Source organism: Lactobacillus ultunensis DSM 16047, assembly GCF_001436305.1.
In the GTDB taxonomy this organism is placed as follows: Bacteria; Bacillota; Bacilli; order Lactobacillales; family Lactobacillaceae; genus Lactobacillus; species Lactobacillus ultunensis.
In genome coordinates this window covers 57,672-115,342 of the sequence record NZ_AZFO01000001.1, presented here as the reverse complement: position 1 = coordinate 115,342, position 57,671 = coordinate 57,672, and the positions used below count along the sequence as shown (strand labels likewise).

General features: G+C 36.1%; 46 protein-coding genes and 4 pseudogenes (2 of these 50 cut by a window edge). 11 read left to right on the top strand and 39 right to left on the bottom strand.

From position 1 onward, the window contains the following. From FC57_RS00545 to FC57_RS00490, 12 genes and pseudogenes are all read right to left on the bottom strand, one after another. Positions 1–533 carry the 5' portion of a 3-oxoacyl-ACP reductase family protein gene (locus tag FC57_RS00545; RefSeq protein ID WP_007126468.1) on the bottom strand. The gene continues 199 nt to the left of window position 1, outside the view, so only the first 533 of its 732 coding nucleotides appear in the window; it begins with the start codon at positions 531–533; its stop codon lies off the left edge, out of view. Beyond that, a complete protein-coding gene (locus tag FC57_RS00540; protein ID WP_007126469.1) occupies positions 517–1,461 on the bottom strand; it encodes an ACP S-malonyltransferase in 945 nt (314 codons plus the stop codon). The genes FC57_RS00545 and FC57_RS00540 overlap by 17 nt, the downstream gene beginning before the upstream one ends. Further along, positions 1,461–1,706 carry an acyl carrier protein gene (locus tag FC57_RS00535; RefSeq protein WP_040529767.1) on the bottom strand — a complete coding sequence of 82 codons (246 nt, stop codon included), beginning with the start codon at positions 1,704–1,706 and terminating at the stop codon, positions 1,461–1,463. Before FC57_RS00535 ends, FC57_RS00540 begins: the two co-directional genes overlap by 1 nt. A 10-nt stretch (positions 1,707–1,716) precedes the next feature. Next, on the bottom strand, positions 1,717–2,685 hold the full coding sequence (locus tag FC57_RS00530; RefSeq protein ID WP_007126471.1) for a beta-ketoacyl-ACP synthase III: 969 nt from the start codon (positions 2,683–2,685) through the stop codon (positions 1,717–1,719). Between the two features lie 16 nt (positions 2,686–2,701). Then, positions 2,702–3,139 carry a MarR family winged helix-turn-helix transcriptional regulator gene (locus tag FC57_RS00525; RefSeq protein ID WP_007126472.1) on the bottom strand — a complete coding sequence of 146 codons (438 nt, stop codon included), beginning with the start codon at positions 3,137–3,139 and terminating at the stop codon, positions 2,702–2,704. A gap of 72 nt (positions 3,140–3,211) precedes the next feature. Then, positions 3,212–3,604, bottom strand: coding sequence for an ApeI family dehydratase (locus tag FC57_RS00520; RefSeq protein WP_052536209.1), 393 nt, complete (start codon positions 3,602–3,604; stop codon positions 3,212–3,214). Positions 3,605–3,865: 261 nt separating this feature from the next. Beyond that, complete coding sequence (gtfA, locus tag FC57_RS00515; protein ID WP_007126474.1) at positions 3,866–5,308, bottom strand: sucrose phosphorylase; 1,443 nt, start codon at positions 5,306–5,308, stop codon at positions 3,866–3,868. A 10-nt stretch (positions 5,309–5,318) separates the two neighbouring features. Continuing rightward, positions 5,319–7,520: an alpha-galactosidase gene (locus tag FC57_RS00510; protein ID WP_007126475.1), complete on the bottom strand. Its 2,202-nt coding sequence runs from the start codon at positions 7,518–7,520 to the stop codon at positions 5,319–5,321. A gap of 12 nt (positions 7,521–7,532) precedes the next feature. Further along, positions 7,533–8,645, bottom strand: a pseudogene (locus tag FC57_RS00505) (ABC transporter ATP-binding protein). Positions 8,646–8,671: 26 nt separating this feature from the next. Beyond that, the gene (locus FC57_RS00500) at positions 8,672–9,505 is read right to left on the bottom strand and encodes a carbohydrate ABC transporter permease (protein WP_007126477.1); all 834 of its coding nucleotides are present in this window, start codon (positions 9,503–9,505) and stop codon (positions 8,672–8,674) included. A 14-nt stretch (positions 9,506–9,519) separates the two neighbouring features. Further along, positions 9,520–10,395 carry a carbohydrate ABC transporter permease gene (locus FC57_RS00495; protein ID WP_007126478.1) on the bottom strand — a complete coding sequence of 292 codons (876 nt, stop codon included), beginning with the start codon at positions 10,393–10,395 and terminating at the stop codon, positions 9,520–9,522. A gap of 12 nt (positions 10,396–10,407) precedes the next feature. Next, the gene (locus tag FC57_RS00490) at positions 10,408–11,661 is read right to left on the bottom strand and encodes an extracellular solute-binding protein (protein WP_007126479.1); all 1,254 of its coding nucleotides are present in this window, start codon (positions 11,659–11,661) and stop codon (positions 10,408–10,410) included. A gap of 259 nt (positions 11,662–11,920) precedes the next feature. Between FC57_RS00490 and FC57_RS00485 the strand changes: the two genes are divergently transcribed. Beyond that, positions 11,921–12,754, top strand: coding sequence for an AraC family transcriptional regulator (locus FC57_RS00485; protein WP_007126480.1), 834 nt, complete (start codon positions 11,921–11,923; stop codon positions 12,752–12,754). Positions 12,755–12,795: 41 nt separating this feature from the next. On the opposite strand, the gene FC57_RS00480 is transcribed toward FC57_RS00485, so the two are convergent. The 6 genes from FC57_RS00480 to FC57_RS00455 form a co-directional block, all read right to left on the bottom strand. Then, complete coding sequence (locus FC57_RS00480) at positions 12,796–13,782, bottom strand: aldose epimerase family protein (protein WP_007126481.1); 987 nt, start codon at positions 13,780–13,782, stop codon at positions 12,796–12,798. Between the two features lie 2 nt (positions 13,783–13,784). Continuing rightward, positions 13,785–15,248, bottom strand: a complete 1,464-nt coding sequence (locus FC57_RS00475; RefSeq protein WP_007126482.1) for a UDP-glucose--hexose-1-phosphate uridylyltransferase — start codon at positions 15,246–15,248, stop codon at positions 13,785–13,787. 20 nt (positions 15,249–15,268) lie between these two features. Continuing rightward, positions 15,269–16,432, bottom strand: a complete 1,164-nt coding sequence (locus FC57_RS00470) for a galactokinase (RefSeq protein ID WP_007126483.1) — start codon at positions 16,430–16,432, stop codon at positions 15,269–15,271. 162 nt (positions 16,433–16,594) lie between these two features. Further along, complete coding sequence (locus tag FC57_RS00465; protein WP_007126484.1) at positions 16,595–18,604, bottom strand: beta-galactosidase; 2,010 nt, start codon at positions 18,602–18,604, stop codon at positions 16,595–16,597. 9 nt (positions 18,605–18,613) lie between these two features. Next, positions 18,614–20,533: a sugar MFS transporter gene (locus tag FC57_RS00460; protein ID WP_040529770.1), complete on the bottom strand. Its 1,920-nt coding sequence runs from the start codon at positions 20,531–20,533 to the stop codon at positions 18,614–18,616. Positions 20,534–20,722: 189 nt separating this feature from the next. Beyond that, positions 20,723–21,730 (bottom strand): LacI family DNA-binding transcriptional regulator, encoded by a 1,008-nt coding sequence (locus FC57_RS00455; protein ID WP_007126486.1) that lies wholly within the window; start codon positions 21,728–21,730, stop codon positions 20,723–20,725. Positions 21,731–21,953: 223 nt separating this feature from the next. On the opposite strand from FC57_RS00455, the gene FC57_RS00450 reads away from it, so the two are divergent. The 4 genes from FC57_RS00450 (at position 21,954) to FC57_RS00435 (ending at position 27,041) form a co-directional block, all read left to right on the top strand. Beyond that, positions 21,954–23,837 carry a glycoside hydrolase family 2 TIM barrel-domain containing protein gene (locus FC57_RS00450; RefSeq protein ID WP_007126487.1) on the top strand — a complete coding sequence of 628 codons (1,884 nt, stop codon included), beginning with the start codon at positions 21,954–21,956 and terminating at the stop codon, positions 23,835–23,837. Beyond that, positions 23,821–24,774 carry a beta-galactosidase small subunit gene (locus tag FC57_RS00445; protein ID WP_007126488.1) on the top strand — a complete coding sequence of 318 codons (954 nt, stop codon included), beginning with the start codon at positions 23,821–23,823 and terminating at the stop codon, positions 24,772–24,774. Before FC57_RS00450 ends, FC57_RS00445 begins: the two co-directional genes overlap by 17 nt. A 99-nt stretch (positions 24,775–24,873) precedes the next feature. Next, the gene (galE, locus tag FC57_RS00440; RefSeq protein ID WP_007126489.1) at positions 24,874–25,866 is read left to right on the top strand and encodes a UDP-glucose 4-epimerase GalE; all 993 of its coding nucleotides are present in this window, start codon (positions 24,874–24,876) and stop codon (positions 25,864–25,866) included. 146 nt (positions 25,867–26,012) lie between these two features. Further along, on the top strand, positions 26,013–27,041 hold the full coding sequence (locus FC57_RS00435; RefSeq protein WP_007126490.1) for a LacI family DNA-binding transcriptional regulator: 1,029 nt from the start codon (positions 26,013–26,015) through the stop codon (positions 27,039–27,041). 83 nt (positions 27,042–27,124) lie between these two features. On the opposite strand, the gene FC57_RS00430 is transcribed toward FC57_RS00435, so the two are convergent. The 5 genes from FC57_RS00430 to FC57_RS00410 all read right to left on the bottom strand — a co-directional run bounded on the left by FC57_RS00430 (position 27,125) and on the right by FC57_RS00410 (position 32,334). Continuing rightward, complete coding sequence (locus tag FC57_RS00430) at positions 27,125–28,513, bottom strand: glycoside hydrolase family 1 protein (RefSeq protein ID WP_007126491.1); 1,389 nt, start codon at positions 28,511–28,513, stop codon at positions 27,125–27,127. A gap of 32 nt (positions 28,514–28,545) precedes the next feature. Then, positions 28,546–29,019, bottom strand: coding sequence for a hypothetical protein (locus tag FC57_RS00425; RefSeq protein ID WP_148449500.1), 474 nt, complete (start codon positions 29,017–29,019; stop codon positions 28,546–28,548). 151 nt (positions 29,020–29,170) lie between these two features. Then, a complete protein-coding gene (locus tag FC57_RS00420) occupies positions 29,171–30,076 on the bottom strand; it encodes a carbohydrate ABC transporter permease (RefSeq protein WP_007126493.1) in 906 nt (301 codons plus the stop codon). 3 nt (positions 30,077–30,079) lie between these two features. Next, positions 30,080–30,970 carry a carbohydrate ABC transporter permease gene (locus FC57_RS00415; protein ID WP_007126494.1) on the bottom strand — a complete coding sequence of 297 codons (891 nt, stop codon included), beginning with the start codon at positions 30,968–30,970 and terminating at the stop codon, positions 30,080–30,082. Between the two features lie 62 nt (positions 30,971–31,032). Then, positions 31,033–32,334 carry an ABC transporter substrate-binding protein gene (locus tag FC57_RS00410; RefSeq protein ID WP_007126495.1) on the bottom strand — a complete coding sequence of 434 codons (1,302 nt, stop codon included), beginning with the start codon at positions 32,332–32,334 and terminating at the stop codon, positions 31,033–31,035. 243 nt (positions 32,335–32,577) lie between these two features. On the opposite strand from FC57_RS00410, the gene FC57_RS00405 reads away from it, so the two are divergent. The 4 genes and pseudogenes from FC57_RS00405 (at position 32,578) to FC57_RS00390 (ending at position 36,873) form a co-directional block, all read left to right on the top strand. Next, positions 32,578–33,522 (top strand): acetylxylan esterase, encoded by a 945-nt coding sequence (locus FC57_RS00405; RefSeq protein ID WP_007126496.1) that lies wholly within the window; start codon positions 32,578–32,580, stop codon positions 33,520–33,522. Then, a pseudogene (locus FC57_RS11185) lies at positions 33,449–35,410 on the top strand (alpha-galactosidase); the annotation flags it as partial. The gene FC57_RS00405 and the pseudogene FC57_RS11185, both read left to right, overlap by 74 nt. Continuing rightward, the gene (locus FC57_RS11180; RefSeq protein ID WP_262361608.1) at positions 35,411–35,740 is read left to right on the top strand and encodes a GH36 C-terminal domain-containing protein; all 330 of its coding nucleotides are present in this window, start codon (positions 35,411–35,413) and stop codon (positions 35,738–35,740) included. Positions 35,741–35,760: 20 nt separating this feature from the next. Next, positions 35,761–36,873, top strand: a complete 1,113-nt coding sequence (locus FC57_RS00390) for an ABC transporter ATP-binding protein (protein WP_007126499.1) — start codon at positions 35,761–35,763, stop codon at positions 36,871–36,873. A gap of 103 nt (positions 36,874–36,976) precedes the next feature. On the opposite strand, the gene FC57_RS00385 is transcribed toward FC57_RS00390, so the two are convergent. The 15 genes and pseudogenes from FC57_RS00385 to FC57_RS00315 form a co-directional block, all read right to left on the bottom strand. Next, positions 36,977–38,572 (bottom strand): SLAP domain-containing protein, encoded by a 1,596-nt coding sequence (locus FC57_RS00385; protein ID WP_007126500.1) that lies wholly within the window; start codon positions 38,570–38,572, stop codon positions 36,977–36,979. 227 nt (positions 38,573–38,799) lie between these two features. After that, positions 38,800–40,128, bottom strand: coding sequence for an RNA-guided endonuclease InsQ/TnpB family protein (locus FC57_RS00380; protein ID WP_007126501.1), 1,329 nt, complete (start codon positions 40,126–40,128; stop codon positions 38,800–38,802). Then, on the bottom strand, positions 40,115–40,735 hold the full coding sequence (locus tag FC57_RS00375) for an IS607 family transposase (RefSeq protein WP_007126502.1): 621 nt from the start codon (positions 40,733–40,735) through the stop codon (positions 40,115–40,117). Before FC57_RS00375 ends, FC57_RS00380 begins: the two co-directional genes overlap by 14 nt. A gap of 283 nt (positions 40,736–41,018) precedes the next feature. Beyond that, positions 41,019–42,435, bottom strand: a pseudogene (locus FC57_RS00370) (DHA2 family efflux MFS transporter permease subunit). A 164-nt stretch (positions 42,436–42,599) separates the two neighbouring features. Continuing rightward, on the bottom strand, positions 42,600–43,604 hold the full coding sequence (locus FC57_RS00365) for a hypothetical protein (protein WP_007126505.1): 1,005 nt from the start codon (positions 43,602–43,604) through the stop codon (positions 42,600–42,602). A gap of 103 nt (positions 43,605–43,707) precedes the next feature. Next, positions 43,708–44,604, bottom strand: a pseudogene (locus tag FC57_RS11450) (ABC transporter). A 208-nt stretch (positions 44,605–44,812) separates the two neighbouring features. Beyond that, the gene (gene glnA, locus FC57_RS00355) at positions 44,813–46,150 is read right to left on the bottom strand and encodes a type I glutamate--ammonia ligase (protein ID WP_007126508.1); all 1,338 of its coding nucleotides are present in this window, start codon (positions 46,148–46,150) and stop codon (positions 44,813–44,815) included. 136 nt (positions 46,151–46,286) lie between these two features. Then, on the bottom strand, positions 46,287–47,537 hold the full coding sequence (locus FC57_RS00350; RefSeq protein ID WP_007126509.1) for a methionine gamma-lyase family protein: 1,251 nt from the start codon (positions 47,535–47,537) through the stop codon (positions 46,287–46,289). Continuing rightward, the gene (gene miaA, locus FC57_RS00345; protein ID WP_040529788.1) at positions 47,530–48,450 is read right to left on the bottom strand and encodes a tRNA (adenosine(37)-N6)-dimethylallyltransferase MiaA; all 921 of its coding nucleotides are present in this window, start codon (positions 48,448–48,450) and stop codon (positions 47,530–47,532) included. Before miaA ends, FC57_RS00350 begins: the two co-directional genes overlap by 8 nt. Before the next feature lie 77 nt (positions 48,451–48,527). Continuing rightward, positions 48,528–48,929, bottom strand: a complete 402-nt coding sequence (locus tag FC57_RS00340) for a rhodanese-like domain-containing protein (protein WP_007126511.1) — start codon at positions 48,927–48,929, stop codon at positions 48,528–48,530. 58 nt (positions 48,930–48,987) lie between these two features. Next, entirely contained in the window at positions 48,988–49,218 is a 231-nt protein-coding gene (locus FC57_RS00335) for a YqgQ family protein (protein WP_007126512.1), read from the bottom strand. Continuing rightward, positions 49,218–49,898: a rhomboid family intramembrane serine protease gene (locus FC57_RS00330; RefSeq protein WP_007126513.1), complete on the bottom strand. Its 681-nt coding sequence runs from the start codon at positions 49,896–49,898 to the stop codon at positions 49,218–49,220. The genes FC57_RS00335 and FC57_RS00330 overlap by 1 nt, the downstream gene beginning before the upstream one ends. Positions 49,899–49,934: 36 nt before the next feature. Further along, positions 49,935–50,498, bottom strand: coding sequence for a 5-formyltetrahydrofolate cyclo-ligase (locus FC57_RS00325; RefSeq protein WP_040529791.1), 564 nt, complete (start codon positions 50,496–50,498; stop codon positions 49,935–49,937). A 53-nt stretch (positions 50,499–50,551) separates the two neighbouring features. After that, positions 50,552–50,701, bottom strand: a complete 150-nt coding sequence (gene rpmG / locus FC57_RS00320) for a 50S ribosomal protein L33 (protein ID WP_006351577.1) — start codon at positions 50,699–50,701, stop codon at positions 50,552–50,554. 75 nt (positions 50,702–50,776) lie between these two features. Continuing rightward, on the bottom strand, positions 50,777–52,885 hold the full coding sequence (locus tag FC57_RS00315; protein ID WP_007126515.1) for a peptidoglycan D,D-transpeptidase FtsI family protein: 2,109 nt from the start codon (positions 52,883–52,885) through the stop codon (positions 50,777–50,779). 91 nt (positions 52,886–52,976) lie between these two features. Between FC57_RS00315 and FC57_RS00310 the strand changes: the two genes are divergently transcribed. Together FC57_RS00310 and FC57_RS00305 are read left to right on the top strand one after the other, a co-directional pair. Then, positions 52,977–55,565: a YfhO family protein gene (locus FC57_RS00310; RefSeq protein ID WP_007126516.1), complete on the top strand. Its 2,589-nt coding sequence runs from the start codon at positions 52,977–52,979 to the stop codon at positions 55,563–55,565. A 108-nt stretch (positions 55,566–55,673) separates the two neighbouring features. After that, positions 55,674–56,597, top strand: a complete 924-nt coding sequence (locus FC57_RS00305) for an N-acetylglucosamine kinase (RefSeq protein ID WP_007126517.1) — start codon at positions 55,674–55,676, stop codon at positions 56,595–56,597. Positions 56,598–56,655: 58 nt separating this feature from the next. On the opposite strand, the gene FC57_RS00300 is transcribed toward FC57_RS00305, so the two are convergent. Beyond that, a protein-coding gene (locus tag FC57_RS00300; RefSeq protein WP_007126518.1) for a low temperature requirement protein A crosses the window boundary here: on the bottom strand, positions 56,656–57,671 show its 3' portion. It continues 73 nt past the right edge of the window; 1,016 of the gene's 1,089 nt are visible here — the last part of the coding sequence; its start codon lies off the right edge, out of view; it ends in the stop codon at positions 56,656–56,658.

Genomic DNA, 57,671 nt, shown 5'->3' with positions numbered 1-57,671 from the left:
ACCCGAATGGACCTCATTGCACCTTCTCTAGCTAGAGTTTTGGTTAAACCAATCAATCCAGCTTTAGCAGCCGCGTAATTAGCTTGACCACTATTGCCATGCATCCCCACAATACTAGACATATTGATAATCACGCCACTGCGTTGTTTATTCATCTTCTTGATAATCCATTTGCTCAAGAAAAATGGCACTTTCAAATCAAGATTGATTACACTATCAAAATCGGCCTCTTTCATACCGATAAAGAGTTTGTCTCGATTGATTCCAGCGTTGTTAACTAGTACATCAATCTGACCATAACTATCCCATGCATCCTCGGCAAATTTTTTCAAATCCGTCTTCATTAAATCTGCTTTTAAATAGTGATAGTCAGCCTTCTCTTGGTTCAACTGCTCAACTAATTCATCTGACAATGATTCACTTCTTCCATTTAACAGAAGCTTAGCACCTGCCTGGGCAAAAGCTACTGCCATTGCAGCGCCAATTCCATGGGTTGATCCAGTAACTAAAACTACCTTATTTTTTAAATCCATTTTCCGCCTCAATAAATTGTTGGTACTTAGCTAAATCATCAATCTGATAACGGGTTAGCTTACGGTCTACTTGTTTAGCAAAACTAGAAAGAGTATGACCTGGACCAATTTCTAAAGTCGTATCAACTTGTTCATGATCCAGCAAATATTGCAGACATTCTCCAAAATGAGTTGGTACTGCCAATTGTTTTTCCATAATACTTGCCCAATCATTAGTAAAAGGTTGAGCAGTCGTATTAGAAATTACTGGTACTTTGTTCTGCTTGAAAACAACCTTCTGCAAGCGATCATGCATTTTAGCCCGGGCACCATTAAATAGTGGTGTGTGAAAAGCGCCATTTACTTTCAAACTGATGGCCTTCAGACAAGCCTTGTCTTCCCTTAATTGCTGAGCAGCTTGATCCACATCCTGCTTAACTCCTGCAATCACCAATTGTTTAGGTGAATTATAGTTAGCAATATAGACGCGTTTACCTTGTTCTTGCAGATGATCAATTGTTGCCTCGACCTTAGTCAAATCAGGACGCATCAATGCTGCCATGCCATTTTCAACCTTATCAGCATCAGCTTGCATGTAGCGGGCACGATCGCTAACCAATTTAATAGTACTTTCTAGATCAAGTGCGCCACTAGCAAACATGGCACCATATTCGCCTAAGGACAGACCAACCATCTCAGCTACTGGTAAATTGGGCAAATCCCGCATCAACATGCGGTAAATACCTGCTTCATAAGCAACTAAAGCTGGTTGAACGTTCACCGTCTTATTTAATTCACCGTTTTCATTTTTGAAAATAGCAATTAAATCTTTGCCACTAGCTTGACTAGCTGTTTCAATAGTTTCTTTAAACAAGGGATCTGCTAAAAAATCCAAACCCATTCCAGACTTTTGAGCACCTTGGCCACTAAAAAGAAGTGCAAATTTCATTATTTTTGTGCATCCATTTGCTTTTTAACAAAATCAACTAATTGACCAACGGTTTGAATACTGTCATCAGTATCTAATTCGATGTCGTACTTGTCTTCTAATTCGTTCATAATTTCAAATAAATCTAAGCTATCAGCATCTAAATCTTCCTTGATGTTGGTATCCATGGTAATCTTGTCTGGTTCAACATCTAATTCATCTTGTGCAATATCTTGAACGTCCTTTAAAATTTCTTCTTTAGTCATTTTCATACTCCTAATATTTAAAAATAATCGTGGCAGTAGTTAAGCCACCACCAAAACCACTTAAGGCAATAATGTTGCCTTTTTTAATAACTTTATTTTGTAAACATTCAGCAAGCAAAATTGCTTCGCTAGCTGCAGCGGTGTTTCCATATTTAGCAATATTTAATGGGAATTTTTCTAATGGCTGTTTTAATTTACGAGCTACTTGAGCAATAATTCGTTCATTAGCCTGATGAAGTAAAAAATAGTCGATATCATCAAGATCGAGTTGAGCCATCTCTAGAGCGGAAAGAATTGATTTCGGTACTTGATGCGTAGCAAAACGATAGACCTCACGGCCATCCATTTTAAAGGCAGTCATCCGACGTTGATTATTTAAGAAGTCAACTCTAGGTTTGGTTTCTCCAGCAGTCAATTTATTCCCTAAATCGCCAAAGGTATCTAATGCAATACCTAAAAAATGTTTTTGATCAGTTAGACTAAGCAATACTCCACCAGCACCATCGCCAAATAAAACTGCGGTTGAACGATCATGCCAATCAAGTAATTTAGAAAGGACTTCTGCACCAATAACAATCGCATGCTGATAATGATTAACCAACATCAAAGATCGAGCAATCGATAATGCATAAGAAAAGCCGGAACAAGCTGCTGAGATATCAAAAGCAACTGCATTCTTAGCAGCAATCTTGCCTTGAACAATGGCTGCCGTACTTGGCGTCATACTGTCTGGTGACATTGTTGCAACAATGATTAAATCAATTTTTTCAGCTGATAAATTAGTCTTAGTCAACAATAGCTGAGCTACTCGACTAGCTAAAGCAGAAGTATTCTCCTCACTGCTAACGTAGCGCTGCTTGATACCTGTTCTTTTACTAATCCATTCATCACTGGTATCCATAAATTGACTTATTTGATCATTGCTGATCACTCTATCTGGTACAGCAAAACTCGCACCGACAATCTCAACATCTTTCACAGTTTTTCAATCCAATCTAATGTGAATTTACAAATTTCTCTAAATTCGTAAAAGCTTGATAGATCGTCTTTAATTCATCTTCGTCAAGATTTTGAAGGAAACTTTTAACCATCATATTGTGATAAGCATGGTAGGCACGACATAGCAAGCGTCCCTTATGTGTTAATTCTAAACGAACTACTCGACGATCTTTCTGATCACGAATTCGTAATGCATAACCTTTTTTTACTAATCGATCAACAGTTGAGGTAATTGTAGCCCGAGTTAAATGAAGTTTAGTTGCAACTTGAGAAGCAGTTGGACTCTTATGCATACCAATTGCATCAATTGCATGTAACTCTTTAGGAGTCAAATCTTTGAAACGACTCTTTTTAAGCTCTTCTTCTTCAATTCGGTTGATTCCATAGTAAGTGTTGTATAATGCATCATTTATTTCTTGATATAAGTCTTTCATTGCCTTTTTCCTTTTAGTTTGATATTCGAATATTTTTCCAAACTAAATTATAGGCTAAATGTAATTTTTAAACTAAGAAAAAAGCAACTCCACACTGCAAGCTACATCGTCATTTAACATAGCTTTTGCTTCATAAATTTCACTATCTTTTTTACTAATTTTGATCTCCAATTGATCACCAGGCTTAACCATTTTACGAAAGCGTGCCTTCTTAATTTCACTAAGCTTTCCATGCCACTTAGCTCCATTAAGAACCTGAACTGCTTCAATACCAGTTTGAATAATCAAGACACCTGGCATTACTGGGTTTCCTGGAAAATGTCCAGCAAAGTAACTTTCATTGGCACTGACATTTTTCAAACCAACTAATGATTTACCTGGATCAATCTCTAAAACTTGATCAAGTAAGCTTAGTGGAGATTGATTACCCGTTAACTGCTTAATTTCAGCAGCATTTATTGTCACCTGATCCACCGCCTTATTTTGATTTACAAATAATTTGATATTCAAACTATTTGTATTTCTAATTGTATTATCTTAATTTTAATTGTCAACAAATTTATAGTTTGTATAGAATTGCTAAAAGCGTTAAACCTATCTTAAAATCAAACTTTTTCAAAAAAATAAATTTCTTGAACATAAAACAAAAAGACAATGCACAACGCATTGTCTTTCAATAAGGTTATAGATTATGATCTTTTGAGGAAATAATATTGAGGAATAGTTTTAAAAGTTAATTTGCTTACCGTTAACCAAAACTCGGTAAGTTAAATCTTTTAAGTTAGCAGTTAATTCTGCTTTATGATTTTGTTCTTTATTGATTCGAACAATATGGATTTCATTTTCATTGGGGGTAGAGATATCAATAGAACCATTTAAGTCAAATGCAGGTTCATTGTTTCTGAAAGTAAAGAGTTTTAACAAAGAAGCGACAACAGGTCGTTGAATTTCTTGTTCAACTTCTGCTTTGCTGTAATAATGACGGTTAATATTTCTCCCCTCTTTAGTTTTTTCAAGGAGCTTAATATCATTCTTGCCAGCTAACATTCCAACATAGTAGACCTGCGGAATCCCAGGAGCAAAGACCTGCAATAATCTTGCCATGAAGTATCTTTTATCGTCATCACCCAAAGCTGAATAAAAAGTAGTATTAATTTGATAAATATCCAAATTATGATATTCAGCACTTGAATACTTCTTCTTAACATTAGCACCAACTTTGTAAAGTTCTTGGCTGGTGTAATCGATCTCTTCTGGAGAAAGAATATCACGCGCATCAACTACGCCAATACCATCATGAGTATCCAAGGTAGTGAATTGCTTCATTGGACATTTCTTTAGCCAAGCTGCCAAACGATTGGATTTACCTGAATAAAGCGAATACAGAGTAACCATTGGTAGAGCAAAGTCGTAGATAAAGTAGCCATGTTTTGAAATCTTGAATGGCATAGAGTAATGCTCATGGATTTCTGGCAAAATCGTTGCTCCTTCATCAGCAATATCATCTTGTACCTGCTTAAGCAAATCCCAGATTTCTGGTTCTACAAAGAAGTCATTAGTATCTAGTTTTTTCACAGCATAAGCAAAAGCATCCAAACGAATGATATCTGCTCCGTGCTTAATTAGGCTAACCAACGTGTCCTTAATAAACTTTTGCGTAACCTTTTTGCGCACATCTAAATCGATTTGCTCAGGACCAAAAGTATTCCAAAGTTTCTCCTTGGTACCATCTGCAAAAGTAATTTCTTGATATGGAGCACGATCCTTACGCTTATAGATTAGGTCCACATCTTCTTTAGTTGGACGACCTTTTGGCCAAAACTTATCCCAACTTAAGAACATATCTGCATATGGACTTTTGTCTTTATTCTTTTGAAAATCTTCGTAATACTTAGAATGTCTCGAAATATGATTGATCATGAAATCAAACATCAGGTAATATTTCTCACCCAATTTTTCGACATCTGACCAATTACCAAATTTAGGATCGACTGTCGTGTAATCGGTTGGCGCAAAGCCACGGTCACCTGTTGAAGGAAAGAATGGCAACAGATGAATGCCACCAACCGCACCTTTTAAATCGTTTTCTAATACTTCGCTTAATTCTTGCATGTTTTTACCTAAACTATCAGGATAGGTAATCAACATTACTTTATTTTTAATTGGCATCAAAACACCTCTAGTTTATTGCTTTAAAGTGGTACATATAGGCTTTAAAGTCACCATGTTCAGCGGGATCATATAAGCCCATATTCATCAGTTCATCGCCACCATAAACTTCGTGAGTAGCTTGATCCTCGTATTGTTTATTTGGATCAAGACCAACTAATTTCGTCTTAGTTAAATATGGTTGAGCTGAAGCCATTACTTTAACTGTGCTTAATACGACTTCATTTTGATCGGCTGAAACGGTTTCCCACGCACACTGATTGCTAGTTTGAGACGACTTCAAACGATAGAACTTGCCAAACTGGGTCACTTTTCTAATCTTTTTGTATTCAGCAACCTGCTTAGCCACCGCTTCACGGTCTTCCTGGCTTAACTTAGTTAAGTCAAGTTCATAACCAAGATCGCCCCACATTGCTACTATGCCACGAGTATTGAATGGAGTAATTCGACCGTTTTGTTCATTAGGACTAACTGATACGTGTGAAGTCATCATTGATTGCGGATAAACCAAACTCGTACCATATTGAATGGTTAAACGATCAATGGCGTCACTATCATCACTAGCCCAAATTTGTGGATCATAGTAAGCCATACCGGCATCAAAACGACCACCGCCACCAGAACAGCCTTCAATTAAGAGGTCTGGATGAGCATCAACAATTCTTTCCAGTAAGTCATAAAGACCTAGAACATAACGATGGTAAACTTCTCCTTGTCGATTTGCTGGTAAATCTGCTTCATAGATATCAGACAAGTGACGATTCATATCCCATTTGATGTAATCAATCTTGCCCGATCCTAAAATTTTTTCCATCTGATTAAAAATATTATCACGTACTTCTTTACGACCTAAATCAAGTAAATACTGATTTCTTGATGGACTAGGATTTCTACCAGGAACATGCATCAAATAATCAGGATGATTCTTGTAAAGATCAGAATCATATGAAATCATTTCAGGTTCAAACCACAAACCAAATTTCAAGCCTTGCTCATGAACATAATCAACAAAATGATCTAATCCTCTAGGGAACTTTTTTGCAAATACTTTCCAGTCACCTAATGAAGAATTGTCATCATCACGGTGACCGAACCAACCATCATCAAGAACGAACATCTCAATGCCTAATTTCTTGGCATCATCAACAATGGTCTTTAATTTATCTTCATTGAAATCAAAGTAAGTTGCTTCCCAGTTGTTCACTACAATTGGACGAATTTCATTCTTATACTTGCTACGAATAATTCGATCATGAATCAAGCTATGAAAGGCTTGACTCATTTTATTTAAACCTTGATCTGAGTAAACCATTAAGACTTCAGGAGTTTGAAATGCATCCCCTGCATTCAACTGCCAATTAAAGTTAAAGTCATTAATTCCAACGTTTACATGAGTTTGCGCAAATTGATCTTTTTCGACTTCAAACTTATGGTTACCAGAATATACAAAGGCAAAACCATATGCGTCCCCTTGGAATTCATCCGTATCAGGATCAACTAGAGCCAAGAATGGATTCATTTGATGACTTGAAGTACCACGATGACTTGAAAAGACATGGATACCTTGATGAATCTTACTACGATCCACTCTTCGTTCATGCGCATGTGCACCAGGCAAAGTAATTGATTCAAAATTACGATCTACAAAGTCGATTTGCATAGAAGCAACTTTTTCAAGATTAACCGTTTCCTTACCTGCATTCTTCACTTTTACTGAGCGAACAATAACTGGACGATCACGATAAATAGTGTAGAGCAAATCAAAGTTCAACTCAGTTTTCTTATCTTCAAGAGTAACAATTAGAGTCTGAGCTTCACTTTTATCTTTTACCCACGAATGAGGCAATCCCTTTAAATCTGGCTTACCATCTTCAATCCGGTAATTCTTGTAAGTTAAAAACAAAGCATTAGAGCCATCAGCTTGCCGTACTACAGCAGCTGGAGTGTGATAATCCATTTCACCAGCCGTACTATATTCTTTAGGCAAAGAATCTCTTGAAAATGTTCTATCAAGTGATCCTGGCAAATTACCAGAGAAGCCGCGATCAAGACGTGGATAGCGTAATTGATTATGGTAATTATTCACTTTTTTGCCAAAATACAAATGGCAAAGCGTACCACCATCTTCTACTGAAAGAAGGTATGAAATTTGATCATTGTGTAGATGAAAAACTTTGTTTTTTTCATCAAAAGTGATTAATTCTTGTTTCATTTAACAAATTCCTTAATTTTCAACTGCCTTTTGTGTTTCAGGATCAAAGAAGTGAGATTTATTCATTTCAAAGCCCATTCTTACTTTGGCACCAGGCTTAGTAAAGTCACGAGCGTCTACCTTTGAAACTAATTCAGTATTGCCAACCTTGCAATAAAGTTGTGTCTCAGCACCTAAAAGTTCAGAAACAATAACTTTAGCTTCAACAACTTACTCTGGGAAGCTTTCCAAGAATACTTCCTCTGTGTGAACGTCTTCTGGACGAATACCAAAAATTAATTCTTTACCATCGTATCCTTTATCTTTCAAAACTTTTAATTTACCTTCTGGAACTGGAATTTCAAAGTCATGATTTTCCTTGTCGATAATCTTTCCATCCTTCAAGATAACATGGAAGAAGTTCATCGCAGGTGATCCAATAAAGCCAGCTACAAAGACATTTGCAGGCTTGTTATAAACTTCCATTGGCGTACCAACTTGTTGTTGAATACCATCTTTAATAATGACAATTCTATCGGCCAAAGTCATAGCTTCAGTTTGATCGTGAGTAACATAAATAGTAGTTGTCTTTAATTGTTGATGTAATTTAGCAATTTCCGCACGCATTGTAACACGTAATTTAGCGTCCAAGTTTGATAAAGGCTCATCCATTAGGAAGATAGGAGCGTCACGGACAATTGCACGTCCTAAGGCAACACGCTGACGTTGACCACCTGATAAAGCTGCAGGTTTACGTTTCAAATACTGAGAAAGGCCTAAAATTTTAGCAGCTTTTTGTACCTTTTTATCAATTTCTTCTTTAGGAACCTTTCTCAACTTTAACCCGAAGGCCATGTTGTCATAAACAGTCATGTGAGGATATAAAGCATAGTTTTGGAAGACCATCGCAATATCACGATTTTTAGGTGCAACGTCATTCATGACTTTTCCACCAATCTTCAATGTACCTTTGGAAATATCTTCCAAACCAGCGATCATTCTTAAAGTAGTTGACTTACCACAACCAGATGGACCAACAAAGACGATAAATTCTTCATCTTTGATATGCAAATTAAAGTCAGTTACCGAATAATTATCGTTACCTTCATATTTCTTATAAACGTGATCTAAATCTACTTTAACCATTTTCTTCTCTACCTCATTTTTCTCAATTACTTAACAGCACCGTTACTCATACCGGCAATAATATTCTTTTGGAAGATCAAGTACACAATTGTAATTGTGATAATTCCAACTACGTATGATGCGAAACTTGGACCATAGTCATTGAAGTATTGACCAGTGTAGTTGTATTGGAACAATGGCAAAGTCCACATCTTTGAATCTCTGTTTAAAATCAACAATGGAAGCATAAAGTCGTTCCAGAACCACATAGCATTAATAATTAATGTAGTTGCGTGCATTGGTTTTAACAATGGGAAGATGATTTTAAAGTAAGCAGTAATCTTGTTAGCACCATCAATTTCGGCAGCTTCATCCAAACTTTCAGGAACACTTTGTTTAATATAGCTGACATAAAGGAATAATGTTTGAGGTACAGCGTAAGTTAAATACAAGATGATTAGTCCCCACATGTTAGCCAAACCAAGTTTACTCATCATTACTGTGATTGGAATCATAATTACTTGGAAAGGAACAAAGATACCGATGATTAATAAGATGTACATCCAGTTATATGCTGTCTTTTTGGACATATTTCTTGCAATGGAATATGCGGCCATTGGTACAAAAATCATTACCAAAACAATAGATAAAACTGTAATGATAATTGAATTACCGAAATAACTCATTACTCCATCGGCAAACAATCTTTGGAAGTTTGCAGTGGTCCAAGGATTAGGCCATGCAAAGAAATGTTCCATGATTTGTTTAGTTGTCTTAAATGAACTTAAAAATGTGTAAAGTAATGGGATTAAAATTAAGATTCCACCGACAATCAGTAAAGCATAATCCCAAAATTTCTTTGATTTGTTTTCTTTTTCCATTTTGTATACTCCTCTTATTCAACGGCATACTTATTAGAAATTTTGATTTGGATAAATGAAACAATTGCAATCAAAAGGAATAATACAATCGCAATCGCGTTAGCATAACCAAATGAGTTATTGTTAAAGGCATAGTTGTAAACCAATAAACCTAATGAAGTAGTTGAGTTGTTTGGTCCACCAGCCGTCATTGCAAAGATTTGGTCGAAAGCAGTTAAACCTGATTTAAGAGCTAAGATAAAGACCATTGAAATACTTGGCAACATATAAGGAAGTTCAATTTTCCAAAAGATTTGACGACTATTAGCACCATCAACTTCTGCAGCTTCTTTAATTTCATCTGGAATACTTTGTAAACCAGCTAAGAAAATAATGATTGGCATAGCTACGCCTTGCCAGAGGAGGACGAAAATTGTAGCAATTATTGCTCCAGTATCAGTACCTAACAAACTTGTTTGCAACCATGAAATATGAAGTGCATTACCAATTGCTGGCAAACCATAGTTGAAAACTTGTTTAAAAATCAAAGCAACTGTCAAACCTGACAAAACTGCTGGGAAGAAGAACCATGCTCTAAAAAAGGTTTGGCCTTTAATTTTAGAATTTAAAGCACGAGCTACCAGAATACCAATAACAATTTCACCAACAATTAAGCAGATCGTTAATATTAAAGTAAAACCAATTGACTTGGCAAAATTCTGATCCATGAATAACAATTTGTAGTTATTCAAGCCAACAAATTTGTAATTGTAAGTTAAACCAGTCCAATTAGTAAAGCTGTAGAACGCACCTTGAACTAATGGAAAGTAGAAGAAGATGAGTTGCAGAATAATCGGGACGATTAAAAATAGCCAACCCCAATATTTTTCAATAAAATTTTTCGATTTCATTTTTGCATCCCCCTAATTAGAAGCCTTCATTGGGTTAAAGAACGTATTCATATCATTAACCATTTGTTGCTTATTACCTGTCATTAAGTAACTTGCAGTCAAATTAAAGAAATCATTTTCACTAGTCCAGTCTTGAGCAAGCCAGACCATGTCGTGTTTCGTAAATGCTAAACTTGATAAGCCGCCTAATTGAGAATCAAGTCCCTTTTGTTTAACCCCTTTAACCGCAACAGGACTTCCATCAACGTCATAATATTTCTGCATAGCAGCAGGTGTTGTCATATAAGCAACAAATTTTTCAGCGGCTTTCTTATGCTTACTCTTTGAAGAAATTGATAAAGCTAAGTCACCTGAACCAACTGTCATTTCATGACCTGCTTTAGCAGCTGGAAAAGCAAAAGTTCTAACTTCAAATTTAGGTTTTTGTTGATTAATCATTGGTAAAGCCCAAGAACCATTTGGCATAATTAGACTTTGACCATTTGCAAATGAAACAACTGCGTCATTGTAACTAGCACCACGCCAATTGTTTTGAGCATTTTCACGCAATAAATTCAAACGCGTAAAATCTTTTTGAATATACGGATTATTAACCTTAATTCCATTTGGAGCTGAGAATCTGAGCAACTTGTTAGCTTGTTTTGCACCGCCAGTAACAGTTGCAAGAGATAATTGATGATAACCATTCAAAGTCCATGGTTCAGTTCCTGCTACTGCGAACGGTGCCTTACCACTTGCCTTAATCTTCTTAACTGCTTGCTTAAATTGATCCCAAGTTTTTGGTGGCTTAATACCTAACTTCTTAAATTCAGTAGCGTTATAGAAGAAGCCATAGACATTTGCACTAAGTGGTGCATTATAGATTTTGCCGTTAACTTTGAATGAATCCGCATAATTATTCTTAATGTTTTTAATATATGGTGCATGAGTCATATCTTCAAAATAACCAGCTTTAGCCCACTCTTGGAAATCAATATTTTGTGGGTAAATATTAATAACATCAGGAACATCACCAGATAAAATTCTAGTTTTTAGTACCGTACCAGCATTTGGTACATCTACTTCTTTTACATGAATGTCGGGATTCTTTTTCTCAAAATCTTTAATAATTGATTTCAAAGTACTCGACATTTCTTTCTTTTGGTTGAAATACTCAATAGTAACTTTTTTACCAGAATTACTATCTTGCTTTCCACAAGCTGAAAGACTTACAGCTGCTACAATAGCAGCTCCGATAAGAGCGGCCTTTTTCAGCCAACCTTTCATATAAATCACTCCTCAATAACCAATAATTGTTAAATTTTTCTCCTAAGCCCTCTTTAAGCGCTTTCATTGTTTACATTAATTATTATTGACTATTTAAGAACAGCAAACCATAGTATTTTTATTAACATTCTTATCATTTTGCTTAATATTCATTTTGACATGTAGGATAATAAAAGTGCCTTATTGTCGCTAATCCTTAAGAGTGATAAAATACATGGTGACATGTAAAACATGATATTTTTTTCACGGGAGAACAAGAATGAATGGTGAATATAAAACTCTAAATGATATTAGCTTAGAAAGTAATGTGCTCTTTTTTGGTAAAGAAAGTTGTTTACCAAATTACTACTTCACAGGAAATAATGTTAGAAAAAATTATGTTATTCACTATATTCTCAAAGGTAAAGGCGTTTTTTCTTCCGCAAATCATGAAGCTGTTCAGTTAAAAGCAGGAGATATATTTATACTTCCTAAGGGCGTACCCTGTTTTTATCAAGCTGATGGCAAAGAACCCTGGACATATTTTTGGATTGGACTATCTGGTTTAAAAATAGCTACGATGTTATCAGGATCCGTCTTATCTTCTAAGCATTACTTAAGACAGGTACAGAATTCTAATTTTTGTAAGAGTCTAAATAAGCTCTTTGAAGCCGTCCATAACCCTAATGTTTTAACTAATGACTTATTGACAGAATCTTTAATTTATCAAACTTTTTATTACCTTGACACAGAATATCCTATCAAGAAGAAAAAGAAGCATCTTGCCAACTCAGAGCAATTAAAAATAGCTCTCAATTATTTACATGATAATTATGATGATCATAATTGTTCGATTGCATCTCTTTGCAATAAACTCGATGTTTCTCGTAGTTATTTATATAATCTTTTTAAAAGTGGATTTAACACCTCTCCGCAACAGTTTTTAATTAAAATTCGAATGGAAGAAGCTAAAAATCGTTTAAAAAATAGCCAAAATTCCGTTCAAGAAATTTCAGCTTCAGTTGGATATATTGATGAATTTACTTTTTCAAAAGCCTTTAAAAAGTATTCTGGTTTTAGTCCTAAAGTTTTTCGACAAATGAACACTAAATAACACAAAAAGATGATTGCTAACCAAAGCAATCATCTTTTCATTTATTCAAATTTCCAATCAACGGTCCGCTTAAACTTTTCATTCGGCAAAAGAGTAATTTGACCTAAGTCATTGTCTTCAGCTGGTGGACACTGTGCTTCAAAGGTTAGTCCATCATATTGACCAATATTATCAGGGATACCTGTATGATCAAAATGATTACCAGCATAGAGCACTAACGCTGGAGCATTTGTTGTCACAGTCAATTTATGCTTATTTGAACTCAACACTGCATTCGGCAGATTGCCATTTAAAATGAACGGATGGTCCAATCCATTGCGAAGTTTGATTTGAGCATCATTACTATGTAATGCATCCCCTACTCGCTTTTTCTGTTTAAAATCAAAGGCCGTACCTTCAACCTTTTCCATGCCACGATCAGGTAAACCTGTTTCATCAACAGGCAAATAATAATCTGCATTCATCTGCAAATCCAAATTCTCTGCTCGATCGCCTAAATTGAAATAAGTATGGTTAACCGGATTAAAAATAGTCAGTTTATCACTAACAGCTTCTAAAGAATAATGCAAAGTATTTTCATTATCAAGCTCATAGCAAGCATGTAATTTTAAATTACCAGGATAACCATTATGCCCATCTGGATCAAATAAAGTTAAATCTACTTTAGCAGTTTTTCCATCACAAGATGATCTAAAATTCCAGACTTGCATATCAGTCCCAATACCGCCATGAATATGATTTTCACCATCATTTAACGGCAATTGATGGATTTCTTGACCATGCTTCCACTGTCCTTCACGCACGCGTCCAGCAATTCTACCAACGGTACCGCCTAAGAAGTTGCGTTCTCTTGAATAATCCGCTGGTGACTTCAATGATAAAATCATATTTTCACCGTTAAGCAGTACTTTTTCAAGAGTGGCACCATAATTCAGAACTTTGACGACCATACCATGGTCATTTACCAATGTGATTTCGCATAGATCTCTATTATCTTTTCTGCCATATTTTATAAAAGAAGTTTTCATTATTAGCCTACATTTTCAATCAAAGCTGAGATAAATTTATTCCAGCCTTTGTCGCCGTCTGCATTATTCTTAAACACACCGGCATCTTGTAAAACTTGCTCAAAGACTTCAACTAAAGCCTGTTCCATTACTTGATCGACATTGTCCTTAGTAATGTTTTGTTCTGACTTAATTTTGTCAGCCCATTCTTTATGACTGTCAGCCATGTCATTATCTTCGTCAAGCCAGTATTTCTTAACTTCTTCAAGCTCACTCTTCAGACGACCTGGTAAAATAGCACGTCCCATAACTTCAATTAAGCCAATATTTTCCTTCTTAATATGCCATAACTGCTTGTGTGGGTGGAAAATACCGAGTGGATAATCCTTGCTAGTATTGTTATCACGCAATACCAAATCAAGCACAAAACTCTTACCCTCACGGTGCATAATAGGAGTTACCGTGTGGTGACGCGTTTCTCCATCAAAGGCCTTAATATCACGATCAACATCAGAATATTGATCCCAGAACTTAATAATCTTGCTACCAAGATCGATTAGATCAAGTGAATTATCACTAATGAGGCGCAAATCACTCATTGGCCAATCAACAATCCCAGCCTTAACATCTGGATATTCATTAAAGATAACAGATTTCTTAATCTTGGCCTTCATCATTGGGAAGGTGTGACGACCACCTTGATAGTGCTCATGAGCTAACATTGAGCCACCAACAATTGGTAAATCAGCATTTGAACCAACGAAGTAATGTGGGAAAGTCTTTTCAATTTCAACTAAGTTAATCAAAGTCTGCTGGTTAATAACCATCGGAATATGCTTTTGATCCAAGAAAATACAATGTTCATTGAAGTAAGCATATGGTGAATATTGGAAGCCCCATGGACGACCAGCAATATTCATGCGAATAATTCTCAAATTAGAACGAGCATTTTTACCATAGCCACCTAAGTAGCCTTCGTTTTCAAGGCAAAGAGCACATTGTGGGTATTTTTTGCCAGTTGCATGAGCCGCTGCTGCAATAGCCTTTGGATCTTTTTCTGGCTTGGACAAATTAATCGTAATTTCAAGGCCATGTCCTTTTGAACTAGTTCCTGAAAAGACAACGTTTCTGGCAATAGCTTCTTTTTTAACGTAATTGTTGTTTACACAAAGCTTATAGAACCAATCAGTTGCTTTTTCAGAAGATTTTTCCATTTTTTGCCAAAAGATACTATTAGTCTTAGATGGAGTTGGGGTTGCTAAATCATACAGTTGATCATTCAGCACCTCACGTGAAGTTACATCATCTGGAATTTTTTTATTCTTCACAGCCATATCTACTAATTGTTTAACAGCTGCTTGATCATTTTCTTCTTCATCATGATCACCAACCAGACCACGAACCTTATTAATTACATAAACACGATCAAGCGGCTTATAAGCACCACTACTAATTACTTCATCCGCAAACTTTTCAATAACCTTCATAACTTACCCTTCCATAAAAATTATATTCTCTTAGTACCATCAACAATTTCTGCATCATAGAAGCTGGCATCGTAACCAATCTTGTCACGGTAAATATCGCCAACATGTTTCTTAAAGTTTTCTGCTTCTGACTTCTTAACAATAGCAATTGCACTACCACCGAAGCCACCACCAATCATTCTGGCACCTAATACACCAGGTTGTTTCCATGAAGCTTCAGCCAACGTATCAAGTTCCTTACCAGTTACTTCATAATCATAATGAAGTGAAACATGTGAGGCATCGATTAAACGACCCAACTTCTCCAAATCTCCATCTTTCATCGCCTTAGTTGCACGTAAAGTTCTTTGGTTTTCACTAACAGCATGACGAGCACGCTTTAATTCTGTCTCATCATTGATAAGGTAGGAATATTCATCAAAGGTATCGTTGTCTAACTCACCTAGTGCCTTAATATCAAGCTTTTGTTGTAATTTCTTAACTGCATCATGACATTCGCGAACACGGTCATTATATGCAGAATCGGCCAAAGTATGTGGCTTGTTAGTGGCCATGATAATAATTTCATATTCGCCTAAAGCAAGTGGCATATATTCATATTTTAAAGTGTTGCAATCAAGGAAAATGGCACTATCTTTTTTACCCATAATGCAGGCAAATTGATCCATGATACCTGAGTTCAAGCCAACGAATTCATTTTCTGTTCTTTGACCCATCTTAGCTAATGAAATACGATCAACATCTAAGTTAAATTCATCTTTTAAGATAATCCCCATTAGCATTTCGATGGCAGCACTTGATGATAAGCCTGAGCCTGATGGTAAGTTAGCTTTAATATACAAGTTAAAGCCATGATTAATGTTGTCATATTTTTCACGTAAGTAAGTGATCATACCTTTAAAGTAGTTAGCCCAGAAACGATCGTCCTTCTCTACAGTTGTATCATCAATATCAAATTCGACGATGTCACCATCAACGTTGCCTGAGAAAAGACATACTTTCTTGTCTTCTCTTGGACCATAAACGCCATAAACACCTAAGCTAATTGCGGCTGGGAAAACATGCCCACCATTATAGTCGGTGTGTTCACCAATAACGTTAATTCTACCTGGTGAGAAGAAAACATCTTGTCCTTTTTCACCAAAAGTCTTTTCGTATTCAGTAAGTAATTCTTCTTTATTCATTGTTTGTACCTCAAATTTGTTCTGTAATCGTTTTCAGTTACTAGTATATTCTTTTTGTTTTATTTAGTAAATAGTTTACTTAAATAAATAAAATATTTTATTGAGATATAAAATAAAAAGCCAGACATAACGTCTGACTTTAAATAAATCTATGAGGGAGACTTATTTAGATATTAGTATTTGGACATCCCACCTTTCTATTTTTTGTCTAGCCTTCTTTCCCGTTAATAAATCTTGATAATCTCTTAACTCACTAGGTAACTCTTGTTTTTTCTTACTCATATTGAGTACAAAATATAGTGATTGACCATTTTCGGTAATTCGCTTAGTAATTTCTAAACCGGCTCCATTTCTAATTACTGATTCAACATTCGCTTGCAAAATAATATGATTAAGGATTTGTGTTAAACCTTGATGCTGTAATTTAGTACCGATATACCAAGCCTTACCCTTTCCATATTTATTTTCGGTAATCGCGGCTGTACCAGCATAAAATTCATTAGAATATTTAGCCAGTACCTTAGCTCTACCTGGATGAATCAAATCACAAATAAAACTAGCTTCATAATCATGATCATTGAATGAAACAATCGTTTTATGACCTGGTACAATTGCATCACTTTCTTCTACCCAAATCCCCGTAACTTCTTTTAAAGGACCTGGATATCCACCTAGATAAATGTTATCAGTTGAATTCACCATGCCTGACATATAGGTAGTTACAAAATTACCACCTTTTGCGACATACTCATTAATTTTCTCTGCTAATCCCACTTTAATCATATAAAGAACAGGCGCCACAATTAAATCATACTTTTTAAAATCGTCATCCACGCTAATAATATCCACCGGAATATTTCGCTCATAAAACTGTCGATAATAATCTAAAATCGAATCAACATAATTTTTATCCTGGTTAATACCATCTACATATTCATATGACCAGAAATTACTCCAATCAAAAACAATTCCAACTTCGGCTTGAGTCTTAGATCCTAAAATTGTTGGACCTACTTTCTTCAACTTTTGGCCTAAATCAGTTAATTCACGAAATACTCTAGTATCTGTTCTTTGTGAATGAGCAATTACAGCACTATGAAACTTTTCTGAACCGCCGACAGCTTGCTTCAATTGGAAGAATTGTACAGTATCAGCACCATGAGCTACGGCTTGTAATTCAGTCGCTGCCATTTGGCCTGGACGTTTCAACGGACTATAAGGCTGCCAATTAACTGACGAAGGTGCCGATTCCATTAACATAAATGGTTGATGTTTCAAGCTTCTCATTAGGTCATACAAGAATGCTGGTTGATAAGCTGGAGCATCATATGTTGGATAACTATCATAAGAAATAATATCTTGATCTTTAGCCCACTTTTGATAATCAATCATCTTGTTTGGCAAACTATGGAAGTTAGTTGTCACTGGTGTATCAAAATCATACTTTCTGATAATTCTCTTTTCCATCTTAAAGAGATTTTGCAAACTCTCAGATTGGAAACGAAGATAATCAATAGACAAGCCAGCCACAATTGTTTCGCTACCTTCAGGACCCCATGCATCCCCTAATTCATTAGGAACTACAATTTCATCCCAATCATAGATAGTATGACTCCAAACATTCATGTTCCAAGCTTTATTTAAATTATCCAAACTGTGATATTTGTTTTTCAGCCAAACACGAAATGCATTTTGACAATTTTCACAGTAACAGTTGCCACCATATTCATTATTTACGTGCCAAACTACAATATGCGGATTATCGCCATACCGTTCAGCTAGTTTTTCTACCAATTCACTAGCTAATCTTTGATAATTCTTACTGTTAGGACAAAAGTTATGGCGCTGACCAAACACATGCCGTCTGCCTTGGTAATCAACTCGAGCCACATCCGGATATTTCTTAAACATCCAGGCAGGCATGACTGCAGTTGATGTCCCCATTACAATACTAAAGTTGGCTTCCGAAAGTTCGGTAACTACCTTGTCCAATTTAGCAAAATTAAATTTACCTTCTTCTGGCTCAAGTAAAGCCCAAGAAAAAACGTTGATCGTTGCTGAATTAATATCAGCTTCTTTAAAAACATGAATATCTTTTGACCAAGTTTCTTCAGACCATTGATCCGGATTATAATCTCCACCGTATAAAAAGCGTGTTAGTCCTTTATTCATTGTTATTCCTTATCTAAATTGTACATTTATTACTTTATCTCCATGTTTAACAGTTGTTCCTTCCAAAACTTCATCCGTTTTAATAATTCTTTGAGGTTGAGAATAGAAAACAACTACTGTATCTTTATATCCTTTATTCAGCGCTAAATCACGATCAAATTCAAGCAGTAGATTTCCTTTCTTTACCTTCTGACCATCATCATAAAATGTTTCAAAACTTTCACCACGTAAGTTAACCGTACCTAAGCCTACGTGAACAATCACTTGTAATCCATTATCTGAAACAATTTCAAAGGCATGTTTGGTACCAAAAGTGAATTTTACTTGACCATCAAATGGAGCATATATTCTACCCATACTTGGTTTAATTGCAAAACCTCGTCCTGGAAATGGTCTACCATTCTCATCAACTACAGATGACATCTTCATCAATTCACCATCAGCTGGTGCAAAAATTTCTAATTCTTTAGGACGAAGTTGATTATTTAAAACCGTCTTTTCAATTTTTCCTTCGGCCAATTTATCTTTCAATTCTTCGACAACCTGTGCGTGCTTCTTTTCAGTTAAAGTTACTTTGGTAAGAAAAACTACTACAGAAGTAATGGCTAAAACCAGTGGGATATATAAAGCCATCATGTTAAATGTAGAAATATCTTTACTGGTCATATCTGCTGCAGTAGCTGTTCCTGTCATACCTGCGGCGATAGCAACATAGCCAACTAAAGCATTTGAAACTGCTCCAGTAAATTTATCAATCATTGGTCGAACCGCTAATACAACAGCTTCATTTCTTTGACCATTCTTGAGCTGACCATATTCAATAGCATCTGTTAAAGTTAATACTGTTACTAATTGAGCAAAGTTGATATTAAATAAAACTAATCCTAAATCCATCAAATAAACGTTGTTACGCCCAACAATGAATAAAACATAGGCGATAGCCATACAAATTTGACCCGTTATAAAAAGCCATTTTCTTGGAATATATTTATTTAAAATTGGGAACAATGGACTAATAAACAAACCAATGATTGTTGCAATTACACCAACAATCCAAAATTGTTCAGGCTTACCAATTACAAATTTATACATGTAGAACAACACGCCTGTGGTAATTACGTTAGCCAATGAATACAGTAAATAAGCTAAGCTAGGCCAAAGGATCTGATCATTATGAAAAATTGCACCAAAGACTTGCCCAATTGATGTTTTTTGCTTAGCAGAATTTCTGATAATATTATGCTTTTCTTTAGTACCGACACAGACTGCTATCGCACAAATAATTGCTAGTATTGAAATCACTGCAGCAAAAGCTAACCAGCCAGGTGCACCTTCCTCATGCTTACCAGTAACCGCAAAAGTTACACCAGTTACAATAGGAACAACAATAATAGTTAAACCGTTCCAACCAATTGCTCCTGAGAAAGCCCCTAAAGCAGTATAGATACCACGTGCATGTGAATCTTCACTTAAAGCTGGAACCATTCCCCAATATGACACATCGGATAATGAATAAAACACATCAAAGCCAATGTAGATTAACACAAACAAAACAGCAAATAAGAGCCAACTCTTTTGTGCTAATCCAAAAATACCAGTAAAGAGAACTAAAAGTAAAACGGCACTAACTAACGTACCAATCAAAATCCACGGTTTAAATTTGCCCCATCTTGATTTTGTATTATCAACTATGTTACCCAATATAGGATCAATAACCAATTCAACTATTCTAATTAAAACCATTAATCCGGTAATCAAGCCAATTAATCGATCAGCCACAGCTTGGTTTACCCCACTAAACATGCTACTGGTGATAAAAATAATAAAGTAAGTACTCATCACTCCATAAAATGCCGCATGACCTAAGTTACCAAAACAAAATGATGCGTAGGAAATAAGTTGTTTTCCCGAATTTTGATGTCTATGCATATTTTTTCTCCTCATACAACTCTTTTGTAATCGTTTGCATGCTTAAGTATATGCTCTAAATTATTTTAGTAAAGTAATTATCTTGATTTACTAAATTATTTACCTTCACAACAAATAAAAAGAGAATGCAATTAATCTGCATTCTCTTCTTAAAACTTAAACTAAAAATATTTTTGTTTAGTAAATAATTTACTCAGCCTTAGGGATGAAACTCTTGCGAACCACTAAATTAGTATTCATGTTCACATCCATGTGTGCTCTATCAGGCTTAATGATCAAGTTAGTCAACATATCCAATGCCATATCAATCATCTCTTGCTGATTAATATTGTATGAAGATAGTGGTGGTGACACATATTTAACCACATTACTGTTGTTAATACTCAAAATAGCTGTATCTTTAGGAACATTGATGTTTTTTTCATTGAAGGCCTGCAATACACCAACTGCTAACGTATCTGAAGCAATCAAAAATGCATCCGGTAAATTGCCTTTACATTTTGCAATTACTCTCTTCCCTAACTTATAGCCATTTTCAACACTAAATGGTCCATCTACAAACATCCATTTATTCTCTTTGCCTCGCACCTTAATATAATCTGCAAACGTAGTAGAACGGATATCTGTTTCTTGAATATGATCATGCTTAGGGCCAAAACCGCCAATAAAACCAATTCGCTCATAGCCATTCTTAATAAATAGATCAATTGCGTTCTTAACAGTTAAGCTTAAATTTGGTCTAATAGAATCAAATAATTCAGGAGCTGGATTAGTATCGACAAATACGCCATTAGGTAATACTTCATGCAGTTTTCTTAAACTGGCGTTTTCAATTGGCCCCGCACCAACACCAATAAAGCCTTGGAATGAAGAAGCATTATCAATTAAATCATTGATATCATAAAACGTCTTCATTTCTAAAGCTTCATGTTCAACTGTAGAAATTAAAGCCTGCTTCAAAGAAGTGAAATATTCGTCTTGCAATTGTTCTTCATGATTTACTCGATAAAGTAAAGCGATAGTAGGACGAATCTTCTTTTCCTGATGGTCTTTCCAGTAACCCAAACGATTAGCTATTTCTAGTATTTTATTCTTAGTATCAGCTGTGATAGACAGATTAGGATCATTATTCAACAGACGAGAAACGGTAGCTGAAGAATAACCTGATTCAAGTGCAATTTCTTTAATAGTTGTCATAATTATTTCTTTTCTAGTTACAAATTCTTATCTTTATTATACAAAATATTTACTAAATTTAAATAAACTACTGCCACTTTTTCACTTGTAGCCAAAGCTATTTGTTGAGTAAATATGTAAGTAAATAAAGGTTAATGTTTTATTAATGCGGTAAATGCGTTATTTTACGTGCTATAATAAAACCGTTTTCAAAATATTTTATTCATAGAAACTAGGTATTAGCATGAAAGCAAATATTAAATGGCTTGATGACCCTGAAGTTTACAGAGTTAACCAATTACCTGCTCACAGCGATCATCCCTTTTTCAAAAATTATCGTGAGTGGCAAGAACACCATAGCAGCTTTAAGCAAAGCTTGAACGGAAAATGGAGGTTTAATTTCTCTAAAAATCCTCAGAGTCGTCCAGTTGATTTTTATCAACCAGAATTTGATTCATCTTCATTCGATTCTATTCAGGTTCCAAGTGAAATCGAACTCAATGGCTATGCTCAAAATCAATACACCAATATCCTCTATCCATGGGAAGGAAAAATCTATCGTAGACCGGCCTATACATTAGGTAAAGGCATCGAAACCGACTCTTTCAGTCAAGGGAAAGACAACACTGTTGGCTCTTATATTAAACATTTTGACTTGAATATAGCCCTATTAGGACATGAAATACATATTGTCTTTGAAGGCGTAGAGAGAGCAATGTTTGTTTATCTTAATGGTAACTTTGTCGGTTATGCCGAAGATAGCTTCACCCCGTCAGAATTTAACCTTACCCCTTTTATTAAAGAAAAAGACAATCTTTTAGCTGTTGAAGTTTATAAACACAGTACTGCTTCATGGCTGGAAGATCAGGATATGTTTAGATTTTCTGGTATTTTCCGTTCAGTAGAATTATTGGGTATTCCAGACACCCACTTAACTGATTTAGACTTAAAGCCTACCGTGGTTAATGATTACCAAGACGGGGTATTCAATGCTAAATTGCACTTTACTGGTAAAATGGAAGGTTCAGTTCATCTATCAGTGGAAGATATCTACGGTAAGACTATTTTAGAAGAAAACACGTCTGTCAAACCTACTATAGCTATCAGCGATAAATTGCTTAAAGACATTCATCTATGGGATAATCATGACCCATACTTGTATCAACTAATTATTGAAATTCATAACCAATCTGGGCATTTAATTGAACTTGTACCTTATCAATTTGGTTTTAGAAAAATTGAAATTACCACTGACAAAGTTGTTTTACTCAATGGGAAAAGACTGATTATCAATGGGGTTAACCGTCATGAATGGGATGCAAAACGTGGTCGCAGCATAACACTTGATGATATGAAACAAGATATTCAAACTTTTAAAGAAAACAATATCAATGCTGTAAGAACTTGCCACTATCCTAACCAAATTCCGTGGTACTACATGTGTGATCAAAATGGTATTTATATGATGGCCGAAAATAACCTAGAATCTCACGGTACCTGGCAAAAAATGGGACAAACTGAGCCATCTGATAATGTACCTGGATCAATTCCTCAATGGAAAGAAGTCGTCATCGACCGAGCTCGCAGCAATTATGAAACTTTCAAAAACCATACTGCTATTCTTTTTTGGTCGTTGGGTAACGAATCTTATGCTGGCAGTAACATTGTCGCAATGAATGATTTCTACAAAAATCACGATAATTCTAGACTAGTTCATTATGAAGGCGTTGCTCATCGTCCTGAATTAAAAGATCAAATTTCAGACGTAGAAAGCTGTATGTACCTTCCTCCTAAAGACGTTGAAAAATATCTTCAAGATAGCCCTCAAAAGCCATTCATGGAATGCGAATATATGCATGATATGGGCAACTCTGATGGTGGCATGAGTTCCTACATCAAATTACTTGATCAGTACCCTCAATACATGGGTGGCTTTATTTGGGACTTTATTGATCAAGCTTTACTGGTTCATGACTCAATCAGTGGACAAGATGTATTGCGGTATGGCGGCGACTTTGATGACCGTCATTCTGATTATGAATTTTCTGGTGACGGATTAATGTTTGCAGACAGAACACCTAAGCCAGCTATGCAGGAAGTGAGATATTACTATGGTTTACACAAATAATCAATTACATGTTATTTACGGCGATGCCACTCTTGGTGTTAATGGTCAAGATTTTCAATACATTTTCAGCTATGAACGAGGCGGCTTAGAATCTTTAAAAGTGCAAGATAAAGAATGGCTGTATCGCACCCCTACTCCAACTTTTTGGCGTGCAACTACTGATAACGACCGTGGCAGTGGCTTCAATTTAAAAGCTGCTCAATGGCTGGGATCTGACATGTTTGCCAAATGTACTGACATCCATTTAAAAGTAGATAATCATGATTTCTCTAAATTACCTATTGCTCCTATTGATAATGAATTCAGCAATCAAGAATATGCTAATAGCGTTGAAATAACTTTCACTTATCAAACTTTAACTATTCCTGCAACTGAAGTAAAAATTATATATAATATTGATAATGATGGACACATTCATGTGACAATGCATTATTATGGTAAAAAAGGTTTACCGCCACTTCCTGTAATTGGTATGCGTTTCATTATGCCAACGCTGGCTACAGGCTTTGACTATCAAGGTTTATCTGGTGAAACCTACCCAGATCGGATGGCTGGCGCAAGTCATGGCAACTTCCATATTCAAGGATTACCAGTAACCAAATATCTGGTACCTCAAGAAAATGGGATGCACATGCAAACTAATAAACTAACGATCACACGCAATACTACACAGAATAATGCAGATACCTTTGGTAAATTCAATCTAACAATTCAGCAGGATAAACAACCATTTAACTTCAGTTGCATACCGTACACTGCTGAAGAATTAGAAAATGCAACTCATATTGAAGAATTGCCTCTTCCACGTAGAACCGTCCTAGTCATTGCAGGTGCAGTACGTGGTGTCGGCGGTATTGACAGCTGGGGCAGCGATGTAGAAGATCAATATCATATTGATCCAGAGCAAGATCATGAATTTTCATTCATCATCAACTAAATCTAAATAATTTATTTAAATTTAGTAAATCTTTTACTAAATTATGTGCTATAATGTAATCGATTTCAAAAGCTAATAACTATTAAAAGGAGCATATACATGAAAGTTTTAGTTATCGGTGGTGCGGGCTATATCGGTTCACACGCTGTTAGAGAATTAGTAAGAGAAGGCAACGATGTTGTTGTCCTTGATGCTTTATATACTGGTCACAGAAAGGCTGTTGATCCAAAGGCTAAATTCTACCAAGGTGATATCGAGGATACCTTCTTAGTTTCTAAGATTTTACGTGACGAAAAGATTGATGCAGTAATGCACTTTGCTGCTTACTCATTGGTTCCTGAATCAGTTAAGAAGCCACTTAAGTATTATGACAACAACGTTTCAGGCATGATTTCATTGCTTAAAGCCATGAACGATGCAGGCACCAAGTACTTGGTATTCTCAAGTTCAGCTGCTACTTATGGTATTCCTAAGAAGTTGCCAATCACCGAAGATACTCCACTTAACCCAATCAACCCATATGGTGAAACCAAGATGATGATGGAAAAGATCATGGCTTGGGCTGACAAGGCTGATGGCATTAAGTACACTGCATTGCGTTACTTCAATGTTGCTGGTGCTTCAAGCGATGGCAAGATTGGTGAAGACCATGCCCCAGAAACTCACTTGATTCCAAATATCTTGAAGAGTGCCCTTTCTGGTGATGGCAAATTCACTATTTTTGGTGACGACTACAATACTAAGGACGGTACCAATGTTCGTGACTACGTTCAAGTAGAAGACTTAATCGATGCTCACATTTTGGCATTGAAACACATGATGAAGACCAACAAGTCTGATGTCTTCAACTTAGGTACTGCTCACGGTTACTCTAACTTGGAAATCTTGGAAAGTGCCAAGAAAGTTACTGGCATTGACATCCCTTACACTATGGGACCACGTCGTGGCGGTGACCCAGACTCATTGGTTGCTGACTCAACTAAGGCAAGAACTGTTTTAGGCTGGAAGCCAAAGCACGAAAACGTTGATGATGTTATCGCAACTGCTTGGAAGTGGCACAAGAGTCACCCAAAGGGTTACGAAGATAAGTAAAGTTAATAATTAAACCTGTCTTTTTAAATATTTCTGTTATCCAAAAAACACTAGTCTGATCAACTAGTGTTTTTTATTCTCTAAAACCTAGGAAAGACTGTCTTACTCAACTAGTTGTATAATTGAGAATAAATAGGAGGGCTTTTATGGCAAGTATTAGAGATATTGCGAGAATTGCAGGCGTATCACCTGCTAGTGTTTCCCGTATTTTAAACAATGATCCTTCCTTCCATATTAACGAAGATACGCGTGGTCGAGTAATCGAAATCGCTAAACATCTGCATTATAAGAAAGGGAAAAGAAATGTTGGACCAAAACAAACGGATCCTAATCTATCCATTGCATTGATAATGCGGTATAACAAAGCGCGAGAAATTAATGATCCCTACTTTCTTAAAATGCACAACGGCATTAATGAAGAAGCAAAAAAATGGCATTTACGGATCGAACAACCTTTCAAACTAGAAGATCCAAATAAGGAATGGAATGAATTAGCTAATTTCGGTAGTGCAATTATTGAAGGAGAAATGACCCCAGCCGCAATCAAGCAAATTCAAAATATTAATTCCAACGTAATTTTTCTTGATGTTAACACTAATATCTACGGTTGCAATATTGTCCGTAATGACTTTATTGAAGCAACCACATATATCTTAGATACTTTATATGAGATGGGACACCGAAATATTGCTTATATTGGTGGGAAATCAACTGTTAACGGTCTAGATGGTAAACCTGCCTATGAAAAAGATGATTTGCGCGAAACTGGCTACCTTTCATGGATGAAATTACATAATTTAGATCAATACTGTCACGCTTATAATGCTAATTGGTCAGCCGAAGATGCACTAGCTGCAGCAACCAAAATTGCTAAATTAAAAGATCTCCCTACTGCTGTAGTAGTAGCTAGTGATCCAATGGCTCTAGGCGTATACAAAGCATTTAAAGATGCTGGTATTAATATTCCGCAAGACATTTCAATTATTAGTTTCGATGATGTTGACATTAATCGCTATTTAACTCCTACTCTCTCCAGTGTCTACATTGACACTGAAGAAATGGGAAAAACAGCTGTAAGACTTGCCAAAGATTTAATTACTGAAAAAATAAAAATCCCCCTAACTATTACTTGCCATAGTCAATTAAACCTACGCGATTCAGTTATTAAGAGATAACAAAAAGGGTACGTTAGATAATTTCTAACGTACCCTTTTTTCAATCTAGAGGGAGAGAAAAAACTTTATTAAGTTGTGAAAAATTATTCATCAAAGCCGTTGTTATCACTTAGTTTGCGATACCAGTGACCTGATTTTTTAATTGTTTTAATTTGAGTATGGATATCATCACGAACCAAACCATAACGATTACGGTAGGCATTCATCCAAGACCAGCAATCAATACCAGTCCACACAAAGTAACCATGGCAATTAGATCCTGCTTCAATACCTTTATGGAGTTCACGCAAGTGATCCTTAATGAACTTAATCCGGTAATCATCTTGTACGACACCATCTTTGATAAAACGTTCTTCACGAGAAACGCCCATACCATTTTCAGAAACAAACCAGTCAATATTGCCGTAGTTATCGCGAATATTAATAGCAATATCGTACAAAGTCTTAGGATAGATTTCCCAGCCTTTATCTACGTTCATAACACGACCTGGCATTTCATAGTTATCGAAGTAAATATCTGGCATCCAGTCTTGTAAGCTCTTCGGAGATACTTGGGGAGCTTGTACTCTTTCTGGATGATAGAAATTAACTCCTAATTCATCAATTGTATTATGCTTAATCAAATCAAGTTCTTCGGGAGTGGAATCCCATAGGACACCAGCATCACTCAAAATTTTAACCAAATCCTTTGGATAATATCCTAAGATTGCTGGGTCAAGGAACATATTGTCATCCCATAAGTTGGCAAAATGAGCAGCTGCTAAGTCATCCTTATTTTGAGAAGCTGGATAAGCAGGCGTTAAGTTCAAGATAATACCAATCTTGTTTTTGCCATCAGTAAAACGTTCATGGAATTTTTTGATTGCTTTAGCTGAAGCCAAATTAATATTGTAGGCAACTTGTACGGCTAATGGGCCATCAACCTTCAATGGATAATGGAATTTGTACAAGTAGCCACCATCAATAATTACCTTTGGTTCATTAAAAGTAAACCAATGGTGAACTCGATCGCCAAATAATTCAAAGCACTTATCTGCAAATTTAGCATAAAGATCAGTTACGTGTTTACTTTCAAAGCCACCATATTTCTTTTGCAGTTCAATAGGCATATCAAAGTGACATAAGTTAATGTATGGCGTAATCCCATCTTTTAGCATTTCGTCAATTACATTATTGTAAAAGTCAACTGCATCTTGATTAACAGTAGCTTCTTCAAAATCATCGATTAAACGTGACCATTGAATTGAGGTACGCAGGTTTTTAATTCCTGCTTCACGCATTAACTTCAAATCCGACTTATAATCATTATAAAAGTTAGAAGCAGTATCTGGACCTACACCATTATAAAAGGCTTTAGGATCAATTGAATACCAATAATCGAATACGTTTTGATGTTTCTTTTTGAAACATCCTTCTGATTGAGGGCCTGAAGTTGCAGCACCCCATGCAAAATTTTCTGGAAATTTAATCATAATTTTTCCTTCTGTTTCTATAATTGTGCGTCTTAATCAGGCAATAATTGATGATCAGCAAGTTTCTTATAAAGATTACTGCTTATTGCCATGATCAAACCCGGCATGACTAAAACACCAATAACTGGCTGCTTAATTAACAATATTGCATTTATTATCCATAATACAACACAAGTTAAAGTCAATTGCGGACAACGAATAAATAAAGCTACGCTACGTAAATAATATTGTTTATCATCTGAGAATTTATCTACTGTTGTACTAATTCCCAGTTCAGTAAGAAAGGCTAAGCATAATACTGACCAAATAGCCAAGATCCAAAAAGCTGTGCTCAAAACCATATTGGAAGAGCCCATTCTAATTAATAATCCCGCTATCCAACATAAGGAAATCAACAAAGTAGTCGCCGCAGACAAGAGGCGAATATTTATCAAATCAAAATGTACATCACTATTTACTTTCTGATGCAGATCCTGATCCTCTTTAGGGCTGGCAAAATATGCCATTGCTCCGCGAATTCCAGTAGCTATACCGCATATAATATAGTTCCTTAAAATAAGCCACCAAAACTTAATTGACATTACTACGCACATGTAGAAATATTCTACAGCTTTTATTACTTTGCTACGCACAATTAATCATTCATTTCTATTTTTATTACTTAACAGCACCAGATACACCATTGTAAATGTACTTTTGACAAGTTAAGAACAAGATCAAAATTGGGAGCATAACAATGATGACACCGGCTAAGATAACTGGCCAGTTAGTTCCATAAGGACCCTTAAAGGCATAAAGAGCAGTTGAAATAACCTTCAAATCATCATCAGGCATGTACAGTAATGGGTTGTAGAAGTCGTTGTAAATACCAACACCTGAAATAATGATAATCGTTACAATTGGGGCCTTAAGCAATGGCATGATAACTTTTCTAAAGATCTGGAAATAAGTAGCACCCTCAAGCAATGCAGCTTCATCCAATGAATATGGGATTTCTCGCAAATATTGCAAGAAGATGTAAATTGACATCGCATCAGTACCTAAATTCAATAGGATGACTGACCAGATAGTGTTGAACAAACCCATACCATTAATGATCTGGAATGTAGCAACCTGACTGGCAATTGCAGGAATAAGCATAGCCAGCAAGAACAATGTCATAATTGGCTTTTTTAACTTAAAATCAAATCTGTTAACCGCATAAGCAAACATTGCACCAAAGAAGATCTTCCCTGCCATTGATACGATCAAGATAAAGGCAGTGTTACGAAAACCTTCGAGCATCCCACCATCAATAAAGGCAGTCTTATAGTTAACGAAACTCCATGACTTCGTTAATGCAAAAACACTACCATTTAAGAATTCAGATTGTGTTTTAAATGAACCTAAAACTACAACCACGATTGGGATCAAAGTACACAGACTGACAAAAATCAGAAAGGCATATTTTAAAATCTTCCAGAAAATCTGTCCAGCCGTATAATGCTTGTGCTTATTTACGGGTACATCGTCAATCGCTTGTGCAGCGATCTCCTTCTCTCTTCTATTTTCGTTCTGATTCATAAATTAGTCCTTCTCTCTAGTGGCTAAACGCTGAACAACAGTAACGATAATGATGATAATCAACAATACGATCGCCATCGCAGAAGCTAAACCCAACTTGTTAAACTTAAAGGCCGTATTGATAGTTTGGATAACGAACGTTGAAGTACCGTTGGCACCGTTGGTCATGATATATGGCGTATCGAATGCGCTCAAACAACCGCTGACACTCAAGATTACGTTTACCAAGAAGATTTCTCTAATGGCTGGGAACATAATATATCTGAATTGTTGCCACTTATTGGCACCATCCATATCCGCAGCTTCGTAAATTTCTGGATCAACTGACTGAATTGCACCAAAGAATAGTAAGAAGTTATATCCTGTATATCTCCAAAGCGAAGTCATGGCAATTGACCAGTTATTAGTCGAACGGTTACCTAACCACAACTTAATCCAGCTATCTAAACCAAAGAAGTGAAGGATCGTATCTAAAGTACCTTGTTGTTTGTAGAAGTAAAGGAAAATAAAACCGATCGCAACCCCATTAATTAGGTATGGGAAGAAAACCAATCCCTTCCAAAGATTAGGAAACTTAACTTTATAAGAAAGTACTACGGCAAGGAGCATCGCTACAGCTAATTGCAAAATAGCAACGGCAAAGTAGTACAAACTTACTTTAAACACTTGAATATATTGTGGATTAGTCAAAACCGTCTTGTAGTTTTGAAGACCTACAAATTTACTATGAGCACTAATTCCATCCCAATTTGTAAAACTGTATTGAATCATCTTTACCAAAGGTAAATATGAGAATACTAGAAGCAGTGCAACTGGAACAATAGTGAAGAGAACTACAATAATTTTTCTTTGCAGGCGATAATTCGTTTTGAATTTTTCTATTGCGTTCTGCATAAAAATTCTCCTAACTAAAATGCTGGGATCTATCTGAAGATTCCAGCATTTCTAAACATTAATTACTTAACGTCCTTGTCGACAGCCTTGTTCCACTTTCTATTCATTTCATTCATGATAGATGCGAAACTTTCTTTGTTGTTACCTACACCAGCGTCAACGATCTTTTGCTTGTAATCTTCAGTAGTTTGGAATCCGATTTCGGCATCGTTATTAACTCTTTGAAGCAAATCTTCTTCACCTTTAGGAGCTGGAGTATTTTGTAAAATACCAACACCGGCGTTCTTCAATGATTGCATAGCTACTGGCCACTTAGCACTCTTCAAAGTTGGAATAGCACCATTGTCTCTTGCATAGCTTGACTTGTTTACGAACCAATCTACGAATTCCTTAGCAGCTTTCTTATTCTTGCTGTGCTTTGAAACAGCTAATGAATAGTCAGCACCAATTGAAACATATTGTTTGCCGTTCTTTGCAGTCATTGGGAAGGCTGAGTAAACAATGTTCTTCTTAGCAGCCTTACTCTTAGCTTGGATTTGTTCCAAAGCCCATGAACCCAAGACCATTACACCAATCTTGTTATCAGCCATGTCTTGCTTTGATTGTTCCCAGTCAGAAGTAGTTGGGTCGCCTTCAACAAGCTTATCCTTACATGCAGTGTAAAGAACATTGTAAATGGTGTTCATTGGTTTACCTGGAGCAAATGGATTCTTCATCTTCATCATTTCGTTTAAGTAGTTAGGATCACCAGTTACACCAACTGTTTGGTTATCCCAGTTGCTAAGAGCAAAACCTGAGTGATAGTTAGTGTATAAAGGAGTTACGCCCTTTTCCTTGGATTTAATCGCCTTAAGTGCTGCAATAAATGACTTAGGGGTCTTAGGAATTGAGTTATAACCTGCCTTCTTGAAGACTTCTTTATTAACAATAATACCGTTGGCATTAATCATTGAAGGAATACCATAAACAGTACCATTGTATTGCTTAGCTGTAATACCGTAATACTTCTTATCTAATTTGTTAACCTTGCCAAGAGGTTCTACAAAGTGTGAATAGTCTTTAGCATTGACTGAATCTGGCAACATAAAGACATCACCATAATTACTTGAGTTCATACGTGTCTTCATGTTTGTAGCATAGTCATTCAATGCTTGGACCTTAACTTGAATATCTGGGTGACTCTTTTGGAATTCCTTAATATATTTATCCCAAGTACCGTCTTGCTTCAAGTCAGTTCTTTGATTGATAAAAGTGATAGTTTCTTTCTTGGATTTACCACAACCGGTTAATCCAACAGCTAAAGCAGTGATTGCTGCTAATCCAGCAGCACATTTAAGCACTGCTTTAAACTTACCCTTCTCCATATCAAAATCCTCGATTCTAAAAAATATTCTCTCCGCGCTTCTAAAAGCGCTTTCAAATTGATTACGGTTTCAATATAGCACTTGAATTTTAATTTTCAAAATCCTTGTAAACATAAAACGTTTACATACGAATTATTTCAATTATTTCTTGACAAGACTACTTATATAGCAATATATTAGCCTTGTAAGCGAATACAAATTAAGTAAATAAACTACTTATGTTTACATACACGGAGGCTTGTTTTGGTAAACGTAAACAATTTTAAATCATATATTGGTTTAGGAACTAAGCCTACCGATTTTGATCAAGTATGGAACAAAGGAAAAAAGGCAGTAGATGCTTTAGGAACTTCCTATCAATTAAAAAAAGTAGATCTTCCTTCTCATGTTGCTGATTTTTACCATCTATACTTTATTGGAATTAGTGGTGCACGTGTCCATGCTCAATTAGTTCTACCTAAACATATAGAAGGAAAACATCCCGGTGTATTGCTTTTCCATGGTTATCACTGCGACAGCGGGGATTTTCAAGATAAAGTTGGCTGGGCAGCTGAAGGCTTTGTTTCATTAGCACTTGACTGCCGAGGTCAAGGTGGTCTGTCAGAAGATAACGTTCCAGTTAAAGGCGATATTCTAAATGGCCTGATCATTCGCGGTGTCGAAGAATGGAATCCAGAAAAGCTTTACTACTATCGAGTATTTCTTGATACCTATCAAGCAGCTCACATTCTTATGTCAATGGAACACGTTGATGAGAAGAAGATCTTCGCTCAAGGAGCTTCTCAAGGCGGTGGTCTTTCAATTGCCTGTGCTGGTCTTGTACCAGAAATTTATAAAGTACAAGTTGCTTATCCTTTTCTATCAGATTATAGAAAGGCATATCAGTATGGACCAAATACAGCATTTAGTGAATTGAGCTACTGGTTTAAATATCGTGATCCTCTTCATAAGAACGAAACTGATTTCTTCAATCTTTTGGATTACATTGATATTAAATATCTAGCAGAAAATATTAAAGCCCAAGTTTTATGGGAGATTGGTGGCAGTGATGAACTGGTTCCACCAGAAACACAAATGGCCGCATATAACAGGATCAAATCTAAGAAACAACTTTATGTTGAACCTGAATACGGTCATGAATATCTCCCTCACCTGGGCGATGAAACAAGGAGTTTTTTCATTGAATAAATTAATTTACATCAATCAAGATAAACTGGAGTTCCATTTAACTAATGGTCATATCTCCTACATTTTGCGAGTAATGCCCCAAATCAAACAGCTAGAATCTGTTTACTTTGGCAAAGCCGTTCATGTACGTAAAGATCTTCATAATTTGGATGAATATGAACCAGGTTCTGGCTGTCAATTATTCCCTAAAACAGGTATTGCATCCCTAGAACATAGAAGACAAGAATATCCAACTTATGGCACAACTGATTTTAGAAAACCTGCTTTTGAAATTAAATACAACGACGGTGATAAAATTAGCAATTTTCAATTTGACAGTTATCAAGTCTTAAATGGTGCACCTTATTACAAAGATATGCCTCATGTACGTTATGCAGATGACGCTGAAACGTTAGTAATCTTACTTAAAGACCAATATAGTGATCTAGAATTAAAACTTAACTACACTATTTTTCCAGATATTGACATCATCGTTAGAAACGCTGAATTCTTTAATCCTGGTAGAAACAGCTACGACTTGTTAGCTGCTAAAAGTGCTAGCTTTGATTTGCCAACCACTAATTATGATTTGATCACTTTAAATGGTGCCTGGGCGCGTGAACGGCATGTTAACCGCACTCCACTTCGCCCCGGTATTCAAGAAATCGGCTCAGTTCGTGGAGCAACTGGACATATTCATGACCCATTTATTGCTTTAGCTGACAAAAATACTACTCAAAACAAAGGCAATGTCATTGGATTGACTTTGATGTACTCTGGTAATCACCAAGAAACTGTAGATGTTAACACCTACGGAGTAACCAGAGTAATGACCGGTATTAGTGATGCCGACTTCGACTGGGTTCTTGAACCAATGTCCAATTTTGTAACTCCACAAGCAGTCTTAAGCTTCTCTAGTCATGGCTTCAACGGATTAAGTCATAATTATCATGACTTAATTAGAAATCATATTATTGAAAAACGTTGGCAAAAATCTGCTCGTCCAGTTCTCATTAACAATTGGGAAGCCACCTACTATGATTTTAATGAACAAAAATTAGTCAAATTAGCCAAAGAAGCTAAAGATATCGGCTGTGACTTATTTGTCTTAGACGATGGTTGGTTCGGCCATCGTATGAGCGATACAGGTTCTATGGGTGACTGAGAAGTTGACAAAAAGAAATTGCCTAAAGGCTTGGATCATTTAGTTAACAAGATTCATGATCTGGATATGAAATTCGGACTATGGTTTGAACCTGAAGCTTTATCAATGGATACTAACCTTTATAAGGAACATGTAAGTTGGCTACTTGGAAATAATAAAAAGCATCTTTCTCAAGGTCGTAACCAATATCTAGTCGACTTTGCCAACCCAGCTGCGGTAACCTTCTTATTCAAAAAGATCAGTAAAATTATTGACCAAATTCATCCTGATTACATTAAGTGGGATATGAATAGAAATATTACTGAACCTTATTCAAATTATTTGCCTAAAGAAGAACAAGGCGAAGTCTTCCACCGTTACATTATGGGTGTTTACCGTTTATACCAAATGCTTACTGAAAAGTATCCGAATATTTTATTCGAATCTTGTGCTGGCGGTGGTGGTCGATACGATTTAGCAATGTTCTACTACGCACCTCAAGCCTGGACCAGTGATGATACCGATGCTTATGAACGTTGGCAGATTCAAACTGGCACATCTTATGTATACCCACCTGCAGTTATGGGAGCACATGTGTCAATTGTGCCTAACCACCAAACAGGACGCGTTACCCCATTACATTCACGGGTTAACATCGCAATGTTCGGTACTTATGGTTATGAATTTGACTTAACCAAGTTGACTAAAGAAGAAAAAGAAGAGCTTAAGAAGGGAACGGAACAATTCCATCACTTCCATGACTTAATTTTCAAAGGCGATTTCTATCGCCTAGAGCCAAGCAATCCGCAACATGGTGCTTGGGAAGTTAACTCTAAAGATAAGCAACATGCAGTAGTTTGCTACTTCTATGGTTTAAGTGAACCTAACCACGGTTATTATCATGTAAAGCTTGCTGGTCTTGATCCTGATCAATTATATGAAATCAATGGTCATCGCAAACTTTATGGTGATGAACTAATGAATATTGGTTTACCACTAACTGAAGACTATAGAGGGCGTGAAGATCAATATTGGTCTCAACCTAAAGCAGACTTTGATACTAAGATTTTTGAATTAAAAGCAATTAATGAATAATAAGATTGGAGAAATAGAAAATGGTTAAAGTAGATTTAGATCATGTTTACAAGATGTACAAGGGCAACGATAAGTATTCTGTAAGTGACTTTAACTTACATATTGATGACCAAGAATTTATCGTTTTTGTTGGTCCTTCAGGCTGTGGTAAATCAACCACTTTGAGAATGATTGCCGGACTGGAAGATATTACTAAGGGTACATTAAAGATCGGTGGCAAGGTAATGAACGATGTTGCTCCTAAGAACCGTGATATTGCCATGGTTTTCCAGAACTATGCTTTGTATCCTCAAATGACTGTATATGACAACATGGCCTTTGGTTTGAAACTGCGTCATACACCAAAAGATGTAATTGATAAAAAGGTACAAAGAGCCGCTGAAATTTTAGGATTAAAACCATATTTAAAGCGTAAGCCTGCTGCCCTTTCAGGTGGTCAACGTCAGCGTGTTGCTTTGGGTCGTGCTATTGTGCGGGATGCTCCTATCTTCCTAATGGACGAACCTTTATCAAACTTGGATGCGAAGTTACGTGTCACCATGCGTGCTGAAATTGCTAAATTGCACCAACAACTGAAAACCACTACTATCTATGTAACTCACGACCAAACAGAAGCTATGACTTTGGCTGATAGAATCGTTGTCATCAAAGATGGTGTTCAACAACAAGTTGGTACGCCAATGGAAGTTTACAACAAGCCTGCTAATATCTTCGTAGCCGGCTTCATTGGCTCTCCTGCTATGAACTTCTTCCATGTAATTCTAAAAGATGGCAAAATTATTGATAAAGATCACCATGATTTTGAAATTCCTGTTCCAGAAGGTAAGCTTAAGATCTTAAGAGACAAAGGTTATGAAGGTAAAGAATTAGTCTTTGGTATCCGTCCAGAGGATGTTCACACTGAAGAAGTCTTCCTTGAAAGCTTCCCAGAACAAGTAGTAAAGGCAAAAGTTGTTGTTTCTGAGCTTTTGGGTGCTGAAACTCAACTTTATTGTAAGGTTGGAAACACTGACTTAGTTTCTAAGGTTGATGCTCGTGACTTCACTAAACCTGGCGCTGAAGTCAAAATGGGCTTTGAAATGAACAAGGCACACTTCTTTGATCCAGAAACTACGAAGACTCTGGACAACTAAATTTTACTTTTCCCCTTTTAAATCAAAACAAAAATAATAAATGAATCCTAAAAAAACGAGAAAGTTCAAACTGAGCTTTCTCGTTTTTGCCTCTTATTTGCTTCTACTTTTCAGTTGCATAGTCAGCAATATTTAATTCCTTAGTAGTTGTACCAACTAAATACTTCGGATCCTGAATAGGTTTGCTATAATGTTTCGTCGTCAAAGTCAACTTACGATAATGGTCGCTGAAATTGAGAAAAATGACATAATTATATTGCGGCGTATGAATATCATTAGTGTTATAAGCTACACTATAAATTTTAGATGCTTCTGCCTTGGTCAAGTGCTTGATATCCTTGACAAGAACCTTTTTACCATCCAAACCCTTAGCTCTTTGTCCTAGGCTCCAAACAGCTAGCTTAACTGCGGCAATAGTCGAATCTTTAGAGTTTAATACTTCTTGTGCTGATTTCAATTCATTATTATAGGCATCCCTATTAGCACGTTTAGTCAAACGGTAAGCATCACTCTTCTTAATGCTTGTGCTCTTATCAATTTCAGCTTGTAAAACACTTTTATCATTAGCTGTAGCTACCTTGCTATCCTGCTCAGCTTCTTGGGCAGTATTTACTGGATCTAATTTAACACCAGTTATCTTGACATCGCTTTGCTTAACAAAACCGTTACCAACATATTTTTTAACATCGCCAAGCCTGTAAGACTCTCCTTCCGGCGTCATTACATATTGGCTGCTAAGGTGATAGAAAAGCTCTGCCTTTTGATCACTAGGAACCCAAATATACATTAAGCGGTCCACTTCAACTTGCCGTTCAATATTGGTTGCTGCATGCGGAACAACTACAGCAGATGGAGTGCCATTAATGGTATAAATTGGCATATCTGCTGGTTGCGTGTACTCTGCATAAGTATAATGCTGCAGATTATAATCGGCGACTTTCATCGGCTTACGGGGAGTAACATCTAGATATGATAAGTAGGCATCGGTCTTACCCTTAATTCTATAAAAGGGAACAGCAGAATCATCATTGAAAGCAGCAAAATCATCGGTACCACTGGCAGGCGTATAAAGATATTGATCTACTTCAATCTTTTGTCCTTTTTTATACTTGGTATCATTGGTTTGACCATCCTTAGTATAACTAACTACGCCATCTCGTTTAATAGTTACATAAGTTTCATCAACATATTGAATTTTGCCATTGACCGCTCTGACATTGGCAGCCTTGATATAGCGATTCGTGCCAACTCGATAATACTTCACGCCCTTAATGGTTTTAGTTCCATAAAAACGTACTGGTGTATTCTTCTTTAAAGTTGATACTCTAACCCGCTTACCTTTATTGTTATAAACATAAGAGTTATAATCCAGCATTAAAGTATTCTTATTATCCAGTTTGGCCACTGCGTTGGATCTAATGTAGACATTTTTGCCTACACGATAATACTTTTTACCTTTAATAGTGAGCAGTCCACTTAACCGTGGCAAAGTAGTATTAGGTTTAATTAGACTATTAAGCAGTTTGCCATGACCATCATAGCGGTCGGTATAGTCTACCGGATCGGTAGTAATCGTCTTCTTGCTTGTCTTTTTAGCAGCTTGGACAGTTAACGATTGATTATTGCTAATTACAGCTACAGGGCTAAGAGTCATTAACGTTGCTGCAGAAATTAAGATAATCTTCTTATTAATTTTCATTTTCGCACCTCGTAATCTATGTTAGAAAATATTGACTCAATTAGGTCAAATAAGTGCATTTGACTATCTTTGAGCCAAGAATGCCTGCTTTCTTCTGCCAATATTCACGGAAAACCTTTTTAACACTCCGCCTAGTTAGAACCAAGCGAAACTGGAAGGACAACTTTCTATCCATTTCAACCAGCAGATTACTCACAAACCAACTATTTTCTTTGTTAAGCGACTTCTCAAATGAGAGGAGTCCATTTAACAGGACGCAACACTACGCCCGCTATCCCTTTATCAAATGAAAACTTAGAGAATGCTTTTTTAATGATTTGCAAAGCCCCATTGACATCCGCATTTATCAAGCGGCCATCATTTGCTTTAAACAGGCCACGATGAATACGCCGATTGATCGGGGTTTTGCCTTGCTTTTGGCGACTCCGGTTGCCATTCTCCCCACAAGGCTTTTCGTGGTCCAAAGCACTGGTTTGACTAGTGTAGGCTTCGTTGGTTCTGATAACCGTGATCCCTTGCAGGTTGGCTTTATACTGAATCAGGTCAAGCATCGTTTTGTGCGGAATGCCGATAAAATTCTGATTGCTTCTTTTACCCATGTCAGACGAGCGTTTCCAAGATTTATTATTGCCAATGACAATCGTATTAGCTTCACAGCTTAGCGCATAGTCTACGATACGCTTGGATGCTTTGTGGGCGAATTGCCTAATCTTGGCATTGCGCCAGGCAGTCAATCGCTGCATGGCCTTGGTTTCTTGATAAACCGGCTTAGCTCCTTGCTTTGTCTGAACGGTGCTTTCTAGCTGATGATATTTGGCCTGCAAGCTTTTCAATCGAGAGCGCTCCTTATTGTAGTACTGATTAACTGATTTGAGGCTGCGCCCATTGATTAATAAAGGACAGGCTCCGGTATTGCCAGCACAAGCAAAGGCATTATCGACTCCAGGATCGATCCCTATATATCTGCCGTTGTCTGGCAAATAGCTGATTTCTTTATTCGTTTTGTACTGCACGATCAGACGATAACCGCCATAAGTCGGTTTAAAGGCTACTCGCTGTATTTTTTTAATTTTAGGGTCAAGCTTTACTTTCACCTGCAACTTAGGAATGATCAGATAATTGCCTTTAAGCCTGGCATTCTGATTGGTCACAAAGAAAATATGCCTTTGCTTTTGGCGTAAATATTTAGGAATCCGAGGACGGCCAGTAAACTTTGCCGGATTCTTTTGATATGCTTTTAGGGCCTTGAGCCATGCCGACCAGACGGTATTGACTTCTTTTAAAGTCTGTTGAGCGGATTGCACATAAAGCAGGTCATGGTAAAGCAGGGATTCTTTTTTAGCATATCTTTCTTTGAAGAGCCGATCTAGTTGACTATAGCCTTTAACGTATTTTCTCTTAAAAAAGCCCTGGCGCAAGTCATACAAAGCTCGATTGTACAGATCATGTGCTTTATGGCTGCATTGATCCAGCAACGGACTGGCTGCAATAAAATACTCGCTGGCTAGATATTCATACTGAAAGGCATTTCTAGGAATAGATTTATTGCTTTTCAATCTTCGTGCCTCCTTTCCGGTTAAGCGTTGCTTCAATTAATTTGCGTTCAGCTCGCCGATGCGAATATTCTCGCATCGAAAAACAGTGAAGCAGACTGATTATCTCTTCAAACAATTCTTGTTCGTCCGTTTTAGGATTCATTTCATCAGAAATAATTTCAATTTCTGTGTGGTAGTTCTTAAATAAATACTCAAACAGCTCAAAGCCGACCCGGCTTAAACGATCCCGATGGGTTATCACTACTCGCTTGACCTTGCCAGCAAGAATCAAATCCAGCATTTTAAAAAAGCTTTTGCGGTTTTCAAAAGAAATACCGCTAGCAATGTCGCTGTAAGAATTGCTTACCTGATAGCCTTTAGCTTGCGCATATTCCTTTAGTTCTTTCATTTGATCGGCTAAATCCGTTTTCTGCTTGTAGGTAGAAACCCGGCCATAAAGAACGGTCTGTCGTGGCATATTTTTGTTTTTTAGCAGCCAAACCGAATCATCGTCAAAATCATATTGACCGGTTTCTTTAGGTTCAGCCTTCAAGATGCCTTTTTCACGATACCTCTTCAAAGTCGAGCGACTAATCTGAAGCAATTTCATAACTTCTCCAGCTTTCATCTGCTCACCTCCTTTAATATTATTATATCATATGTAGTCATAATATAATTAATTAAAACAAAAAAGCTCATCAATAGGCTATCAAAAGCATATTGATGAGCTAATTTAATTAATTATTTGTGACTATATCTTTATTATACTTATCTTGATACTAATAATTTAATTATTCGAACTATCTCAAGGAAAACTCTAGAACTAAATAAGCAAAAAATGTCCATAAAACACGTCACAGTAAATCGTCATGACGTATATTATGGACATTTATTTTTATCTTTTAAGTTAATTAATCAGTATACTTACCATCATCTTTAACAAATAAGGCAACAATAAATCCAATAACTGTTAAAGCAATGGTGAAGTACATTCCATAATGAACACCATTGGTAAATCTTAAAGCTTCAGAACCGCTAATTGCATTTCTTCCCATTTGTTAAGAAACTAGTAGCAAGAGCCGTAGCCAAGGCACCTACAATCTGTTGCATGGTATTTAAAATTGCAGAACCATCGGCTGATTCCAGTCCCTTAAGAGAGTTCAAAGCTGAAGTTTGTGAAGGTGACATAGCAAGTGGTGCACCAATCATCAAAATGATATGGGCTAAGATGACATACCAGATAGCACTATGAGTAGTTACCAAACTAAGCATTAAGGCACCAATGAAGGCAACGGCAAAACCGATTCTGGCAGGCCACTTAGAACCAAAACTATCATACATTCTCCCTGCTAATGCGGAAGTAATGGCATTGATAATCCCACCTGGCAACATAATAATACCGGTTAAGGCAACAGCTACCAGCAAACCATTTTGCAAGTACTGTGGCAAGAGGTACATTGCTGATAGAATGATGCCAAAGTCGACCATGACTAAAATTGCGCCTAAAGTAAAGTTGTGGTGTCTGAAAACACGCATGTTCAAAACAGGTACATTAAGCTTAAGTTGACGTTTAACGTAGAATACTAAAGCGATGACACCTACAATCAAGCACGCCAAGACTGGTACTGAGAGCCAGCCCATTTCACTAGCAAAACTGGCCCCAGCAATTAGTCCTGAGAAAGCAAAGACAGATAAAATAATTGAGATAAAATCAATCTTTGGCTTGGTGATTTGACTAACATTGGCTAAGCTGAATAGACCAACTACAAACGCGATTACTAGAAATACAACAAAAGTAAAGAAGATGTCACGCCAAGTACCTGCAGCTAAAATCAAACCAGTCAAGGTTGGCCCAATCGCTGGTGCAAACATGATAACTAAGGCAAGAACACCATTTACGGTACCCAACTTATTAGGTGGGAAAATCAGCATCGCAATAGTGAACATTAAAGGTAAAATAATTCCAGTACCTATACCCTGAATCATTCTACCTATTAATACCATTGGAAAACTTACGCCAAATCCAGAAATAAGTGAACCAATAATAAAGGCAGCTAAGCCAAATAAAACTAATTTTTTGGTCGTAAACCACTTGGTCAATAAACTTGAAAGTGGCAGGACTATCCCGATTACCAACATATAACCAGTAACCAGCCATTGAATTGAAGACTGACCAACTTGAAGAGCCTTCATCAATTGTGGTAAGGCAATATTCAGTGAAGTTTCACTAAACATCCCTACAAATGATCCTAACATTAATGGGAAAATGGCAAGCCATGGACGTTTAACGTCAACACGAGCTTTCATTCCAACTTGAGTTTTTTCCATTAATTAAATATCCCCCTTTTCATACAACGTTGATTACTTTACCAAAAATATTTTTTCTTCGTAAGTAAAAGTTTTATGTAAACGAATTCATTGACAGAAAAGGTGAATTGCATGAAAAAAAGGCATCGAAAATTGACACCTTTTTTACTTAATCAAATTCAATTTTAATATTTCAAATCACTAAATTGTTTATTAGAATTTTGTTTAGCTAATGCCTTACTCTTCCAGTAAACAGCATTAGTACGACCATTTGAATTCGCAGAAACGATTACGCTTTGACCATTTTCGGTATGTGGTGCTAAGTATGTGCTGCCCTGACCAGGTTCTTGTCCCATATTAGTAAAACTGTAGAAATTAATACCATTAATAGTAGCTTGCTTCATATAGCCGGAATTAGTACCGGAAGAACTAGAGCCTTTCTTCTTAACATCCATGCTAAAGCCAGCTTCATCATTAATCTTGTTATCCGTTACAGTTAAAGTATCAATATTGCCATTACCAGTATCAGCAGTATACCAAGTACCTTGAAGAGTTGACGGAATTACACTAGCTGAATTGGTGTGTTGAACTGGTGAGGTCTTGCGCTCATCTTCATCTCCAGCTAATTTAACGTTCAACTGCGTATTCTTGGCCAAGCTTTTAACAGTATCGCCAGCATTCTTACTATTTAAGTAGCTAACAATATTACCTAAGCTAACAGTTCCAAGATCACGTTGTTTTACGAAAATGGTGACTTGCTTATCAGCACCATCTCCGCCACCTAGCATGTAGCGAGCATTACTACTCTTGCCCGTACCGCTAACTTCATAAACGTAACCACTATTGTCTGAAGAAATATCTGTATCTGCCTTACTTCTGAAAGCAACACTTAAATTGTTTTGCTTAGCCGCATTAACAGCAATCTCCCAGGTATCTCCATATTTTTGAGCAGCATAGACAGCAATTGCACTAGCTGTAGTCTTATAGTCCATGTCATTTGCGGAAAGTTTAGTTGTATCTTTTTGAGAACTAGTCTTTGCAGAAGGTTTAGCACTTGAACTCTTCTTTGAAACTTGACTAGTTTTAGATTGTGATTGTTGTGACTTAGTTCCTCCCTGCGTGCTTTGACTACATCCTGCTAAGGTCAAAGCGGCAGAAACAGCAATAAGTACAGTTAATTTACGTTTCAAAAGGATTCCCCTTTTCTTTAAAATACTATCTCTTTTTCATAATAATATTATAAAAAAGTATCTAAGCCAAATTTTTATAGCTAAATTATAGGAAATTTACAAATTACTTCAAACTAGCAAAATCGGCATCTTCATAAACCTTAGCTAATTCAACTGATTTCCAATAAGAGTTTATATAATCACCTGTATCTACACTATAAGTGACTACAGCAATGTCTTTTCCCTTCTTTTGAACAGAATATAGCAAGCCAAAATTCTGAGCATTCAAACTCTGAACGTGGTAGCAGTCTATTCCATTAATATTTTCTATTCTTGCTCTTGCCCATTTATCAGTCTGATCAAATCTTTCTGCTGCAATACCTGAATCAGCTATTTTATGAATTTCTTCACCATCGATTGTATGAGCTGTAATGACTAACTTTTTGCCTTTCCGGGTATACCAAGTGCCTTGTAGTTTCTTAGGAACATTTGCTAATCCATTATCACCCTTAACGCCATATTTATCAGAAGTAATCGAAGCCCCTACAGTAGTATTAACTGCTAATTTTTTGACAGCTGTACTTTTATCTTTCTTATTTAAATAAGAAATAATCTCATCTAAATTTGCACTCCCAAGCTTTTTATCATTATAAAAATCAACTCTTTAATCATCTATCGTATAAAAAGTTGTTGATTCTTTACTATTACCGCTAACTTGATAGATATATTGCTTACCTTTAACATTTTTAAAACCAGTTTGATTTTTTGTCGCTACAAGTAATCTATTGCTAATAGCACGATGATAAACATTTTGCCATGCTTTTTTATATCTCATAGCTGCATAAATAGTAATTGCACTTGCCTTTTCAGAATCCGAGAGTTTATTAATAGCTAGTTTTTGAGACATTTGGCTCTGAGCATTACTTATTCTATTGTGTTTGAGATAAGACTTTTGATTGCAAGCACTTAAACCTAATGCCGCAACTGATACAAAGATTATTGCTAATAATTTTCTACTCATTCAAATGCTCCAGCTTACGATACAACATAAAAATATCCCTAAAAGTCTCTTAGGGATACTATCACTAGTATTTTTTATTATTATATAGCAATTCTTACTCTTTTGCAGTGCGAATTCTTTTAGATTTATTAAAGTTTTAATATCAAAAATTTATAATGACATAAAAAAAGACCTCATGGCTTTTGCCATGAGATCTATCTTAATCTAATTACCAGTTCATGTAACGTTTACGTTCCCAATCAGAAACTGATTGTGAGTACTTAGACCATTCCAATTGCTTAGATTCAATAAAGCTATGAGTTAAGTGTTCACCTAATGCACTCTTAATCAAATCATCAGCCTTAAATGCCTTAATAGCATTGTGAAGAGTAGTAGGAAGTGGCTTAATGCCTGCCTTAGCTCTTTCTTCTTCAGTCATTTCAAAGATGTTTTCTTCGACTGGCTTCATTGGCATCTTGTGTTCCTTAATACCATTCAAACCAGCAGTTAAACATGCAGCTAACAATAAGTATGGGTTAGCAGTTGGATCAGCTGAACGCATTTCCAAACGAGTATTAATTTCACCGGCACTTGGGATACGAACAAGTGGTGAACGGTTCTTAGCAGCCCATGCAATGTATACAGGAGCCTCAAAGCCTGGAATCAAACGCTTGTATGAGTTAACAGTTGGGTTACCAATAGCAGTAATTGCACGAGCGTGTTCCAAAATACCATTCAAGAAGTAAAGTGCTGTATCTGAAAGGTGGAATTCGCCATCTTTGTCATAGAATACATTTTGCTTACCCTTAAAGAGTGACATGTTGTTGTGCATCCCGTTACCAGCTTGACCCTCAACTGGCTTAGCCATAAATGTAGCAAACAAGCCGTGCTTTCTGGCAATGTGACGTGCAACCATCTTGAAAGTTTGACATCTGTCAGCAGTTGCTAAAGCATTATCAAATCTAAAGTCGATTTCTTGTTGACCATCACCAACTTCGTGGTGAGCAGCTTCAACTTCAAAGCCAATGCTTTCCAAAGTTTCAACGATATCACGACGGCAACGTGCACCTTCATCATCTGAAGTCATATCAAAGTATGAAGCATGATCTGGAACTTCAGTAGTCCAGTTACCATCATCATCTAACTTGAAGAGGTGGAATTCCATTTCAAAACCAATGTCAAATGCGTCAAAGCCAGCATCCTTCATTTGTGCAATAACGCGTTTCAAATTGTTTCTTGGATCACCTGCAAAAGGCTTACCATCAGTTGTGTGAACTGAGCAAATTAAACGACCAATTTTACCACCGTGTTCGTCTCCCCATGGCAATACTGACCAGGTTGAAAAGTCTGGGTATAAAACCATGTCACTTTCTTCAAGACGTACAAAACCATCAATTGAAGAACCGTCAAAACGAATATCATTGGTTAAAACCTTATCCAATTGACTCTTTGGTACTTCAACAGCTTTTTCAGTACCGTTAATATCAGTAAAGCAAAGACGTAAAAATCTAACATCCTTGTCTTCTACTTCTTGTTTAATTTCTTCTGCAGTATATTGTTTACTCATAGTATTATCCACCTATAAAAACAAAAAATATTAAATTGGTATGGTCCTATGATTTATTTCTATCTCCTAGAACTGTCTAATACAATAGCAGACCAATTAAAAAAAGTCAAATTGGTCTAGTAGAAATTTTCAATCTTTACTTTTTGTTAAAAAAGGTATCGCGAACCGAATTAATAATAGCAACTTTATCATGTGCATAGGTTAATCCGCCCTGCATATATACAGCGTAAGGTGGTCTAATCGGACCATCTGCAGAAAACTCAATAGTTGATCCAGAAACAAAGTTCCCAGCAGCCATAATGATTTTATCCTCATAGCCCTCCATATGAACTGCTTCAGGCGTAACGAAGGAGTCAATTGGTGAATTCTTTTGCACTTCTTGTACAAATTTAACCATCTTGTCAGGATCATTAAAGATAATAGTTTCAATAATGTCGCTCCGCTTTTCATCCCATGCAGGAGTAACATTCATCCCCATTTTTGCAAACAAGGCAGCGGCAAAAATCATTCCTTTTTCAGCCATGCCAGTAACATTAGGTGCTAAGAAAAAGCCTTCATAGAAATCATGCAAGTGTCCAATGGTTGCTCCTTCGTCCGTACAACCGGGTGCTGTTAAAGCTAATTTAGCATTCTCAACTAAGTCTTTTTTACCCACAATATAGCCACCGGTCTTGGCTAGACCACCGCCTGCATTTTTGATTAAAGAGCCAGCCATTAAATCTGCACCATATTCAGTTGCTTCATGTTTTTCAGAAAATTCACCATAGCAGTTGTCAATAAATACAATGCTTTCTGGGCTAACCTTCTTAACAAAAGCAATCATTTCTTTGATTTGGTCAATTGTAAAGGTCTTTCTGGTGGAATAACCACGTGAACGTTGAATAGCTACTACCTTTGGATGATCACGTTTTAATATCTTTTCAGCAGCATCATAATCAACCACATTTTGATCATTTAGTGGCACATAAGAAAATTTAACGCCTTTTTCAGCTAATGTACCACGTTTATCATCAGTTAAGCCAATCACTTTTTGTAAAGTATCATATGGCATCCCCGTTAAATAAGTTAAAGTATCGCCATGCTTCAAATTGCCATTTAATGCAGTAAATAAAGTATGAGTACCTGAAACAAATTGCGGACGAACTAACGCATCCTCAGTTTGAAAGACCTGCGCATATATCCGATCTAATTTGTCACGTCCCATATCATCATCACCATAGCCTGTAGCACCATTTAAATCAGCTTCCGCAACATCATTATCTTGAAAAGCTTCAAGCACTTTGGCCTGGTTAAAAACGATCTGATCCTCAATCTCCTCTAACTTAGGAGCAATTTGATGATCGACTTCTTTAACAATTTTTTGTAATTTTTCTGGTAAATTATTCATTTTTCCATTCCTCGATTCGTGTGATAATTTTCTGCTCACAATTAGGATCATTTAAAGGATCAAACCAAGTAATTGGCAATTGATTTCTGAAATAAGTCAATTGTCTTTTAGCATACCGTCTTGAGGCAGTCTTTAGTTGCGTAACGCAATCATCTAAACTAGCTGTTTTTTCAAAATAAGGGAAAAATTCTTTATAAGCAATTGCTTGTAAAATCTGATGCTCATTCATGCGATGATCATAGATGAATTTTGCTTCTTTGAGCATCCCTCTTTGCATCATTTTATCTACTCGTAAATTGATTCTACGATAAATTTCCTGTCTATCCGAATTTAAGCCAATAATTAAATAGTCATATCTTGGCTCAATCTTTTTTTGCTGCTCCGAAAACTTTCTACCAGTACGATCAATTACAGTTAGTGCGCGCATTGTTCTACGTGAATTAGGTACCGGTATTTTCTTAGCCGCTACGGGATCCTTTTCATTCAATACTTGCCATAACTTTTCTGGTCCATAACGAGCCAGATACTCTTCCCATTTTTGAGAGGTACCTCGATCCTCATCTTTTTTCTCACCTAATTGCATCTTGTTTAATAAAGCATTGACATAAAAACCAGTTCCACCTGCCAAAATAGGCATCTTATGTTTAGCACTAATTTCTTTAATTGCTTGTTGTGCTTCATCTACAAAGTCTTTGACTGAATATTCATCAAAAACAGAGCGCGTATCAACTAAATAATGTTTGACTTTCGCCTGTTCTTCTTTTGTTGCTTTGGCAGTTCCCACTTCAACTTCACGATAAATCTGCATCGAATCGCCAGAAACAATCTCACCATTTAGTTTTTGTGCCAGTGAAATTGCTAAATCAGTTTTTCCAATCGCTGTGGGACCCACAAGCGCTAATACTTTTTGCATATCAACCATCTTTTCAAGAGATTATTTTTACATGAAAAAAGCACATTTGGACAAATCCTCCAAATGTGGCTTTTTAATTAATATTTAGACTTCTTAGTTCTGCCATCCCAGGTCTCAAAACCACCCTTAAGCCAGTGGATTGAAACAAAGCCCTTCTTCTTCAAGAAACGGGCAGCTCTTAAAGTAATTGTGTTTGAGTCTGAATAAAGATAAACAGGCAAATCACTTCTTAGTTCGCTATATTGATACTTAAGCATCGAATATGGCAAACTACGTGCACCATCAATATGCTTACGCTTGAATGGTTCTTTTTCACGCAGATCAATAATTTGTGCCTTGCGCATGCCCTCTTTAAATTCTTCATTGGTCAATTCTCCACCTAGAGATTTAGCTTGAATCTTATTCCAAGCCCAAATACCACCGATAACTAAAAGAATAACCAATAAAACTGTATCTAAGACAATTAAAAAACTCGACATAAAATCTAATCTGCCCTTTCATAAAAACTTACAAATATAATGATACCGCTAAACTAATTTACTTGCTATCCTTTTTCTGCTCTTTCTCTTTTTCTTTTAATTCTTCAATTCGATGTTCTCTTCGTAAAATCAGTTTAGCCACCATATAATCGTGCTGATCAATTAAACCTGCATGATTAATGTTATCAAGTTCAAGGGCCATTAATTCAATATCCCAGATGCGTTTACCAACATGAACTAAGATACCATATTTTTCTAGAAGCTGTTGTACATCGTATAAAGTTTTCATTAGAAATTAATAACCATTCCTATTCTAACAGTCCATACCACATAAAAAATCAAAGCAGCACCGGCTAAGACGCGCCATTTAGGATCATATTTTTTCATTACACGATCACCTAAAACTATTGCTAGCAAAAAGCCAGTGATTAAACCACCAACATGACCCCAAATATCAATACCAGGAATAAAAATATCTAAAGCCAGATTAATAATTGCTAGAACAAAAGCCTGCCGTCCTAAAAAACTAATCATTGGATTATGAATATTTCGTAAGCCAATGGCTGTCATGGCACCAAAAAGTCCAAATAAAGCAGTTGAAGCTCCTGCACTTAAGCCGCGATCAGCACTGAAGGCCAAACTAAATAGGTTACCACCTATTCCCGCTAACAAATAAGTTGCTAAATAGCGATAATGACCCATAATTGGTTCGATATATTGCCCCATGTAGTAAATAATTACAGCATTAGAAACCAAGTGCATTACGCCAATATGAAGGAACTGTGCTGTAAACAAGCGCCACCACTGGTGTCCTGCCACGACTGCCAGATTATTCATGGCACCCATTTTCATTAATACGTTAGTACTTTCTGAGCCACCGAGGAAAACTTCAACTAAAAAGACCACCAACAAAACAATTAAAATTCCAAGAGTTACAAATGATTGTGCAAGATTAACTTTTCGATTCATCTACTAATCCCCTTAACTTTGTTACTTGGTTTAATTCTAATAGATTTTGTCAGTTGTCACAATTGTTTGAATTGGCATATCCGTCTTTTCAATTGGCCATTCTGAAGTAGCAAATTGCATTGGCGTATTTACAAGGGATACGGTTTGACACTTATGTTTAGCTAAAAAGCGGTCATAATAACCGCCACCAAAGCCTAAACGAACATGAGAATCTAGAGCAAAAGCCAATCCTGGTACAATCACTAAATCAAGTTCATTTTTTACTGCTGCATCTGCATCAGCAATTTCTTCCACACCAAAACTAGACTTTTGCAGTTTGCTCATATAAGTATAATGCAAGAAATCCAAGGTATGGGCTTGATCATTTCTAGCCTTTGCCAAGTAAACCTCTTTGCCAGCGTCCCACAAGCGCGCAGTTAATTCGGATGTATCTACCTCAAAAGGTAAAGATGCAGTAATACCAATTGTTTGGCTATTTTTAACCAATTCGGTTTCTAATAATTTTTCTAATAAAATAGAGTCTTCTGTTTTTTTCTCTTTTGTATTTGCAAATTCTTTTAACTTTGCTGTTTGTTTTTTTCTTAATTCTGATTTTTGCATATTTTTGCCTAAAAACAAAAAATAGCAGGCATACAACCTGCTACTTTGATTTATTACTTAGTTTCACGGTGAAGTGTTACTCGTCTTTCAACTGGGCAATACTTCTTCAAAGATAAACGTTCCGGATGCTTACGCTTGTTCTTCTTAGATAAGTAACTTCTATCGCCACATTCGGTGCATTCCAAAATGATGTTATCTGCCATTTTTTTCACCACCTACACTTTTATTCTGACTGTACTAGAATAGCATTTTTCAAGCAATTTGACCAGTATTAATCTTTATTTTGTTGAGTGAAGTTTAAAATAATCCTGGATCATAGCCTTAGCAACCTGCAAAGTGTAGGTCCCTTCGCTATCTGGATCAAGCCCTGGGAAGACTACTGCTACCGCAAGTTTTGGATTCTTAGATGGAGCATATCCAATGAAAGTAGCATTAATTAATTCAATGTTGTGCTTCTTATTTGGATGTTCTGGATCATAGTAGAAAGTTTGGGCAGTACCAGTCTTACCTGAAATTGAAGGCTTAACATTCTTCAATGGGTGAGCAGTACCCCAACCGTTAGTACCGTGAACTACTCGCCAAAATCCTTCTCTAACAATGTTTAATTCATCAGGTGTCCAAGGAATTGCTTGTTGAACATTTGGCTTCTTGTTGTAATTGATATATATCTTCTTGCCATCTTTACTGGTTTTACCAACAGACTGAACAATATATGGCTGCATTCTATAACCACCATTAGCAATAGTTGAAACATATTGTGCTAATTGAATTGGCGTATATGCATCGTAGTTACCATAAGCCAAGTCAAGTACAGAACCAGATAAAATATTGCCTTTAGCATTAAAGGACTTACCTTCGATACCTGATACTTCTCCCGGAAGATCAACACCGGTCTTTTGGCCTAAGCCAAACATAGCAAAGTTTCTACGTAAGATATCAAATGAATCCTTTGGCATATGGATATAAGTTTTAGGTACATATTTAGCATGGACCCAATTCATTGCCAAGTGCATCATGTAAATGTTACTTGAAACTTCCAATGCAGTTTCTGCATCCAAAGAACTGAAAGTACCAATTGGATAAACAGATTTCTTAACTGGCGAACCAGGTAAGTAAATTGGCGTATCAGGTAAAGTATTGTTAACTGGCGTAATTACTTTGTTAATTAAACCACCAGAAACTGTAGCACCCTTGACAACAGATCCCATAACAAAGGACTGGTTGATTACACCCAATGCATTATCGGTTGTCTTACCTGAATTAGTATTTCTATTAATACCAGCTACTGCCAGCAAAGCACCAGTCTTAGGATTCATGGCTACAGCATACGCACCATTAGAGTAACGAGCTGCGCCAGCTGAAATAGCTGAGCTATAAACCCGCTTTAAAGCAGCTTGAACTTGTTTCTGATATTTCGCATCAATTGTTAACATCAGACTGGCACCAGCTTGACCATTATAAACAGACTTTGTTTGCTGAATATTGCCATTTGACTTCGTAGTTACCTTGTTGGTTGACTTAGTTCCTTTCAAAAGTGGTTCATATTCTTCTTCAAGATATGAAGTACCAACACGATCATTTCTTGAATAACCATTTCTTAAGTAATATTGCAAGTTATCACTAGGTAATCCTGATTTTTCAGTTGAAACTGAACCAATAATACTTTGAATTGATGAACCATTTGGATACGATCTTTGCCAATCAGTACCAATACCTACACCTGGCAACTCTGATAAGTGCTCACCAACTTGAGCAATTTCACGATCAGTTAAGCCCTTATTCTTAAGATAAATAGTCGATAGAGTATATGCTCCCGAAATCTTATTAAAGATTAAAGCGGCAGTCTTTTGCTTTTCATTTAATTTCGGATTCATCTTTTCAACGTAAGCAAGTTCTGCTTTATAAATCTCGGAATTTGTCTTTTTATTACCACCTGCATCAACTTTAGCTGATTTTGGCAATTCATTTTCTATTTTGGTGTTATTATCCTCATTTGCTAAATAGTAATCAGCTACCATTTGCTTTGTCGGCTTTTCATCGGTAATCTTAATATAATTACTCAATGCATTTGAGATCTTATAAATATCACTCGTAGTAGTCGAAGCACTCTTGGTATAAGTAATCGCATTCGTAGCCTTATTGCCTACCAAGACGCGTCCTTTTGCATCATACATAACCCCACGAGGCACTTGATTAGATACAACGGTTGAATCAGTCTGTTGCACTTCTGCCTTAAAACGAGAGCCATAGACCAATTGAAGATATGCCAATTGACCAATAAGCATCGCAAAAAGTACTAGAATTACACCTAGAATGATTCTCATTCTAATTGGAGTAGAGGACTGTTTATTTGAACCAGTCCCACTATTTTTTCTAAAATAATCCACGTATATCGTCCCTTACTAAAACTGTATGTATTTTAACAAAAACTGAACATTAATTCTACGATTGAGAATGGAGCTTAGTTAAATTTTAATTATGAATAAATTTTTTAATATGCATAGACTATCTTTAAATAAAGAAACTGTGCTTTACTTAATTAGTTTTATTTTACCAGGCTTAATCTTTTTAAGTTACTTCTTCTATACCAGAAATGGCGTTTTAACAGTCGACCTAGGTCAACAATATGTTGATTTTTTAGCATTTTTTAGACAAAACCTCTTTACTCACCCTCTTAAATTGATATATTCCTTTTCCAATGGCTTAGGCGGTTCAATGCTTGGAACAGATGCCTATTATCTATTTAGTCCTTTTAACCTAATTTTATTTTTCCTTCCGCAGCATTTTTTACCAGAAGCTATCTTACTTATTATTGCTTTAAAAATTGCTACAGCTGGTTTAACTAGTTATTATTACTGGCAAAAAAAGATTGAAAATAACTTTTACGCTTTAGCAGCTAGCGCAGCTTATGCCCTATCTGGCTACACTGTTGCTAATCACTTCAACTTAATGTGGCTTGATTCAGTATTATTCTTACCTTTACTTATTGATGCAATTGATCAGTTATTAGCTAAGCGAAAGGATCATTTATTATTAATTACCTTCGCACTCTGGTTCACCAACTTTTATACTGCATTCATGGCCTTAGCATTTGGTTTCTTCTATTTGTTGACCAAAATATTCTTTATTACCAAAAAAGAACGTTGGCTGCTTTTAGGTCAATATTTTAAAAAGAGCATTCTAGGTTCATTCTTAGATGCTTTTATGCTCATACCAGTTGCGGCAGAAATGTTGCAAGGAAAAGCCGCATCATCTGCAAGTTGGTCTTTGGGATTTCAATTTACTCCCTATAAAGAATTAGCAAAATTAGCTGATGGTGCATATGACTTTCATGAAATGCAGGAAGGAATGCCCAATATTTATATTACTCTGCCTTTCTTGCTTCTCACCATTCTTTATTTTTTAAGTAAAAAAATAGATTGGCAACATAAATTAGCTAACGGCACGTTATTAATATTCCTAATTACATCCCTCTTTTGGACACCTCTTGTTTTAATCTGGCACCTAGGTCAATTTCCAGTCTGGTATCCAGGTCGATTCAGTTTTGTATTAATTTTCTTCGCTTTAAATCTCTCCATTACTATTTTAAATAAAAAAGAGCAGATCACTCCATGGCAAATTGGCATTTTAGCTGCACTAGCTGTCGGTCTCATACTATTTATCTGTTTAGATGCTAAGTCTTTCGCGTTTCTAAGCAAAGATGCTCAAATCTCTTCTGCTGCTTTTTTAGCATTAGGTATTCTATTTATTGGCTTTATCTTTCATAGAAACGATTTTTCTGCCCCATTCTTTTGCCTAGTTATCGAACTAGAACTAATTACTAATCTCGTTCTTTCATTAGGTAACCTAGCTTATCAGAAAAATTACGATTATCAGAATTTTGCTAAAAACACCAATCAAGTAACCCAATATGAAGCTAGCCATGATAGCTATTTATACCGCACTGAGAAGACTTTTTATCGTTCTGACGATGATCCATTCACAGCCAATTATTACGGCCTCAGCAGCTTTAATTCGATCTCTGATCAACGCGTTCTTAACTTGATAAACAATTTAGGGTTTGTTAATAATAGTAATTCATACACCAACTTTGGTGGAACACCTATTACAGATGATCTTTTTGGCGTAAAATACTATATTCTGCCTAATAACGATATCACGCCTCTTAAATCAAAAAAGCAGATGAAATACGACAATCAAAACCAGCGAATAGACGTCGGCGATTATCAAATTGAAAAAAGATTTAATCAGCTTATTCTTTTAAAGAATAAATCTGCTCTACCTCTTCTATTTCTTTCACCTAATTCGACTAGAAGAATTAAATTAGATCCAACAGATATTACCAGCAATCAAAATAAATTTTTCGAAGCTGTTACTGGGTTAAAAGAGAATTTATTTCACAACGTCATTTGGCCTGATGCTAAAAAAATCAATGCATCAGGCTGGCAAGGTGGCTGGATGCAATACAGTCGAAAAAAGAATTCAAACGAAAGTCGGATTATCTTTAATTTTAAACCGCAAACTAATGATTCATATTATCTAGAATTGCCTGGTGATGTTGACGACAATTCCGTAGATATGTCCATTAACGGTTCGAGCGTTGACGTTAGCGTGCGTGATCAAAATACCCGTTTAATTAACTTAGGTAGTCGTCAACGCGGTCAAAGAATTCAGATTGTATTCACCCTTAAGAATAATGATTTAAATCTCAACGCTGCTAATCTCTGGCGCTTGGATACTAACAAACTTGAGCATCAAATTGCAGTATTCAAGCAAAATCAACCTTCTTTTAAACAAACCTCCGCATTAATTCTTAAGTCAGATAGTTTTACTACGAAAAAAGCCATGACTATGAATTCTACTATTCCTAATAACAATAACTGGCTTGTCTTGGATAACAACAAAATAGTACATAAAAATAAGACATTATTTATGAATACTTTTTTGAATTTCAAATTGGCGAGAGGCAAACATAGAATCACATTAATTTACATTCCTTGGGTATTTTTAATTGGCATACTTATCAGTATTATTACTTTTTGGTTTATTTTAAAAATTAGAAAATAATAGCTGTTAGCGCTAACAAAGAAAATAATACTAGACCTAATATACAAAAATGTAATAAAATGTATACGTTATCATTCGGATAAATTAATATAGAAAGAAGATTTAAATATGGCTCTTAAATACCAAATTGGTGTCGATGCAGGCGGTACCCACTCAACTGCAATCGCATATGATGAAAATGGCAAAGAACTCGGTCGTGCCGAAGGCGGTCCAGGTCAAATCAACGCTGATTATGAAGGCGGAATCAAAAATATTTCTGATACCATCAATGAATTACTAGACAAGATTGATGGCGACTGCATGCGCGTACTTGTAGGTATTGCTGGACTTTCAGTTGTTGGTAATGCTCCAGAAGTTGCTGCTACTATTTCATCAAGAATCAACAACTTACCTACTCGTGCAATTACTGACTCACTTTTAGCTCTTTATGCTGGACTTGAAGGTGATGATGGTGCTTTAGTTATTGCTGGTACTGGTTCTGTTTACAACGGCTTACAAGACGGTCACTTAATTGCTGTTGGTGGTTACGGCAACATCTTAGGTGATGAAGGTTCAGGTTATGCTATTGCTCGTTCAGCTATGCAATCAGCTTTACTTAGCTGGGATAAGCGTGAACATAATTCATTAATTGATATGTTCACTAAATTATTCAACGTAGAACACATGGATGAATGTAATGCCAAGTTCTACAAGATGTCCAATCCAGAAGTTGCTGGTATGGCAGTTCACGTTGCTAAGCTTGCTGATGAAGGCGATAAAGACGCAACTAAGGTAATTAAAGAACAAGCTCATTTATTAGCTCGTGATATTTTAATCGGTTTAGGCCGTTACGAAGATCCTAAGCCAATGAAGATTGCTTTAACTGGTTCAGTTTTAGCTAATAACGAAATGCTTAGAGGTTTAGTTGAAGATGAAGTTAAGGAACAATATCCTGACGTTATCTTCTCAATCTCAAACGGTGAAAACGCACGTGCTGTATTATTCGACAAGAGTAAGGACTACCGTTACTTCACTAACCACGAAGATCGCTAAAATAAATTCTGATAGTTACAAAAAGAGGAATCGAAAAAGTCGATTCCTCTTTTTTATTTTAATTTCTGCTTTTAATAGCAAGTAAAACCAGATAAAGCAAATTCCAAGTAAATAGAATTAATATTATCGCTAAAGTATCAACTTGCCAGATAAAAACACTGCTTGTTCCTACTACAAAAATTATTAACCATACAACTAAATCTTTTAAATCAAATTTGCAGATCTTTTTACTATAAACCCCATTAATTAAAAGGGCTATATAATACATACCCATTGAAAAAACTAAGAATAAAGATATAAAAGCAGTATTTATTTCTTTTAAGTTCAAGTAAATCGTTGCAGCCGTCATCATCAAAATTGCGACAATGATTAAAACATGCGAATACATTAATACAAAACCTTTGCTTATTTGATGATGATTAATAATTCTTTCCGAAAAAAGCACATAGCTAGCAAACATCATGGTCAGTGACAAAAACAGTAAAGCTGCATAAATCAAAGGCGTCTTATTATTAAAATAACCTGTTAGATTGACAATTGCTTCACCAAAAGCAATGATTACGATCAACCCAACCCGCTCAACCAAATGCGGGAAGTTTACCTTTTTGGCATTAAATTTATGATAAAAAGCTAGAGGCATCAAAAAGCCAACGAGATAACCAAATACTGCCAGATTAACGCCATAATTATATCCTACTAAAACCCCAGTTAATACTAATGCTAATTCCACACATAAAATTAAAATAAAGATATGGTTATCATTATCTTCATTTTTCTCAACACCTAGCCAATATTGCATGATCAAGTCTACTAGCATGGCAATCATTGCTAGATTAAAGTAATGAAAAGTAATGCGCCAGTTCGTATTAATATTATTAGCCAGGTAAGCTGCCACAAACATGTTAAAGATCAGGCCACTAATATCAAAGAAACGATTCTGACTATAACGATTAAAGTAAAGTGATTGGTAAAGCCATATTTGCATTACGACAATTACCACTAACGAAAACTGAAAATAAGTAACCACAGAAATACTGCCATTTACAGGATGATGAATCATAGCTGTAATTCTAG

Bases quoted from the DNA above. Each gene is read 5' to 3' on its own strand.
- FC57_RS00495 (WP_007126478.1), bottom strand. From the start codon at position 10,395: ATGAAATCGAAAAATTTTATTGAAAAATATTGGGGTTGGCTATTTTTA.
- FC57_RS00540 (WP_007126469.1), bottom strand. From the start codon at position 1,461: ATGAAATTTGCACTTCTTTTTAGTGGCCAAGGTGCTCAAAAGTCTGGA.
- FC57_RS00490 (WP_007126479.1), bottom strand. From the start codon at position 11,661: ATGAAAGGTTGGCTGAAAAAGGCCGCTCTTATCGGAGCTGCTATTGTA.
- FC57_RS00335 (WP_007126512.1), bottom strand. From the start codon at position 49,218: ATGAAAACTTTATACGATGTACAACAGCTTCTAGAAAAATATGGTATC.
- FC57_RS00450 (WP_007126487.1), top strand. From the start codon at position 21,954: ATGAAAGCAAATATTAAATGGCTTGATGACCCTGAAGTTTACAGAGTT.
- FC57_RS00305 (WP_007126517.1), top strand. From the start codon at position 55,674: ATGGCTCTTAAATACCAAATTGGTGTCGATGCAGGCGGTACCCACTCA.
- gtfA (WP_007126474.1), bottom strand. From the start codon at position 5,308: ATGCCAATTAAAAATAAAGTAATGTTGATTACCTATCCTGATAGTTTA.
- FC57_RS00415 (WP_007126494.1), bottom strand. From the start codon at position 30,970: ATGCAGAACGCAATAGAAAAATTCAAAACGAATTATCGCCTGCAAAGA.
- FC57_RS00460 (WP_040529770.1), bottom strand. From the start codon at position 20,533: ATGCATAGACATCAAAATTCGGGAAAACAACTTATTTCCTACGCATCA.
- FC57_RS00350 (WP_007126509.1), bottom strand. From the start codon at position 47,537: ATGAATAATTTACCAGAAAAATTACAAAAAATTGTTAAAGAAGTCGAT.
- FC57_RS00425 (WP_148449500.1), bottom strand. From the start codon at position 29,019: ATGGCATATTTTGCCAGCCCTAAAGAGGATCAGGATCTGCATCAGAAA.
- FC57_RS00500 (WP_007126477.1), bottom strand. From the start codon at position 9,505: ATGGAAAAAGAAAACAAATCAAAGAAATTTTGGGATTATGCTTTACTG.
- miaA (WP_040529788.1), bottom strand. From the start codon at position 48,450: ATGCAAAAAGTATTAGCGCTTGTGGGTCCCACAGCGATTGGAAAAACT.
- FC57_RS00375 (WP_007126502.1), bottom strand. From the start codon at position 40,735: ATGAAAGCTGGAGAAGTTATGAAATTGCTTCAGATTAGTCGCTCGACT.
- FC57_RS00385 (WP_007126500.1), bottom strand. From the start codon at position 38,572: ATGAAAATTAATAAGAAGATTATCTTAATTTCTGCAGCAACGTTAATG.
- galE (WP_007126489.1), top strand. From the start codon at position 24,874: ATGAAAGTTTTAGTTATCGGTGGTGCGGGCTATATCGGTTCACACGCT.
- FC57_RS00330 (WP_007126513.1), bottom strand. From the start codon at position 49,898: ATGAATCGAAAAGTTAATCTTGCACAATCATTTGTAACTCTTGGAATT.
- FC57_RS00325 (WP_040529791.1), bottom strand. From the start codon at position 50,498: ATGCAAAAATCAGAATTAAGAAAAAAACAAACAGCAAAGTTAAAAGAA.
- FC57_RS00390 (WP_007126499.1), top strand. From the start codon at position 35,761: ATGGTTAAAGTAGATTTAGATCATGTTTACAAGATGTACAAGGGCAAC.
- FC57_RS00465 (WP_007126484.1), bottom strand. From the start codon at position 18,604: ATGAATAAAGGACTAACACGCTTTTTATACGGTGGAGATTATAATCCG.
- rpmG (WP_006351577.1), bottom strand. From the start codon at position 50,701: ATGGCAGATAACATCATTTTGGAATGCACCGAATGTGGCGATAGAAGT.
- FC57_RS00435 (WP_007126490.1), top strand. From the start codon at position 26,013: ATGGCAAGTATTAGAGATATTGCGAGAATTGCAGGCGTATCACCTGCT.
- FC57_RS00455 (WP_007126486.1), bottom strand. From the start codon at position 21,730: ATGACAACTATTAAAGAAATTGCACTTGAATCAGGTTATTCTTCAGCT.
- FC57_RS00525 (WP_007126472.1), bottom strand. From the start codon at position 3,139: ATGAAAGACTTATATCAAGAAATAAATGATGCATTATACAACACTTAC.
- FC57_RS00410 (WP_007126495.1), bottom strand. From the start codon at position 32,334: ATGGAGAAGGGTAAGTTTAAAGCAGTGCTTAAATGTGCTGCTGGATTA.
- FC57_RS00445 (WP_007126488.1), top strand. From the start codon at position 23,821: ATGGTTTACACAAATAATCAATTACATGTTATTTACGGCGATGCCACT.
- FC57_RS00310 (WP_007126516.1), top strand. From the start codon at position 52,977: ATGAATAAATTTTTTAATATGCATAGACTATCTTTAAATAAAGAAACT.
- glnA (WP_007126508.1), bottom strand. From the start codon at position 46,150: ATGAGTAAACAATATACTGCAGAAGAAATTAAACAAGAAGTAGAAGAC.
- FC57_RS00430 (WP_007126491.1), bottom strand. From the start codon at position 28,513: ATGATTAAATTTCCAGAAAATTTTGCATGGGGTGCTGCAACTTCAGGC.
- FC57_RS00470 (WP_007126483.1), bottom strand. From the start codon at position 16,432: ATGAATAAAGAAGAATTACTTACTGAATACGAAAAGACTTTTGGTGAA.
- FC57_RS00340 (WP_007126511.1), bottom strand. From the start codon at position 48,929: ATGTCGAGTTTTTTAATTGTCTTAGATACAGTTTTATTGGTTATTCTT.
- FC57_RS00420 (WP_007126493.1), bottom strand. From the start codon at position 30,076: ATGAATCAGAACGAAAATAGAAGAGAGAAGGAGATCGCTGCACAAGCG.
- FC57_RS00535 (WP_040529767.1), bottom strand. From the start codon at position 1,706: ATGACTAAAGAAGAAATTTTAAAGGACGTTCAAGATATTGCACAAGAT.
- FC57_RS00510 (WP_007126475.1), bottom strand. From the start codon at position 7,520: ATGAAACAAGAATTAATCACTTTTGATGAAAAAAACAAAGTTTTTCAT.
- FC57_RS00480 (WP_007126481.1), bottom strand. From the start codon at position 13,782: ATGAAAACTTCTTTTATAAAATATGGCAGAAAAGATAATAGAGATCTA.
- FC57_RS00475 (WP_007126482.1), bottom strand. From the start codon at position 15,248: ATGAAGGTTATTGAAAAGTTTGCGGATGAAGTAATTAGTAGTGGTGCT.
- FC57_RS00485 (WP_007126480.1), top strand. From the start codon at position 11,921: ATGAATGGTGAATATAAAACTCTAAATGATATTAGCTTAGAAAGTAAT.